The organism is Lysinibacillus sp. UBA5990 (genome assembly GCF_002429815.1).
GTDB classification, from domain to species: Bacteria; Bacillota; Bacilli; order Bacillales_A; family Planococcaceae; genus Lysinibacillus; species Lysinibacillus fusiformis.
Map to the genome: position 1 here is coordinate 461374 of NZ_DJAY01000015.1, position 57671 is coordinate 519044.

General features: G+C 38.5%; 64 protein-coding genes (2 of these 64 only partly in view). 56 read left to right on the top strand and 8 right to left on the bottom strand.

The window, feature by feature from the left end; all coding sequences use genetic code 11:
• The 5 genes from B3D94_RS14740 to B3D94_RS14760 all read left to right on the top strand — a co-directional run.
• Positions 1–584: the 3' portion of a PhnD/SsuA/transferrin family substrate-binding protein gene (locus B3D94_RS14740; RefSeq protein ID WP_291757987.1), read on the top strand. The gene continues 490 nt to the left of window position 1, outside the view; only the last 584 of its 1074 coding nucleotides appear in the window; its start codon lies beyond the left edge, outside the window; its stop codon occupies positions 582–584.
• Positions 585–667: 83 nt separating this feature from the next.
• A complete protein-coding gene (phnC, locus tag B3D94_RS14745; RefSeq protein ID WP_291757989.1) occupies positions 668–1471 on the top strand; it encodes a phosphonate ABC transporter ATP-binding protein in 804 nt (267 codons plus the stop codon).
• A complete protein-coding gene (gene phnE / locus B3D94_RS14750; protein ID WP_069480643.1) occupies positions 1428–2243 on the top strand; it encodes a phosphonate ABC transporter, permease protein PhnE in 816 nt (271 codons plus the stop codon). Before phnC ends, phnE (B3D94_RS14750) begins: the two co-directional genes overlap by 44 nt.
• A 10-nt stretch (positions 2244–2253) precedes the next feature.
• Positions 2254–3060 carry a phosphonate ABC transporter, permease protein PhnE gene (phnE, locus tag B3D94_RS14755; protein ID WP_069480644.1) on the top strand — a complete coding sequence of 269 codons (807 nt, stop codon included), beginning with the start codon at positions 2254–2256 and terminating at the stop codon, positions 3058–3060.
• A gap of 173 nt (positions 3061–3233) precedes the next feature.
• Entirely contained in the window at positions 3234–3968 is a 735-nt protein-coding gene (locus tag B3D94_RS14760) for a hypothetical protein (protein ID WP_036124482.1), read from the top strand.
• 86 nt (positions 3969–4054) lie between these two features.
• Here the strand turns inward: B3D94_RS14760 and B3D94_RS14765 are convergent, their stop codons facing one another.
• Positions 4055–4426 (bottom strand): hypothetical protein, encoded by a 372-nt coding sequence (locus B3D94_RS14765; RefSeq protein ID WP_008174304.1) that lies wholly within the window; start codon positions 4424–4426, stop codon positions 4055–4057.
• A 364-nt stretch (positions 4427–4790) separates the two neighbouring features.
• On the opposite strand from B3D94_RS14765, the gene B3D94_RS14770 reads away from it, so the two are divergent.
• Both B3D94_RS14770 and B3D94_RS14775 read left to right on the top strand, forming a co-directional pair.
• Positions 4791–5321 carry a hypothetical protein gene (locus B3D94_RS14770; RefSeq protein ID WP_069480646.1) on the top strand — a complete coding sequence of 177 codons (531 nt, stop codon included), beginning with the start codon at positions 4791–4793 and terminating at the stop codon, positions 5319–5321.
• A gap of 15 nt (positions 5322–5336) precedes the next feature.
• Positions 5337–6890: a flotillin family protein gene (locus B3D94_RS14775; protein WP_025117434.1), complete on the top strand. Its 1554-nt coding sequence runs from the start codon at positions 5337–5339 to the stop codon at positions 6888–6890.
• 39 nt (positions 6891–6929) lie between these two features.
• On the opposite strand, the gene B3D94_RS14780 is transcribed toward B3D94_RS14775, so the two are convergent.
• Both B3D94_RS14780 and B3D94_RS14785 read right to left on the bottom strand, forming a co-directional pair.
• Positions 6930–7475 (bottom strand): GNAT family N-acetyltransferase, encoded by a 546-nt coding sequence (locus tag B3D94_RS14780; RefSeq protein WP_036124542.1) that lies wholly within the window; start codon positions 7473–7475, stop codon positions 6930–6932.
• A 15-nt stretch (positions 7476–7490) separates the two neighbouring features.
• A complete protein-coding gene (locus B3D94_RS14785) occupies positions 7491–8315 on the bottom strand; it encodes a methyl-accepting chemotaxis protein (protein ID WP_025117432.1) in 825 nt (274 codons plus the stop codon).
• Between the two features lie 292 nt (positions 8316–8607).
• Between B3D94_RS14785 and B3D94_RS14790 the strand changes: the two genes are divergently transcribed.
• Together B3D94_RS14790 and B3D94_RS14795 are read left to right on the top strand one after the other, a co-directional pair.
• Positions 8608–9810 (top strand): MFS transporter, encoded by a 1203-nt coding sequence (locus B3D94_RS14790; protein ID WP_291758003.1) that lies wholly within the window; start codon positions 8608–8610, stop codon positions 9808–9810.
• Between the two features lie 20 nt (positions 9811–9830).
• The gene (locus tag B3D94_RS14795; RefSeq protein WP_291760588.1) at positions 9831–10556 is read left to right on the top strand and encodes a sulfite exporter TauE/SafE family protein; all 726 of its coding nucleotides are present in this window, start codon (positions 9831–9833) and stop codon (positions 10554–10556) included.
• 255 nt (positions 10557–10811) lie between these two features.
• Here the strand turns inward: B3D94_RS14795 and B3D94_RS14800 are convergent, their stop codons facing one another.
• The 3 genes from B3D94_RS14800 to B3D94_RS14810 form a co-directional block, all read right to left on the bottom strand.
• Complete coding sequence (locus B3D94_RS14800; RefSeq protein ID WP_083244627.1) at positions 10812–11594, bottom strand: enoyl-ACP reductase FabI; 783 nt, start codon at positions 11592–11594, stop codon at positions 10812–10814.
• Between the two features lie 148 nt (positions 11595–11742).
• Positions 11743–12342, bottom strand: coding sequence for a hypothetical protein (locus B3D94_RS14805; protein WP_291758006.1), 600 nt, complete (start codon positions 12340–12342; stop codon positions 11743–11745).
• A gap of 135 nt (positions 12343–12477) precedes the next feature.
• Positions 12478–12726 (bottom strand): ferredoxin, encoded by a 249-nt coding sequence (locus B3D94_RS14810; protein WP_004232564.1) that lies wholly within the window; start codon positions 12724–12726, stop codon positions 12478–12480.
• 106 nt (positions 12727–12832) lie between these two features.
• On the opposite strand from B3D94_RS14810, the gene B3D94_RS14815 reads away from it, so the two are divergent.
• The 7 genes from B3D94_RS14815 (at position 12833) to B3D94_RS14845 (ending at position 20258) form a co-directional block, all read left to right on the top strand.
• Positions 12833–13861 (top strand): helix-turn-helix domain-containing protein, encoded by a 1029-nt coding sequence (locus tag B3D94_RS14815; protein ID WP_069480650.1) that lies wholly within the window; start codon positions 12833–12835, stop codon positions 13859–13861.
• Positions 13862–15304 (top strand): RecQ family ATP-dependent DNA helicase, encoded by a 1443-nt coding sequence (locus B3D94_RS14820; RefSeq protein ID WP_291758022.1) that lies wholly within the window; start codon positions 13862–13864, stop codon positions 15302–15304.
• Positions 15305–15390: 86 nt separating this feature from the next.
• Positions 15391–16113: a LysM peptidoglycan-binding domain-containing protein gene (locus B3D94_RS14825; RefSeq protein WP_291758024.1), complete on the top strand. Its 723-nt coding sequence runs from the start codon at positions 15391–15393 to the stop codon at positions 16111–16113.
• Positions 16114–16259: 146 nt separating this feature from the next.
• Positions 16260–17015 (top strand): metallophosphoesterase, encoded by a 756-nt coding sequence (locus tag B3D94_RS14830; RefSeq protein ID WP_193831360.1) that lies wholly within the window; start codon positions 16260–16262, stop codon positions 17013–17015.
• Between the two features lie 113 nt (positions 17016–17128).
• The gene (locus tag B3D94_RS14835) at positions 17129–18094 is read left to right on the top strand and encodes a YpdA family putative bacillithiol disulfide reductase (protein ID WP_291758028.1); all 966 of its coding nucleotides are present in this window, start codon (positions 17129–17131) and stop codon (positions 18092–18094) included.
• Positions 18095–18151: 57 nt separating this feature from the next.
• The gene (locus B3D94_RS14840) at positions 18152–18712 is read left to right on the top strand and encodes a glycerol-3-phosphate acyltransferase (RefSeq protein ID WP_083244628.1); all 561 of its coding nucleotides are present in this window, start codon (positions 18152–18154) and stop codon (positions 18710–18712) included.
• Positions 18713–18716: 4 nt separating this feature from the next.
• Positions 18717–20258 (top strand): aminotransferase class V-fold PLP-dependent enzyme, encoded by a 1542-nt coding sequence (locus B3D94_RS14845; RefSeq protein ID WP_291758031.1) that lies wholly within the window; start codon positions 18717–18719, stop codon positions 20256–20258.
• A gap of 28 nt (positions 20259–20286) precedes the next feature.
• On the opposite strand, the gene B3D94_RS14850 is transcribed toward B3D94_RS14845, so the two are convergent.
• Positions 20287–21255 carry an asparaginase gene (locus B3D94_RS14850; protein WP_069480656.1) on the bottom strand — a complete coding sequence of 323 codons (969 nt, stop codon included), beginning with the start codon at positions 21253–21255 and terminating at the stop codon, positions 20287–20289.
• 84 nt (positions 21256–21339) lie between these two features.
• On the opposite strand from B3D94_RS14850, the gene prsW reads away from it, so the two are divergent.
• From prsW to B3D94_RS15035, 37 genes are all read left to right on the top strand, one after another.
• Positions 21340–22020, top strand: a complete 681-nt coding sequence (prsW, locus tag B3D94_RS14855; protein ID WP_069480657.1) for a glutamic-type intramembrane protease PrsW — start codon at positions 21340–21342, stop codon at positions 22018–22020.
• Positions 22021–22109: 89 nt separating this feature from the next.
• Positions 22110–22946, top strand: coding sequence for a spore cortex-lytic enzyme (gene sleB, locus B3D94_RS14860; protein WP_069480658.1), 837 nt, complete (start codon positions 22110–22112; stop codon positions 22944–22946).
• A 15-nt stretch (positions 22947–22961) separates the two neighbouring features.
• Positions 22962–24245 carry a PepSY1/2 domain-containing protein gene (locus B3D94_RS14865; protein WP_291758036.1) on the top strand — a complete coding sequence of 428 codons (1284 nt, stop codon included), beginning with the start codon at positions 22962–22964 and terminating at the stop codon, positions 24243–24245.
• Between the two features lie 86 nt (positions 24246–24331).
• Positions 24332–24991, top strand: a complete 660-nt coding sequence (locus B3D94_RS14870; protein WP_069480660.1) for a flagellar brake protein — start codon at positions 24332–24334, stop codon at positions 24989–24991.
• A 96-nt stretch (positions 24992–25087) separates the two neighbouring features.
• Positions 25088–25762 (top strand): (d)CMP kinase, encoded by a 675-nt coding sequence (cmk, locus tag B3D94_RS14875; RefSeq protein ID WP_291758038.1) that lies wholly within the window; start codon positions 25088–25090, stop codon positions 25760–25762.
• 102 nt (positions 25763–25864) lie between these two features.
• Complete coding sequence (gene rpsA, locus B3D94_RS14880; protein ID WP_069480662.1) at positions 25865–27001, top strand: 30S ribosomal protein S1; 1137 nt, start codon at positions 25865–25867, stop codon at positions 26999–27001.
• Between the two features lie 372 nt (positions 27002–27373).
• Positions 27374–28684: a ribosome biogenesis GTPase Der gene (gene der, locus B3D94_RS14885; RefSeq protein ID WP_025114723.1), complete on the top strand. Its 1311-nt coding sequence runs from the start codon at positions 27374–27376 to the stop codon at positions 28682–28684.
• A gap of 110 nt (positions 28685–28794) precedes the next feature.
• Positions 28795–29811, top strand: a complete 1017-nt coding sequence (locus B3D94_RS14890) for an NAD(P)H-dependent glycerol-3-phosphate dehydrogenase (RefSeq protein WP_036124568.1) — start codon at positions 28795–28797, stop codon at positions 29809–29811.
• 223 nt (positions 29812–30034) lie between these two features.
• Positions 30035–30247, top strand: a complete 213-nt coding sequence (locus B3D94_RS14895) for a DUF2768 domain-containing protein (RefSeq protein WP_008180416.1) — start codon at positions 30035–30037, stop codon at positions 30245–30247.
• Between the two features lie 22 nt (positions 30248–30269).
• The gene (locus B3D94_RS14900) at positions 30270–31052 is read left to right on the top strand and encodes a hypothetical protein (RefSeq protein ID WP_069480663.1); all 783 of its coding nucleotides are present in this window, start codon (positions 30270–30272) and stop codon (positions 31050–31052) included.
• A 92-nt stretch (positions 31053–31144) separates the two neighbouring features.
• Positions 31145–32623, top strand: coding sequence for a stage IV sporulation protein A (gene spoIVA / locus B3D94_RS14905; protein WP_069480664.1), 1479 nt, complete (start codon positions 31145–31147; stop codon positions 32621–32623).
• Between the two features lie 198 nt (positions 32624–32821).
• The gene (locus tag B3D94_RS14910; RefSeq protein ID WP_004232618.1) at positions 32822–33094 is read left to right on the top strand and encodes an HU family DNA-binding protein; all 273 of its coding nucleotides are present in this window, start codon (positions 32822–32824) and stop codon (positions 33092–33094) included.
• 220 nt (positions 33095–33314) lie between these two features.
• The gene (gene folE, locus B3D94_RS14915; RefSeq protein WP_069480665.1) at positions 33315–33884 is read left to right on the top strand and encodes a GTP cyclohydrolase I FolE; all 570 of its coding nucleotides are present in this window, start codon (positions 33315–33317) and stop codon (positions 33882–33884) included.
• A gap of 62 nt (positions 33885–33946) precedes the next feature.
• Positions 33947–34165, top strand: coding sequence for a trp RNA-binding attenuation protein MtrB (gene mtrB / locus B3D94_RS14920; protein WP_008180408.1), 219 nt, complete (start codon positions 33947–33949; stop codon positions 34163–34165).
• 250 nt (positions 34166–34415) lie between these two features.
• The gene (locus B3D94_RS14925) at positions 34416–35183 is read left to right on the top strand and encodes a heptaprenyl diphosphate synthase component 1 (RefSeq protein WP_069480666.1); all 768 of its coding nucleotides are present in this window, start codon (positions 34416–34418) and stop codon (positions 35181–35183) included.
• Positions 35184–35198: 15 nt separating this feature from the next.
• Positions 35199–35903, top strand: a complete 705-nt coding sequence (locus tag B3D94_RS14930; protein ID WP_069480667.1) for a demethylmenaquinone methyltransferase — start codon at positions 35199–35201, stop codon at positions 35901–35903.
• A gap of 19 nt (positions 35904–35922) precedes the next feature.
• Positions 35923–36897, top strand: coding sequence for a heptaprenyl diphosphate synthase component II (gene hepT / locus B3D94_RS14935; RefSeq protein ID WP_069480668.1), 975 nt, complete (start codon positions 35923–35925; stop codon positions 36895–36897).
• 86 nt (positions 36898–36983) lie between these two features.
• The gene (ndk, locus tag B3D94_RS14940; RefSeq protein ID WP_008180402.1) at positions 36984–37400 is read left to right on the top strand and encodes a nucleoside-diphosphate kinase; all 417 of its coding nucleotides are present in this window, start codon (positions 36984–36986) and stop codon (positions 37398–37400) included.
• Positions 37401–37660: 260 nt separating this feature from the next.
• The gene (locus B3D94_RS14945; protein ID WP_291758067.1) at positions 37661–38809 is read left to right on the top strand and encodes a thiolase family protein; all 1149 of its coding nucleotides are present in this window, start codon (positions 37661–37663) and stop codon (positions 38807–38809) included.
• A 15-nt stretch (positions 38810–38824) separates the two neighbouring features.
• Complete coding sequence (locus B3D94_RS14950) at positions 38825–39592, top strand: 3-hydroxyacyl-CoA dehydrogenase (RefSeq protein WP_291758069.1); 768 nt, start codon at positions 38825–38827, stop codon at positions 39590–39592.
• Positions 39593–39660: 68 nt separating this feature from the next.
• Entirely contained in the window at positions 39661–41286 is a 1626-nt protein-coding gene (locus tag B3D94_RS14955) for a long-chain fatty acid--CoA ligase (protein ID WP_069480671.1), read from the top strand.
• 125 nt (positions 41287–41411) lie between these two features.
• Positions 41412–41642: a hypothetical protein gene (locus B3D94_RS14960; RefSeq protein ID WP_008180398.1), complete on the top strand. Its 231-nt coding sequence runs from the start codon at positions 41412–41414 to the stop codon at positions 41640–41642.
• Positions 41643–41726: 84 nt separating this feature from the next.
• Entirely contained in the window at positions 41727–42500 is a 774-nt protein-coding gene (locus B3D94_RS14965) for a CheR family methyltransferase (RefSeq protein ID WP_193831370.1), read from the top strand.
• A 302-nt stretch (positions 42501–42802) separates the two neighbouring features.
• Complete coding sequence (gene aroC, locus B3D94_RS14970) at positions 42803–43984, top strand: chorismate synthase (RefSeq protein WP_069480673.1); 1182 nt, start codon at positions 42803–42805, stop codon at positions 43982–43984.
• A gap of 3 nt (positions 43985–43987) precedes the next feature.
• The gene (aroB, locus tag B3D94_RS14975; RefSeq protein WP_291758084.1) at positions 43988–45079 is read left to right on the top strand and encodes a 3-dehydroquinate synthase; all 1092 of its coding nucleotides are present in this window, start codon (positions 43988–43990) and stop codon (positions 45077–45079) included.
• The gene (gene aroH, locus B3D94_RS14980; RefSeq protein ID WP_069480675.1) at positions 45076–45444 is read left to right on the top strand and encodes a chorismate mutase; all 369 of its coding nucleotides are present in this window, start codon (positions 45076–45078) and stop codon (positions 45442–45444) included. The genes aroB and aroH overlap by 4 nt, the downstream gene beginning before the upstream one ends.
• Before the next feature lie 18 nt (positions 45445–45462).
• A complete protein-coding gene (gene hisC, locus B3D94_RS14985; RefSeq protein WP_069480676.1) occupies positions 45463–46563 on the top strand; it encodes a histidinol-phosphate transaminase in 1101 nt (366 codons plus the stop codon).
• The gene (locus B3D94_RS14990) at positions 46560–47657 is read left to right on the top strand and encodes a prephenate dehydrogenase (protein WP_069480677.1); all 1098 of its coding nucleotides are present in this window, start codon (positions 46560–46562) and stop codon (positions 47655–47657) included. Before hisC ends, B3D94_RS14990 begins: the two co-directional genes overlap by 4 nt.
• Positions 47658–47715: 58 nt before the next feature.
• A complete protein-coding gene (gene aroA, locus B3D94_RS14995; protein WP_291758087.1) occupies positions 47716–49002 on the top strand; it encodes a 3-phosphoshikimate 1-carboxyvinyltransferase in 1287 nt (428 codons plus the stop codon).
• 96 nt (positions 49003–49098) lie between these two features.
• A complete protein-coding gene (locus B3D94_RS15000; RefSeq protein WP_083244629.1) occupies positions 49099–50367 on the top strand; it encodes a tetratricopeptide repeat protein in 1269 nt (422 codons plus the stop codon).
• 14 nt (positions 50368–50381) lie between these two features.
• Positions 50382–50939 (top strand): ReoY family proteolytic degradation factor, encoded by a 558-nt coding sequence (locus tag B3D94_RS15005; RefSeq protein WP_008181956.1) that lies wholly within the window; start codon positions 50382–50384, stop codon positions 50937–50939.
• Positions 50940–51081: 142 nt separating this feature from the next.
• Entirely contained in the window at positions 51082–51531 is a 450-nt protein-coding gene (locus tag B3D94_RS15010; protein WP_069480679.1) for a DUF2487 family protein, read from the top strand.
• A gap of 154 nt (positions 51532–51685) precedes the next feature.
• Positions 51686–52192: a ubiquinol-cytochrome c reductase iron-sulfur subunit gene (locus B3D94_RS15015; protein WP_069480680.1), complete on the top strand. Its 507-nt coding sequence runs from the start codon at positions 51686–51688 to the stop codon at positions 52190–52192.
• A 19-nt stretch (positions 52193–52211) separates the two neighbouring features.
• The gene (gene qcrB, locus B3D94_RS15020) at positions 52212–52886 is read left to right on the top strand and encodes a menaquinol-cytochrome c reductase cytochrome b subunit (protein WP_054609847.1); all 675 of its coding nucleotides are present in this window, start codon (positions 52212–52214) and stop codon (positions 52884–52886) included.
• A 41-nt stretch (positions 52887–52927) separates the two neighbouring features.
• Entirely contained in the window at positions 52928–53695 is a 768-nt protein-coding gene (locus tag B3D94_RS15025; protein ID WP_004232669.1) for a menaquinol-cytochrome c reductase cytochrome b/c subunit, read from the top strand.
• Positions 53696–53938: 243 nt separating this feature from the next.
• On the top strand, positions 53939–54535 hold the full coding sequence (locus B3D94_RS15030; RefSeq protein WP_069480681.1) for a DUF1405 domain-containing protein: 597 nt from the start codon (positions 53939–53941) through the stop codon (positions 54533–54535).
• 60 nt (positions 54536–54595) lie between these two features.
• The gene (locus B3D94_RS15035) at positions 54596–55270 is read left to right on the top strand and encodes a zinc metallopeptidase (RefSeq protein WP_008181566.1); all 675 of its coding nucleotides are present in this window, start codon (positions 54596–54598) and stop codon (positions 55268–55270) included.
• Between the two features lie 56 nt (positions 55271–55326).
• On the opposite strand, the gene B3D94_RS15040 is transcribed toward B3D94_RS15035, so the two are convergent.
• Positions 55327–56196 (bottom strand): YitT family protein, encoded by an 870-nt coding sequence (locus B3D94_RS15040; RefSeq protein ID WP_008181565.1) that lies wholly within the window; start codon positions 56194–56196, stop codon positions 55327–55329.
• Positions 56197–56311: 115 nt separating this feature from the next.
• Here B3D94_RS15040 and B3D94_RS15045 point away from each other — a divergent pair, with 115 nt between their 5' ends.
• The 3 genes in view from B3D94_RS15045 to mgsA are tightly spaced (at most 19 nt apart) and all read left to right on the top strand, a layout consistent with a single transcriptional unit that may run on beyond the window.
• On the top strand, positions 56312–56647 hold the full coding sequence (locus B3D94_RS15045; protein ID WP_008181563.1) for a nucleotide pyrophosphohydrolase: 336 nt from the start codon (positions 56312–56314) through the stop codon (positions 56645–56647).
• On the top strand, positions 56647–57444 hold the full coding sequence (gene dapB, locus B3D94_RS15050) for a 4-hydroxy-tetrahydrodipicolinate reductase (RefSeq protein ID WP_069480682.1): 798 nt from the start codon (positions 56647–56649) through the stop codon (positions 57442–57444). Before B3D94_RS15045 ends, dapB begins: the two co-directional genes overlap by 1 nt.
• 19 nt (positions 57445–57463) lie before the next feature.
• A protein-coding gene (gene mgsA / locus B3D94_RS15055) for a methylglyoxal synthase (protein WP_008181558.1) crosses the window boundary here: on the top strand, positions 57464–57671 show its 5' portion. The gene runs 197 nt beyond the window's last position; only the first 208 of its 405 coding nucleotides appear in the window; it begins with the start codon at positions 57464–57466; its stop codon lies beyond the right edge, outside the window.

The following is a 57671-nucleotide window of genomic DNA, read 5'->3' on the forward strand; positions in this document are numbered from 1 at the left end:
TTTTAGTGGCAGGTCCATCTGAAAAAGGCAAAGCATTAGCAGCGAAAGTGAATAATGGTGAAAAATTAACGTTTGAAGATTTAAATAATGTAACTTGGAATGTTATGTCTTCTTCTTCACCAGCAGGCTATATTTACCCTACATTATGGTTACATGAGAATTTCGATAAAACTATTCCTGATTTAGCGAAAGTTGTTCAAGCTGATTCTTATGGTAATGCTTTTGGACGTTTAGCTGCTGGACAAACAGATGTCTTGGTCACTTATGCAGATGCACGTCGTGATTATGAGGAAAGCTGGCAAGGGGATTTCGGACGCACTGCTTCCATTTGGGATGAGACGGACTTAATCGGGGTAATGCCTGCCATTTATAACGACACAATTAGTGTAAGTAAAAATTCCAAGGTCATGACTGACGACTTGAAGAAGGCAGTTCAGCAAGCCTTCATTAATATTGGTAACACAGATAAAGGTAAGGAAGTAATTGCTATCTATAGTCATGAAGGCTATCAGGAGGCAAAAGACAGTGACTATGACAACGAGCGTAAGGCACAGGAATTAGTGCAAAACCTCGGTTCGAAATAAGGGAATGAAGAATCTGCGTGGCCTGCGGTTTACTCGCAGAAAGCAGATTCTTCTTTTATCTTTTCTAGATAGGGAGCGGTTCAATGATTGAGTTTAAAGAGGTAGAAAAACGTTATCCGAATGGCTATCTTGCCTTAAATCACATTAATCTACAAATTGAGCAGGGCGAATTCGTGGCCATCATCGGTTTGTCGGGTGCTGGAAAATCAACATTATTACGCTGTATTAATAAAATGCACGACATTACTGAAGGTACATTGCGTGTCAATGAAGTCAATGTGCAGCAATTGAAAGGTAAGGGCATACGTCATTTACGCAGAAAAATTGGCATGATTTTTCAATCTTTTAATCTTGTGACACGTGTGTCGGTCTTGAAAAACGTGCTCGTATCCTTTGTACCGAATATGCCAGCTTGGCGAAAAATTTTTGGCATATTTACGCAAGAAGAAAAGAGACAAGCATTAATGGCACTCGATCAAGTCGGTATTTTGGATAAGGCTTATGTGCGTGTCGATCAATTATCTGGGGGGCAACAACAGCGTGTGGCATTAGCTCGAACACTTGCACAAAATCCACAAATTATTTTGGCGGACGAGCCAGTAGCATCACTTGACCCTGTAACAGCTAAACAAGTTATGGACGATTTTAAACGAATTAATCAAGAGTTAAACATGACTATTATTATTAATATTCACCATGTTGACTTGGCATTAGCCTATGCAACACGCGTTATTGGTGTGCGGAGCGGTGAAATTGTATTTGATGGACAGGCAAGTGAAATAACGGAGGAAACGCTTGCCTTCATTTATAACACTACGAACAAAAGGAGAGGCGAAACGGAACATGCCATGGAAGATGCTATCACCGAAAAAAATAGTTTTGCCTAACGGAAAAGAAGTGTTAGAGAAACGCTCCTTCCTGCCTGTTTTGTGGCTATTAATACTTGTACTACTTTTTCTTTCAATTCGTATTACTGGCTTTAGCATAGAGGTGCTTGTCAATCGAATTCAAGAGTTTTTTGTCATCCTACAGCAGATGATTCCACCTAATTGGGACTACTTATCAAAGCTATGGCAACCGCTATTTGATACGATTAAAATGTCCTTATTTGGCTCTGTAGCTGGTGCTGTAGTTGCGTTACCTGTTGCCATGTTTGCTGCAACTAATATTACGAATAATAAAGGAATCGCCATGGTAGCTAAATTTATGTTAAGTCTACTACGGACGTTGCCGACTTTGATTGTTGCCTTAATAGCGACGTTTATTTTTGGCCTCGGAACGATGGCTGGTACAGTGGCGATTTTTTTATTTACTATAGCGTATGTAGGGAAACTATTATACGAACAAATAGAAAATGCCGATATGGGGGCATATGAGGCAATGCATTCAATGGGCCTTACAACAATTCAAGCATTTCGTTATGCGATTATGCCGCAAATTTTACCCAATTATCTCTCCACCTCGTTATTTTGCTTTGAGGGAAATGTTCGTTATGCGTCGATTTTAGGGTATGTAGGTGCAGGAGGAATTGGGTTACTTCTGAATGAAAGTTTGGGGTGGCGAAGCTATGAGAATGTGGGGATGATCCTCCTCATGCTGGTTTGTACGGTTTTTCTAATTGAAACAACTAGCGAGTATTTCCGCAAAAAATTAATGTAGAGGTGATGTAATGAATGCTATCGACAAGCAATTACAACTACAACCAAATCGACGCATGTCATACATCATGACAATGATCATACTTAGTTTATTATTTATTTGGTCTGTAACAGCCATTCATTTCGAGAATGTTTCGGCAAGTGGTACGAAAATTGCTAAAAATATCTTCGTAGGCTTGTTGAATCCTGATTGGTCATTAATAATGAATGTGACAACTGAGGGTATACCCTATTTATTAATCGAAACAATGGCCATAGCGTTTCTAGGTACAATTGTAGGGGCATTGCTAGCGATCCCTTTAGCCTTTTTATCCGCTTCAACTATTGTGCCTAAGCCTATTGCATTTATTGTTCGCTTTCTATTAATTATTATTAGAACCATACCGGCCATCGTCTATGGACTAATGTTCATTCGCGTAACAGGTCCTGGACCATTTGCAGGTGTATTGACTATGTCATTAACGTCTATCGGAATGCTGTCAAAGTTATATGTGGATGTTATTGAGGATCTAGATAAAAACATACTTGAGTCGATGGAGGCAATTGGTTGTACGTTAATGGAAAAAATTCGTTTTGGAATATGGCCACAGCTGACAGCGTTATTTACATCTATTGTCATTTATCGCTTTGATATGAATTTGCGAGATGCAACCATACTCGGTTTAGTTGGAGCAGGAGGCATCGGTGCACCACTTATTTTCGCTATGAATTCGTACAAATGGTCAGAAGTAGGCGCCATCTTATTAGGACTTGTTGTCCTTATTTTACTAGTGGAGTATATTTCAAATCGTGCACGTACTAAACTGGTCAAAGGATAAAATTTTTAGAAGATATAGCTAGTAAAATCCTGAATAGTATCGACTATTCAGGATTTTTGATTTATTCTTATAAAAGAGGAATTTTCATTGATTATAAGTTTTTTACTTGAAAAAATACCGTATTCGATTTATTGTCTTTAGAGATACTTGTTTATGGACTTGGAGGATATGGAATGCACGGAATTTATATACGCTATAATGTCTCAAAAGAAACTTCAGCAGCAAAATGGCCCAAAAAAATGGATGCATTTGCTTATGTTCAACGAGAAAAACCACAACAAGATAATGACAACTTGCTGTCACCAGAAGAGCTAAAAAACCATGCAATTCGTTATATTAAAAGCTTAAAAGACAATGCAAGTGAACATTTAGTAGAGCAACGCAACGGCGAAATTGAGCATTTTGATCGCCGCTATATGGAATCCTTAAAATTAAAGGAAAGCATCGATTCACAGCTGATTAATCTAGAAGAAATCCGTTTATTGCTGCAACTAATGAATGTTTTAAATTTATCGCATGCCTTCGGAGAAAATGCTGGAAAGCTTCTACGTCAAATTACACCATATGCAAAAGAGGTAGAGCATCCAACATTCCAAACTACCCGTGTTGAGCGCCATTTTTATTCAGAATTAATCGAACAAATAGAAGTTATTTACACACGCATTATGCGTCAGCACAACCCATCAACAACGGAAATGCAACATTCAGAAAAGCTCTGGACAACAGTCTGTGAGCAAGCAATAGAAAAGGTAGAAACCCGAATTGAACGCTTATCTTCTATCAAATTAAAACATGAAAACAATTTATTAGAGTTTAATCATTTAAAACAACAAAATATCGAGGCAAAGGAACGCCTAGATTTAGCCGTTCATGAATTGGATGAGATTTTAAATGTACTAGAATCTTAAAAAAGCATGTCTACCGATTGGAATTTCAGTCGGTAACATGCTTTTTATGTTATAGATAATAATGAGCAAGCTAATAAGCGCACTCTTTATTTTTTCTCAGGCTGATCGCGTTTAGATTGGCGCGAAATACGTAATAAATCCAGCCCAAGTAATACAATAATGATATAAAACAGTGGGCTAGTAAACGATAAACCAATTTGTGACTGACCACCAAGTAATGTTAATACAATCCATAATCCAACTGTATATAGAGTCAAACCAACATAGGCCTTCTTAGACATCTTTTTATATTGACCTTTATCTAAGGCTAGCTGTATGATCACTAGCACGACCAATATGAGAAGAATTATCTTTTTAGTCAAGATAGATGCAATCGTTGTGTCAGGGAAGAAATCATTTACAAATAATAATGTGAAAAATACTAGAATAAAGAAATTTAAGATCGTCGAGAGCTTCATGCTATATCTCCTTAGTTGCCATAATCCTTTCTATTGTAACATGGTTCTATTAGATGGGAATGAATTTATGTTATATTAGCGGGAAAATTATAAATTGAGTAAAAATATGAAAAGATAAGCCTCAATAATTTTTTGAGTCTGCGGTGCAAGGGCAAAATAATGCTATAAGCTAAATGGACCTTACACCTCTTTATCGTGAATAGAAGCTCCCTTGGTACACTCCTCAATCTAAACTTTTATGATTACGGCACTCATTCACTATAAACATGTAAAAATAGGAAAGTATTAAAAGTTTGAAAATTTTTGAAACTTTCCCTAGGTGACAACCGTATAGTAGGTAATATGATGAAAAGGGGTGAGCAACTTGACGCTATTTGGCTATTCACTCGAGCAAATCTTTTTAGTGGTTTTGATTTTCGCTGGTCTTGCCACAATACTAGTTATGTTTTTTGGTGATGCAGTCGAAGGTATTGGGGAAGGACTGCCCATTTTTAATCCGAGTGTCATTCTTTCTTTCATTACGTTGATGTCTGCAGCAGGATTTATTTTAGAAAAATTAGCCTGGTTCTCTAGCGTTTGGAACATTATTGCTGCATGTATCATCGGCGCTATTTTAAGTACATTATTTTATTTATTTATTCTCGTTCCACTACGGTCAGCGGATGTTTCATTAGCTTATACGGAAGAATCACTAGGGGGGCAATTGGGCAAAGTCATTGTACCAATTCCTGTAGATGGGTTTGGAGAAGTTATTATCGAAACAACAAGTGGTATGATTTCGAAACGGGCAACAGGTTACGATAATGAAGCCATTGACTATGATGAAACTGTCCTTATCGTGGACGTGAAGGAAGGTACACTTTTTGTTAGAGCATATGAGAAAAAATTTGTCTAAAGGGGAGATATGTCTATGTCAATCGATATTCTAATTGTTTTAGGAATTGTAGCATTTGTATTAATTGCACTAGTAGGTTTATATGTAACAAAATATAAAACAGCAGGTCCGGATGAAGCACTGATTGTGACGGGTAGCTATCTCGGCTCTAAAAATGTACATAAAGATGAGTCGGGCAATCGCATAAAAATTATTCGCGGTGGTGGTACATTCGTATTCCCTATTTTCCAGCAAGCAAAGCCATTAAGTTTACTATCTAGCAAACTAGAAGTAACAACGCCTGAAGTGTATACGGAACAAGGTGTTCCTGTCATGGCTGATGGTACAGCCATTATTAAAATTGGTGGTTCTATTTCAGAAGTTGCGACTGCAGCAGAGCAGTTTTTAGGAAAGCAAAAGGCAGAGCGTGAAGGGGAAGCACGTGAAGTGTTAGAAGGTCATTTACGTTCAATTTTAGGCTCCATGACGGTTGAGGAAATTTATAAAAACCGTGATAAATTCTCACAGGAGGTTCAACGTGTAGCTTCTCAGGATTTAGCTAAAATGGGTCTTATCATTGTTTCCTTTACGATTAAGGATGTACGTGATAAAAATGGCTATTTAGATTCACTTGGTAAACCGAGAATTGCACAGGTAAAACGAGATGCTGATATTGCGACAGCGGATGCGGAAAAAGAAACACGTATAAAACGTGCAGAAGCATCGAAGGAAGCGCAAAAGGCAGAGCTAGAGCGTGCGACAGAAATTGCGGAAGCGGAAAAAGAAAATCAATTAAAGGTTGCTGAATTCCGCCGTGAGCAAGATATTGCCAAAGCACGTGCTGACCAAGCCTATGAGCTCGAAACAGCTCGTGCTAAACAGGAAGTGACAGAGCAAGAAATGCAAATTCGCATTATTGAGCGTCAAAAGCAAATTGAATTAGAGGAAAAAGAGATTTTACGTCGTGAGAAGCAATATGATTCTGAGGTGAAGAAAAAGGCTGACGCTGATCGTTATGCGGTGGAACAAAATGCCGCTGCCGAAAAAATGCGAGAGCTTGCACAAGCAGATGCAGAAAAATACCGTATTGAATCTTTAGCAAAAGCGGAAGCGGAAAAAATCAGATTAGATGGTCTTGCCAAAGCTGATGCAGAACGAGCACAAGGGGAGACAGAGGCAGATATTATTCGCCTTCGTGGTCTTGCGGAAGCTGAAGCTAAACGTAAAATTGCTGAAGCCTTTGAATATTATGGTCAAGCAGCTGTACTGGATATGGTTGTGCGCATGATGCCAGAATATGCAAAAGAGCTAGCGAGCCCGCTTGGTAATATCGATAAGATTACAGTCGTTGATACTGGTGGTGGAGAAGGTAGTGGCGCGAATAAAGTAACGTCTTATGCTACTAATTTAATGTCTACGCTACAAGAAACGTTAAAAGAAACTTCTGGTATTGATGTGAAGGAACTGATTGAAAGCTATGCTGGTAAGCATACATTGCGTCCGGAATTAGAGCAAATTGCTCTAGGGCTTGAAAAAAAACAAACTGCGGTTGAAGCTGAGGAAACAAAAGAAACAGTAGAACAACCATAAGTAAAAGCGACCTGATGATTCATACATCAGGTCGCTTTGTTATTTTTGTTGCTGCCACTCAGTTAAAAGCATGCCATATACAACATGATCTACATAATGATCATACAGCCATTCTGCTGCTCGCAGGGTGCCCTCTTTTATGAAGCCGAGGCGTTCTGGGATAGCGCTGCTTTTTTCATTGCCAACAGCCACTCGAATTTCTACTTTGTGAAGGTGTAATGTTTCAAAGGCATATTGTAATAGAGCTTTTACAGTTTTGGTCATAATGCCATGCCCCTGTGCACCTTCACTAAGCCAGTAGCCAATCGTGCCGATTTTATTAGTTGGATGAATAGTATTAAAGCCAGCGATGCCGACAATTTCATTTTTAAAGAGAATGACAAGAGAAAGGCTATTATTAGCTTCATGCCCCTTGATGCAGCCTTCAATATAGGCGATTGTATCTGCTACTTCCTTTGTATAATCCAACCATGGTAGCCATTCCTTTAAATGCTTTCTTGAAGCATCTGTACATGCAAAAACTGCCTCTGCATCCTCTAGGGTAATTGTACGTAAAGATAAATCATCGTTAATGTAAATATCCATCTCATCACCTCATTATTATTTTAGGGCATCGTGCATGAAGCCTTTCATCTCTCGGCTTAGCACTGTCAGCTCTTCGATAATTTCGCTAAAATCTTGTACGAGCTGTGCTTGCTCATTCGTTGCATCATTGATTTGACCCATATTTTGTTTTAAATTCTCAAGATTTCTATTAATATTTCGTAAGGAAGCTTCGATATTTTCGGTTGCGCTAGACGTCTCAAAGGACAATTTTCGAACCTCCTGCGCCACGATATTAAAGCCAGCACCATGTTGCCCAGCTCGAGCCGCCTCAATGGAGGCATTTAATCCAAGTAAATTGGTTTGGCGAGAAATACTTTTAATGAGATCAGTTACGTCATTTGTTTTTTCCGAATCCTCTAATGCATGTTGTGCCTGCTTATTAATTTCCTCACTAGTAGCCGCTAATTCCTCTGAATGGGAAGCGATTGTATGTACTTTATCCTGAAGATTGTTAACGATATTGTCCATTGTACTCATATAATCTTCGAGTTTTAGTTCATTATCAATAGGTAGTCCGAAAGCCAATGCTCCTACGACTTGACCGTTTTCACGAATGGGGAAGGAAAAAGCATTGATGGCTACGCCGTATACATCCTTAGGAATGACCACATCTGCATTTTGTCCAGTAAAGGCAATGTAAACATTTTGATCATTAGCATTTACTTTTTGTCCATCCTGGTAGCCTGAATCCACACGTTTACCTGCTAAATATTTGATGACTGTTTCACTTTCCTTTTCAATGACAGCAACAATCGCTTCTTGTTTTAATGCTAGATGAATATAAGGTGCTGAAAGGGCTAAAGCTTCAATAATTTTCATAAAATTTCCTCCAAGTCTAGTCAATGAAAAATGGTTGGCTCATCTGTTTTCAATATGACAATGGTGCTAGATGATTACTTTTAATGTAGCACAATATTTGCCAAGTCAAAATAGCAAATTCTATTTTTATTTTTGGTGAAACTAGAAAATGTCTCTTTTTTATTGTCAATGAAAATTAGTCATTTAGTGCCGAAAGGTAGGGAAAGTTTGTCCATTTTTTGACGAAGGGGTGTGTTTTTTATGGAATATTGTATTAGACTAATAGATGTGTAGTAATGAAGGAGAGATTTTCATGGAATATATACAAAAGGGGACGAAGTCGTTTCATAAAGCTAATTGGGCTTTGTTTTTAGCAGGCTTTATTACGTTTGCAAATTTATATAGTACGCAACCATTATTGCCAACCTTCGCGGAAGTGTTTAAAGTATCACCAGCCGTTGCTAGTTTATCTCTTTCAGTAACGACCTTTGCTTTAGCGGTGAGTTTAGTCATTGTTGGTTCATTATCAGAGGCATGGGGAAGGAAATCGTTAATGACCATTTCGATTTTTGCTGCCTCTATCTTTACACTTACGCTAGCATTTTCTCCTAATTTTGAAACAATAATTGTGCTACGAGTATTGCAGGGTATTGTTTTTGCAGGATTACCTGCCATCGCTATGGCCTATTTGGGAGAGGAAATGGAGCCAGCAAGTTTAGGGGTTGCCATGGGCTTATATATTAGTGGAAATTCAGTAGGCGGTCTTAGTGGCCGAATAATTATCGGCACATTAACGGACCACTATAATTGGCATATCGGGATGTTTATACTAGGGTGTATTAGTTTACTTGTGAGTGTGTTGTTCGTCTGGATATTACCAGGCTCCAAACACTTCAGCCCCCGTCCCTTACAAATAAGGGCATTATCAAAGACTCTTTTTCAGCATTTGAAGGACCCTTCGATGCTTTGTCTATATGGAATTAGCTTTGTTTTAATGGGGAGCTTTGTCACTCTTTATAACTATATAGGCTTTAAATTAATGGCACCCCCCTATAATCTAAGCGCCACAATTGTTGGCTGGATATTTGTTATATACTTAGTTGGCACATTCAGCTCAGCGTGGTTTGGCGGTTTAGCTGACCGTTATGGGCGACAACGCATGCTATTACTAGCGATTGCCATCATGTTAGCAGGTGCCATCATAACGCTTCATAGTTTTCTATCTTTAAAAATAATCGGGATCACCGTTTTTACCTTTGGCTTTTTTGCAGCTCATTCAATTGCGAGTGGCTGGGTAAGTAAACGGGCATCTCATGATAAAGCACAAGCGTCCTCCCTCTATTTATTTTTTTATTACTTTGGCTCTAGTGTTGGAGGAACTGTAGGTGGGCTATTTTGGATGAAATACGGTTGGGTAGGTGTCATAGCAATGATTGCGGTATTTTTAATGATTGCTTGTGGCCTATTATTTTTATTAAAAACTATTATTACTAGACAAAGAATTACAACCACTTAATGATGTGAGGTGTTGTTTTGCTGGAATTAACGTTTTATTTTTTTATTATTTTAACCGCAGCCATTCTACAGACAAGCACGGGATTCGGCTTCTCTATTATGGCTACACCATTTTTACTGTTGCTTTTCTCACCACCACAGGCGATGCAATTGAATATTATTTTATCCCTTGTTATTTCATTTTCGTTGCTATGGAAGGTTAAAAAAGATATTGAGTTCGCGTTGCTAAAAAAAATTATGATTGGGAGTATTGTAGGCGCACCTGTTGGTAGTCTTTTATTTGCCATCGTGGATGTCACTACATTTAAGCTGCTCATAGCAATTCTTTTAATTGGGTTAACAATTATGCTTATAAAGAACCTTTCCATCCAACAAACAAATGGAAGAGATTATGGTGTTGGCTTTATATCAGGGATGTTTACAACAAGTATTGGGATGGCTGGACCGCCACTGCTCCTCTATTTTGCAAGCACACATAAAAAGAAAGAAACGATTAGGGCAACGTCACTAGCTTATTATATTTTTATTTATTTGATTAGCTTACTATCACAATTAACAATCGAAGGTACAAGTAAAACCGTTTGGCTCTATAGTTTATATGCCTTGCCGTTTGTTTTGATTGGCCTGATAGTAGGACAACTATTATTTCGTAAGCTCAATCAGAAGCTATTTTTAGTATTTATTTATGTATTATTAGTTGCCTCTGGTATTATGCTATTTATACAATCCATTTGGGCGATGCTATAAACAATAGAAAGGATGGAAGATTTAGTCTTCCATCCTTTCTCACTGTAGACAAACTCTCACTGAATTTGGAGATTGCCTACAGTCTTTTTTCTTTTACAATGAAACGAAGTAAAGCCATTGATTTCCACTACGGGCGGAGTTGAGCTTTAAGAAAGTAACTCCGTTCGAAGAGTGTTTTACAAAAGGTTTCAAACATGAAAGTAGGAAGATAAATGACAAAAGGATGGAAGAGACCTAGTCTTCCATCCTTTTTTATTAACCCATAATATTGTAGCCAGCGTCGATGTAAATTGTTTCTCCAGTGACACCACGTGATAGGTGAGAGAGCATAACAATTGTCATATCGGCTACTTCATCTTGTTGAACATTTCGTTTTAAAGGAGCTGTTTCCTCGATTTTGTGTAAAATTGTATTAAAGGAAGGGACACCTTTTGCAGCAAGTGTACGAATAGCACCAGCTGAAATAGCATTTACGCGAATATTGTCTTGACCAATATCAGCAGCAAGATAGCGCATAGAAGCTTCTAATGCAGCCTTTGCTACCCCCATCACATTATAGCCGTCAAGCACTCGTTCCGCACCTAAATAACTCATTGTAACGATAGAGCCACCCTCTGTCATATACGGATGAGCTGCTTTTGCTGTTGAAATTAGAGAGTAGGCACTTGTATCTTGTGCAAATGCATAGCCTTCACGTGTTGTTTCTAAGAAGCGGTTGTGTAAATCTTCAGCATGAGCAAAAGCTACTGAGTGGACAATACCATGAATAACGCCAACCTTTGCGCCAATTTCATCAAATGCAGCTTTTGTACTTTCATCACTATTAACGTCACATTGAACAACAAGGGAATCAGTTTGACCAATATTGTCTAATTGCTTTTGTAATTTTTTCAATGAGCGTTCTTGACGATAAGTGAAAATAACATTTGCACCCACATCAAATAAACGTTTTGCAATGCCCCATGCGATACTACGATCATTCGCTACACCCATGACAACAATATTTTTATCTTTTAATTGTAATAAATTATCCATCATTATAAAGAACTCCTTTGTGAGATAATATCTGTTATTAGTACCAACTACTAAAATCTTATCATACATAAAAAACTGTTGCAATAGAGTAGCCGATTATCGGGCAAAAAAAATTCATCTCTTCTTTGTGAGAGACGAATTAAAAGGCATTCTAATGAGCTATATAATCTTCATACATATCTACTGCTTGATAAACAGCACTATTGATAGTGATTCTAAAGCAATTTTGGTTACGAATGGTTTGGGCAAGAATTTTGATGGCTCTTGTTTGGTCTCGATGGAAAGGCGTGTTGTCCATTTGAAACCCATCATCTAAATATGCCAGAAAATAAGGTTTGTCTTCCTGCGAATTTAATAAATCTGCCTCAGTACTTTTACCAACGGTCTTATAAACCCATAAATCAATAGCATTTCCTAATTGGAACGCAGCAAAATATTGTAAATCATCATTATTACACTGAGTTATTTTTTGAATTACTTGAATTTTATTGAGCTCTTCCAGCAAAAATGTATTGATAGAATAGTAGATGGCTTTAGAGGGATTGAGTATCAGTTCATCGGTATGTTGAGATTTTAAAAAAACCCAATTATTTAATACAATGGCCCATGAATCGAGTGTATTCAAACATTTCGCATAAACCTGTGGAAAAATCATTTGCCATTTTGCCGCAAGATTTTTAAATTGATCAATATGATCTTGATCGATATGAAATAAACTATGCTCTACTTGTAACTGCTCAAACATCATCATTCCTCCAATAGATTGGTCCGTATAGAAAAGAGCTATATGATGGATTATCATGTTGCAAAGGTTAGCAAAATATTTCATCCAAAAGAAAAGGCACCCATTGAAGGATGCCTTTTGGGTATACATACAAATTAAAGACTATTCGAATTTTAATGAGTCACCATCAAAAGTTTCATCTGCTACTTTGATAGAGTCAGTTGGACAACCTTCAAAAGCGTCTTGCATATCTTCTAATAGATCCTCTGGCACTTCAGCAGTTCCCATGTTATCATCTAAAATAACGAAGGCAATACCTTCATCATCATAATCATAAATGTCTGGCGCTGCGGCTCCACATGCGCCACAAGCGATGCATGTATCTTTATCAACTATTGTGTATTTAGCCATTTTATTCTCTCCTTTAACGATGTTCCTACAAAGCTTCATACTCATTTTAAAGATGTTTATCTTACATTTCAACTTAAATACTATTAAATTGGAGGAATTTGCGTCAATGTTTCATCAAATTCTATTGCAAATCTTTCAAAAACTCAATACGGAACGGACGATTTCGGCTGCCTATCATGTCCTGAGAGGAAAGCGTTCAGGTCAGACCATTCAAGACATTGGTCTTTTTCAATTGCATCAATATTTTGGCTTATTACCTAAATTACCACGGACTACCTTTGATGAGGCTGTAACGTTATTTATGCAAAATAGTTGGTTAAAAGTGCAGGATTCTGGTCATTTTTACATGGAAAAGCTAGGTATACAGCGAGCACAACAAACCCCAACATTTTTCTTTGATGGATGGCATTATCGAGGAAATGAACATGTGTTTTTTGCACGTCTTTCATTAATTGTGCAAAGTTTGTCACATCAAACTTCAGCTGTTCGTTCTTTTTCGCCCATCAGTAGAGATCCTGCGATTCAAACTTGGGTGAGATCCTTTTTGCAGGATCATCATTACCTACAAGGTCATTTACAACAACAATTATTAAATGAATGTACCAGTGTGTTAAAGAATCTTCCAGTTTCAGATGGTAGCAAACAGCTTGTCCTTTACCGCTTAAGTGGATATCGCTTACCTGGATGGACATGGCAACAACTTGCCGATAAACGGAAGGAAACTGTGCTTGATAGTCAATTAGCTTTTATTGAAACACTACATAAATTATTAAACGAAGTGCAACAAAACAATGATTATCCAATGCTTAAACAAGTGTCACAAGGACTAAGAGTGAAAATATTGCTAACCGATTCTGCACAGCAAACAGCACAATTATATGAACAAGGTTATTCAGTTGAACAAATAGTGAAAATAAGAAAACTGAAGCAAAGTACTATTGAGGACCATTTTGTGGAATTAGCGATGTATGAACCGAACTTTTCTATTGGTCCATTCGTCTCATATGAGGAAGCTGAAAAAGTTTGGCAGGCATCGAAGCATTTTCAAACGAAAAAATTGAAAATCTTACATGAGGCTTTAAAGGAATTGAGTTATTTTCAATTAAGGCTTGTCCTTGCGAAGGGAGAAGTATAAATGGAACTGGAAGAACTATTGCATAAACATTTTGGTTACTTATCATTTAGACCAGGGCAAAGGGAAGTCATTGAAGCAATACTTCAAGAGAAAGATGTAATGGCCTTATTGCCAACAGGAATGGGAAAATCACTGTGCTATCAGCTCCCGGCCTACATTTTAGAAAAGCCTGTGCTAATCGTTTCTCCATTGCTTTCTTTAATGCAAGATCAGGTAGAGGAGTTAAAACGTTTTGGGGAAAAGAGGGTTGTCGCCTTAAATTCCTTTTTATCCCTCACTGAAAAACGGCATGTATTACATTATTTAGAACAATATCGTTTTATTTTTACCTCACCAGAGATGCTACTTCAACAGCAGGTGCAAGAGAAATTAGCGCAAGTGAAATTAGGTTTAATCGTAGTGGACGAGGCTCATTGTATATCGCAATGGGGCTATGATTTTCGACCAGATTATTTACGGATAGGTGAGTGGCTATCGAGGCACAATCGTCCTCCACTGCTAGCACTATCCGCGACTGCAACAAGTAAGGTCATGCAAGATATTCGAGAAACATTATCGTTAAAGGAACCATTTGAATTTATGTATAATGTTGATCGACCAAATATTCATTTAGGACGCATTGTTCTAGAGGATAAGGCAGATAAATCGAGCTGGCTTATGCGGCATATCAAAGAAACTGCTGGCCCAGGTATACTATATGTTTCCTCACGCAAACGAGCACAACAGTATAGTGAGGCATTTTTACAAGCGGGTATTCGTACTGCAGCCTATCATGCAGGTTATGGGGCTGAGGATCGCCAATTTATTCAGCAGCAGTTTATTGATGGCGAATTGGACTGGATAGTGGCAACAAATGCTTTTGGTATGGGGATTAATAAACAAGATATTCGTCAGGTCATTCATGAATCGATGCCTGCTAATATTGCAAATTATATGCAGGAAATTGGTCGAGCAGGTCGAGATGGTGAGTCTGCTCTTGCCATTTTACTCTATAGTGATGGTGATGAAGAGCTAGCGAAGTTCGTTGTTACAGGCGATCTTCCGAGTCCACAGCATGTTGATCGCTATGAGGAACTTCTTTCCCAGCAGGTACTGCCAGCACAGATGTTAAAAAATGGGGACCTAGGTGAGACCGCATTTCGTGTGTTAGACTATTGGATGCAACAAGAAACGAAGGTGCAAGTAAAGGCTCGACTAAATCATTTAGCCCTAGAAAAATACCATGCAGTCGATAAAATGTTGAAGATTATACAGACAAAAGACTGTATTCGTGAACATCTTGTCGGGTATTTCGGGCAAAAATTGCAAAAAAAACCGGAAAACTGTTGTGAAAATTGTGGAATCCATTATGATGAAATCAAGAAAGAACGCATAACAACCGAGAAAAAAATAGAAATGATTTCGTGGGAACGTCGATTGCAGCAACTTTTACTGGGTAATTAGACTAAAACTGACGGTCATTTACTTTTTTCGTAAAATTCGTCATAATAGAATGACAGAAAGCGTAGTAAGGTTTGGGGGAAAGACAAATGAGTAAAGAAGATTATCGCGATAAAATAGAAGAACATCGTCAATCATTTGAAGATGAGCAAAATGAACAGCAAACTTTGTCGAGAGTTTCAAGAATGAATAAAAATGGAGATAAAAACAAAAAGCCTAATAATCCGAAACGGAAAACACCGTTAATGACTATACTTTTTGTTATATTTATCCTTATCCCATTAACTGTTCTTGGTTATTTTTGGAAATTCTATGAACCAGGGAAATCAATAGAGCAAGCTGAGAAGGATTCAGCTGAACAGGTCGTAGAAATGGATTCTTCAGAGGCATCAGCATCTGACAAAGAAAAAAATAAAGACAAAGGCGATCAAGCTGATCAAAAATCAAATGAGCCATCTAAAGAAGATGCTGATAAAGTAGCAGTAGATCAAAAAGCTGCTGAAGAAGCGAAAAAAGCACAAGAGGCAAAAAATGCTGAAGAAGCAAAAAAAGCGGAAGAAGGACGTAAAGCTGAGGAAGCAAGAATAGCTCAGCAACAGGCAGCAAAAAAGGCTGAAGAGGCTAGAAAAGCAGAAGAAGCGAAACAAAATGCTAAAGCAAGTACACACACTGTCAAAGCAAATGAGAACTTATTCCGTATTGCATTAAATCATTATGGTGATGGTAGTGAGGCGACGTTAGCTAAAATTCGTGCTGCTAATGGTATGTCTTCAAATACCGTTATGGTTGGGCAAGTAATTAAACTTCCTTAAATAAAAACCATATAATGGTCATATAGTTTAGCAAGTATAAAATAAAGGACAAACGTTCACACCAAAACGTACGTCTGATTTAGCAAAAAGACGATTCTTCATAAGAAACGAATCGTCTTTTTGCTGTCGTAAGGAGAAGTGAGAAAATGCTTTATATAGGGCTATTGCTTATCATAGTGGTCATCTTTTTGCTTTATATGTGGAAGATGGCGCATGAGAACAATGTTTTACATCACCAGCTACTATTAAAGGGAGAGCCGGAAAAGGTACGTTTATTTTTTATTTCTGATGTTCATTTGCGTAAAATTAATAAAAGAATGATTGCACAGCTAACAGAACACTTTGATGCGGTCATTATTGGTGGAGATTTAGCAGATAATCGCACACCCATTTCACGTATTCATGAAAATTTACAATTATTATCTTCCATTGGACCTACTTATTTTGTATGGGGAAATAATGATAGAGAAGTGGGTGAAGATCGGCTGAAGAGTATTTTGCAGCAGTATCATATTCAAATTATTGTCAATGATGCGGTGCTGTTACCTACAAAAAACCGCTTCTGGCTTAGTGCAATTGAGGATACAACAGTGAAAGAATATAGCTTTGAAAAGGCCTTTAAAAAAGTTGGAGAGCATGATCTAGTTGTTTTTATTGCGCATAATCCAGAGGTTTTTGCGAAAGTCCGCGCCAAGTATCGTGCTAATTTAATGATGGGTGGACATTTACATGGAGGGCAGATTCGATTTGGTCCATATGGTGTCCATCCCCATGGTTCTTATCGAGAGCGAGATGGTGTCATGACTTTAGTAAGCAATGGCTATGGTACTACATTATTGCCAATGAGACTTGGTGCCAAACCACAATGTCATATAATCGACATCGATATTTCAAGTAAATAAACAAACAAAACTTGCTAGAAGGCGTATAATATAAAGGAATCGTCTATTTTCATAATGGATGTAAGCAAGGAACAGCAACTAAAGCTGTCCAAAGTCGATTGGAGTGTCAAGAAATGCAGCAAGCAGATGCCATTATTGTTGGAGGAGGCCCATGTGGTTTAGCAGCAGCAATAGCTTTGCAAAATATTGGATTAAACCCCATTGTTATTGAAAAGGGTAATATCGTAAATGCGATTTATCATTATCCTACACATCAAACTTTTTTTAGTACAAGTGAACGATTAGGAATTGGCTATGTGCCATTTATTATTGAAGGACGAAAGCCCAAGCGGAATCAAGCGCTTGTTTATTATCGAGAAGTTGTTCGATTAAAAAATATTCAAGTTAACCGCTTTGAAAAAGTACAAAGTGTCGTGAAAAAAAATGGTATGTTTACTGTTACTTCAGACAAGGATCATTATGAAACACCTAATGTCATTATTGCGACAGGCTATTATGATCATCCTAATTTTCTAAATATCACTGGTGAACAATTACCTAAAGTTTTCCATTATTTTAAAGAGGGACATGAATTTTTTGATACGGATGTTCTTGTTATAGGAGGCAAAAATTCAGCTGTAGATGCAGCGTTGGAATTAAATAAAGCAGGTGCTCGCGTAACGGTTGCCTATCGAGGAAGTGAATACTCTCCAAGTATTAAGCCATGGGTATTACCTGAATTTGAAGGGGTAGTCAAAACGGGAGAAGTTGACATGCATTTTAATACGAATGTATTAGAAATTCGTGAGCATGAAGTAGTCTTAGAAATAGATGGCCAAGAAAAGGTGTTGAAAAATGATTTTGTCTTTGCCATGACTGGCTATCATCCTGATCACTCCTTTATTAAAGCTATGGGTGTAGATATTGACGATGAAACGGGCCGCCCTTATTTTACACCAGAAACGATGGAAACGAATGTGGAAGGCTTGTTTATCGCAGGCGTAATTGCCGCAGGAAATAATGCCAACGAAATTTTTATTGAAAACGGGCGTTTCCATGGGGATTGTATCGCTCAAACTATTGCTCAAAGAAAAGGATAATGGTGAGGCTGTATAGGCATGTAGCTTATACAGCCTTTTTAGCGAGGAGGAACATGATTGATTGGTTTGTATTGGCTCTTCAGTTATTTAATTGGAAACTTCATGACAGCATTTTTCGTTGGAAAGATATATGGTGTCAATTTGCAGGAAGAACGCAGTAAAAATTTGGGTGCGCGCAATGCGGGGAGCGTCCTTGGCAAGAGGGCCTTTCTTCTGACATTTCTAGGCGATGCCTTGAAGGGTGTGCTCGTGGTAGGCTTAGGGCGTTTATGGTATTTAGAAGAATGGGTCATTGTTAGTGGTGCAGCCTGTGTCATTGTAGGTCATTTATATCCTTTCTGGCTAAAATGTAAGGGAGGAAAAGGAGTCGCAACTTTTATTGGAGTTGGTCTCGCTCTATCACCCGGCTTGTTTTTATGGATGATTGCAGGTACTGCGGCCGTACTGATATTGACGAGGAGCTTAACATTAGGCATGGTTGGTGGTTTTATCTTTTATATTGGTGCCATCATACAAACAGGCCAATTAAAGCCCTATGCACTTTTGATGATTGCAATCGTGTGTATGCTCATAAGACATATGTCTAATATTAAGGAGTCATGGAAAAGAGGGAAGTAAAGAGATGTATTGGTGTAAAATAGCTCAAACAAATGAAGAGTATGAGGCGATTGCGCGATTAAATTATGAGACATTTGTGGAAGAAATCCCACAGCATGAGCCAAATACGCAAAGACTAAAAATTGATCGATTCCATCAGGAAAATACATATATAGTGGTGTATAAAAAAACAGAATTAATAGGAATGGTCGCATTTAGAGATCAAAGACCCTTTTCAATTGATGAAAAAATTGGTAAGGTAGAGCGATTTTTACCGAAAGAGGTTTGTGACAAGGTATGTGAAATCCGTTTGCTTGCTGTGAAAAAAGATTATCGAACTGGCCGAGTCCTATTGAAGCTTACACAAGCTTTAAACACATTTGCCTATGAAAAGGGCTACACGGCAGCTGTAATTTCAGGAACAACCCGTGAAGAAAAGCTCTATAAGCAAATGGGTTTTCAACAATTTGCTCCAGCTGTTGGAACAAAGAATGCCCAGTTTTTACCTATGGTGCTTACTAGAAATGTATTTGAACATGACCTACAACGTAGGCTTGCAAAAGATGATTATACTTTTTATCCTGGACCAGTTAAGCAAGTAAAGACAATTGGTTATACCAATTTATCGCATCGTTCGCTAAGTTTTAAGGCAATCTATGAACGAGTACAGCAAAAATTACTACATTTAGCGAATACCAAGCATGTTGGAATAATCGTTGGAACTGGAACAGTGGCCAATGAAGTGATGCTTGCTCAATTACAGGCACAGCAATTAGGAAAAGGTCTTATTCTAACAAATGGAGAATTTGGTGAACGGTTGAGAAAACAGGCAGTCCGTTGGTCATTAGATTTTGATGTCGTTGAACAAGAATGGGGAACAATATTTGATTGCGAGAAAATAGCGTTATTACTAAAAACTGGAGCATATCAGTGGATGTTGGTAGTGCATGGGGAAACCTCGACGGGGACTTGTAATGATTTAGATGGTCTTAGTCAATTGGCAAAGTGTTATAAAGTGAAGCTATGTGTAGATAGCATCAGTACGTTCGGTGCTATGCCATTTTCGCTACAGGACTGTTATTTGGCTACTGCAGTGAGTGGGAAAGCAATTGGGGCAGTAAGTGGGCTAGCATTTGTATTTTCACAATACTTAGCGCAATCCGCTCCTACATTGCCTGCATACTTGGACTTAGCAAATTACCAGCAAGGTGCTATACCTTTTACGCTTCCAGCCGTGTTGCTCGGTAATTTAGATGAGTCTTTACAAGCCTATCCTGTCCGCTATGAGCAGCTACAGCAACGTTTTGAGGCACTACTGCAGCTACCATATATGCACCTTCAATTACCAACAACTCGATACCCAATGCTTATAACCATTCAACTGCCAAACACACTTTCAAATCTACACATCGATTTAGCCTTAAATGGACTGTTGGTTCATGGTGATAGCCCATATTTGCGACAAAGAGGATTTCTTCAATTCGCTGTCATACAGCCCGATTTCGAAGAAGCTCTTGTACGTCTTAATGAAATGCTGCACTATTATGAACAAATAATCGAGGCATAAGCAAGTGCTCAATATGAATACATTGACTTTACAGGAAAAAATCCTTTAAATTTAAAGGCTTTCCAGTTGTGTTAAGTCCAATTAATAATTTTAATCGTGCCTTTTGTCCATTTATTCCAGTGGCAAATATCGCACCTAAGTCTTCCAGCATTTTACCGCCACCAATATATCCATAGACACCTTCTGCAATTCCATTAAAGCAGCGGGAAACGAGGATTACAGGTATATTTCGTTGGATCAGACTCTCAATGCCTTTAACAACAGAAGGAGGGACATTACCTTGACCTAATCCTTCAAGTACAACACCTTCATATTTACATGCGAGCACAACATCTAGTAAATCTTCTTCCATACCAGCATAAACTTTTAACATGGCTACGCGTTTAGATAAATTATTAATTTCTACATATTGACGACGAATTGGTGCATGATGGAACAAAATACGTGATTTTGTAATAAGCCCAATTGGCCCATATTGTGGAGATTGGAAGGTATTGACTGAACTTGTGCTCGTTTTCGTTGTATTGACGGCAAGATGTACCTCATCGTTCATGACAACGAGAACGCCTTTGTCGCGTGCTTCATCATCGACTGCTACTCGGATTGCCTCCATTAAATTATAAATACCATCTGCTCCAAGCTCATTGGATGAGCGCATCGCACCTGTCAATACAATGGGGATAGCTAAATTTGTTGTCAGTTCTAAGAAATAGGCAGTTTCTTCTAATGTATCTGTACCATGTGTAATGACAACGCCATCGATTTGCTTTGCTGTGGTATGCTCCATAATCAAGTTGCGTAATTGAAGCATCTCTTTTGGCGTGATATGCGGAGAAGGTAGATTAAAAGCTTCTATTTCAATAATGGTCGCTAATGAATTAAGTTTATTACTTTCTTTCATGAGTGGATTTTCTTTATTGGGCATAACCGCTCCTTCAGCACTCATCGCCATGGAGATTGTGCCGCCAGTATGAATTAATAAAATTGTTTTTTTCATAAAAAATAAAATCTCCTTTTAAAAAGTTTTTTTGTCATTACATGGTATAATAATAGCAGTCTATTGTTGAAAGGAGCCGGCATCATGATCATTTTATTATCTGCTGCCATTGCTCCCGGTCTAGCGCTTTTTAGTTATTTCTATTTGCGCAATCAAATGGCTACGGAGCCAAGAAGAACTTTATTACAAACATTTTTATACGGTGCATTTTTAACGTTCCCGATTCTGTTTTTACAGTATGTACTAACAGAGGAAGGGGTTTTTCGATATTTTTATCTTCAAGACGTTCTTTTTTCTAGTATTGTTGAAGAATTTTTTAAATGGTTTGTGCTATTAATTGCCATCTACAATCATGTTGAATTTGATGATCCATATGACGGTATATTGTATGGGGCAAGTATATCACTTGGTTTTGCCACAATAGAGAACGTACTTTATTTATTATCCTTTGGCTTGGATACGGCATTTATGCGCGCCTTATTGCCTGTATCGAGTCATGCATTATTCGGCGTAGTAATGGGCTATTATTATGGACGTGCTAAGTTTTCAAAGCTTGCCAAGACGAAAGAAATGATTGCTATGGCGCTTTGTGCACCAGTGGTACTTCACATTCTATACAATACAATATTATCATTTAAAGGTCACTGGATTTATTTAATGATTCCTTTTATGCTGTTTTTATGGTGGTTTGGCTTACGAAAAGTGAAACTAGCGCATTTTCATCTGGTACAACATTTGCATATGCATAAAAAATTTAAAGCGTAGAAATCGTCAAGATTTCTACGCTTTATTCTTTTTTATCATGTATAAATTGCCTCTTTTGTTTCAAGCTATAAAAAAAAGGAGTGATAAAAGTGCGTTTAGTAAGCATACTTTTTGCTTTGATATTAGGAATTAGTATAATTGCGATTCCTCAAAATGAAGTGATTGCCTTTAGTGACCAGCAAATTACTCGTGGTGCCTATGGAGATGATGTCATTGAATTGCAAGCAAGGCTACAATACTTAGGTTTTTATAAGAGTAAAATTGATGGGAAATTTGGCTATAACACATACTGGGCATTACGTAATTTCCAAGAGAAATATGGTTTACCAGTAGATGGTATCGCTGGAGCGAAGACCAAAAAAACTATAGCTGGCTATTCTGATTACGATGAAAAATGGGTGAAAGCGCAATTAAATGCAGGTAATCAATTTACCTATTATGGTGGCGTTCCTCTTGATCAGCAAGTGAATAAAGGTACTGGTACAGCTAGTGGTGCCGGTAGTAGTGGTGGAGGAAATAGTAGTGGCACTACTAATAACAATGGAACACAAACTCAAGTTCCTCCTAAATATACAGAGCGTGATTTACAGTTAATGGCAAATGCTGTGTATGGAGAAGCAAGGGGAGAGCCATATGAGGGACAAGTCGCAGTAGCAGCAGTTATTTTAAACCGTTTAGAAAGTCCCGATTTCCCAAACACTATTTCTGGTATTATATTTCAACCTTTAGCGTTTACAGCTGTAGCAGATGGGCAAATTTGGTTAGAGCCTAATGATAGAGCAAAAGAAGCTGTTATTGATGCAATGAACGGCTGGGATCCATCTGAAAATGCTTTGTATTATTTCAATCCGAAAACAGCAACAAGTAAATGGATTTGGTCACGTCCACAAATAAAACAAATTGGAGAGCATATTTTCTGTTCATAGAAAGGAGGAACATAGATGAAAACTTGGCTCGTGGTCTTAACGATAGCTGTTATCGGGTTAGGGGCATATAGTATAGATTTACATGGTGATAAAGAAGATTTACAACGTACTGTTCTAGCGCAGTATACAGATAAGTTAACAGATGCATCTGAAAAACTATCTCATCTACAGCGATCAGTATCACAATCCCTACTGTTTCAAGATGAGCAAGCCATTCACAGTGAATTAGATTCAGTTTGGCGTTTAAGCTCAGAAGTTCGTTCTTCCATTGCGAATATTCCGATAGGGCAAGAACTATCCAATGAATGGATGAATTATTTAGGGCGACTTGGCGATGAAGCGAAAAGAACTGCAAAAACAGGCGATTATGAAGCTTGGCGCGAAAAAATGCCACAGGTCTCTACGAATTTACAAGCTCTTTCTGATGATTGGTCAGCTGCAACCGTTGATTTTTATAAACATAATGGAAAAATGGATGTTTGGCTACAGCAAGTGGATAATAAAAATCCAAACACGAACTTTGATAAAGTGAAAGACACGTTAAAAGGATATGGAGAAAAAGATTTCCCGCTGACATTATCTGAGTCAGACTGGCAGAAAAAAATTGAGCTAAAAGCATTACAGGATGCTGAAATTACAGAAAAAGAAGCGTTGGAAAAAGTGAAATATTTATTCCCAGTTATTAAAGACGCAACATTTACTGTCACAAAAAGTAGTGACACCGCACCGTATCCTTTCTATCACATACAATTCCATCAAGGGATTCGTTTAGGGTATGTGGATTTAACGGTAAAGGGAGGGCATTTACTGTCCTATTTAGTGGAACGTCCTGTCGATGAAGCGAAGCAGTCGCAAGAGGAAATCCTCAAAAAAGCCGAAGAATACGTCAAGAAACTAGGCATGAAAGATGTGGCCTATGTGGAATCACGTGAAAATCACCAGGCATGGCATGTAACGTTTGCCCGTGTACATCCCGGAGATAAAGCATTAATTTATGCGGATGGTGTTCAACTTAAATTAGCTAAAGATACGGGTGAGTTATTAGGTGCAAACGCGATGGAATACATTCAAGAAGAAAATATTAAAAAGCAAACAGCAAAACCGATTGATTGGAAAACTTTCTTCCAGGATGATATTCAAGTGCAAGAAGTAAAAAATATTTATACAGATAATGGTGAATTTGAACAACGTCTATGTTATGAGGTCATTGCATTGCGTGATGGTAAAACACAAGAAACATTTAGAATCGTCATTGATGCAGAAAATCATAATGTTTTAAAAGTGGAATATTTAACTTAATAATAAGAAAATACTACCAATTTTTATAGCCAAAATTTATATCTCATGAGATAATTAAACCATATTTTTTGTACGGGGAGATGCTCATGGAGATTAAAATTGGTACACAATTACAACTTGAACCGACTTATACAGAACTTGTGGAGAAATTTCGCTGTAAGGTTGTAGAGCAACAAGATCATATTCTTTATATTGATTATCCAATTAATATGGCGACAAAGAAAACAGCATTTTTGATAGATGGCTCTGAATTTAGAGCAACCTTTCGTACTGAGGACAAACAATCATTTGCCTTTAATACGGAGGTAATAGGTCGTAAAGCGGGCCATATACCAATGATTATGTTGCATTGCCCAAAGCCTGAGGAATTTATTAAAATTCAACGACGAGAATATGTACGAGTTGAAACACCAGTAGATGTGGCAGTTCAGTTCAAGGATCACAAATATCAGTTAGTTGCTTCGGATATTAGTGCAGGAGGCTTGGCCCTCATCTTGAAAGGAGAAGTAGCTTTTAACGATGGGGATGAGGTGAAATTAACGGTTGCCTTGCCGTTTGCCAATGGGGATGTGAAATACGTGATAACAGAGGCAACTGTCGTGCGTATTTTTGAAAAAGATTCTAAACGAATTGCAACAATCCAGCTCACGGATTCAGATGATGTAGACCAACAACATATCGTTCGCTTTTGCTTTGAGCGTCAATTAGGCAATCGACGTAAAGAATTGAATCCCTTTAATGCTTAATATTTTGCATAGCAATTTTTTAAAAGCCCTCTCCTTGCAGAGGGCTTTTTATAGGTTATATGATACAATATGAGGTGACAGAAAGTAGGGAAGAAAATGAAGAAAAACATTCAAATTGCGATAGACGGGCCTGCTGGTGCCGGTAAAAGTACTATTGCAAAAATTGTTGCTGAGGCATTGGATTTTACTTACATCGATACAGGTGCAATGTATCGAGCAGTTACGTATAAAGCGATGCAACAAAACATACATTTAGATGATGAAGCAAAATTAGCTGAGATGTTAGCAGCAAGTACCATTGATTTAAAGCCATCTCCACAGGGGCAGCTTGTCTTTTTAGATGGTCACAATGTATCAGCTGATATTCGATCAAATGAAGTCACATCATCGGTTTCTCAAGTAGCTGCCCATGCAAAGGTTCGTGAGTTATTAGTAGCTCAACAACAAAAACTGGCAGCAAATGGTGGCGTCGTTATGGATGGCCGCGATATTGCTACACATGTATTGAAAGATGCAGAGCTAAAGATTTTTATGTCTGCAACGGTAGAGGAACGCGCAAGAAGACGATTTATAGATAATCAAAAAAGAGGAATCGACTCTTCACTTGAAAAACTTCAGGAAGAAATTGCACTACGTGATAAAAAAGATAGTGAGCGTGAAGCATCACCACTTATCCAAGCAGAAGATGCCGTATTTTTAGATACGACAGCATTGTCTATCGAAGATGCAGTACAAGCTATTTTAAAATTAGCAGAAGAAAAAATGCTATAAATCCAAAAATTTCAGACATTTTTCGAATTTAAAGGATTTATTTTTGTCTTTGTCTTCAATATCGAATAAAATAGTAAGGGAAGATGCGAAGGAGGGTTACATATGTCTGAAGAAATGAACTATGCAGAACAAACGTTTAACGAGGGTGATATCGTCAAAGGTATTGCAGAACAAGTTGATGAAAAAGCAGTATCTGTATCAATTCCAGGTGCACCATTTGATGGTATTGTCCCAATCAGTGAATTATCAAGCTTGCACATTGAGAAAGCTTCTGATGTCATCTCTGTTGGGGATGAGTTAGATTTGATGATTACAAAGGTTGAGGAAGAAAATTTTGTCCTATCAAAACGTAAAGTGGATGCTTTAAAAGCATGGGATACACTTGAGCAACAATTTGCCGCAGGAGAAATTTTCGAAGCGGAAGTGAAGGATATTGTTAAAGGTGGTCTTGTCGTAGATTTAGGTGTACGTGGCTTTGTACCAGCATCACTTGTAGAAGACTACTTTGTCGATGATTTTGAGGGTTATAAAGGCAAAACATTAAGCTTTAAAATTGTTGAGCTTGATAAAGAAAAGAATCGCCTAATCTTATCTCATCGCGCAGTAGTTGAATCAGAAAAAGCTTCACAAAAGCAAAACGTTATTAATCAAATCAAGGCTGGCGATGTTTTAGATGGTAAAGTACAGCGTTTGGCATCATTTGGAGCATTTATTGACCTTGGTGGTATCGATGGTCTTGTCCACATTTCACAAGTGTCTCATGAGCATGTGAGCGATGTGAGTGAGGTTTTATCAGAAGGACAAGGTGTAACTGTAAAAGTTCTATCTGTTGATCCAGAAAATGAACGCATTTCATTATCTATCAAAGAAACGATCCCTGGACCTTGGTCGAATATCGAAGAACGTGCAGCTAAAGGTGCTATTCTAGACGGTAAAGTGAAGCGTCTTACATCTTTCGGCGCATTTGTGGAAGTTTTCCCAGGTGTTGAAGGATTAGTGCACATTTCGCAAATCGCTCACAAACATATCAATACACCACATGAAGCATTAAAAGAAGGACAAGAAGTACAAGTAAAAGTCCTTGATGTCAATGCTGAAGACGGCCGATTAGCACTAAGCATTAAAGAATTGCTCGAAAATCCAGAAGCAGAAGAAGTGATCGACTACGAATTACCTGAAGAAAACACAGGCTTCTCATTCGGAGACGTAATTGGCGATCAATTAAAAAACTTTAAATAAGAAGAACGCGAGGATACAAGATTGTATCCTTGCTTTTTTTTGTTGGAGTGATGAGATAGGATTTGCAAAGAGATGGATAAAAGCATTGAAGTGGGAGGAAACCTACAAAGTGACGGATACAACTCTAGTAATAGCAGTTAAACCCTCAAAGTAACGAAAAGAACCTTCCAATTAATTGAATTCAAAAAGCAACCGATTTACCCTCAAAAAATCCTCGCCTCACGCTTTCAAAATACAGCATAAAACCGCGAAAATAAATCGTTTGGTTTGGTAAAGCCATACATAGCGTTCTACTTTATGGATATGATATGATATAATGGCATTTTTCGTGTATAATAGCGAAAGACAAGAAGTTGGAAGGATGAAGTACAGATGACGAAACCAGTAGTAGCCATCGTAGGTCGTCCGAACGTAGGTAAGTCGACGATTTTTAACCGTATCGTTGGAGAGCGTGTGTCTATTGTGGAAGATATCCCAGGCGTAACACGTGATCGTATTTATAGTTCGGCAGAGTGGTTAACACACGATTTTAATATTATTGATACAGGTGGGATTGAAATTGGGGACGAGCCGTTTTTAGAGCAAATTCGTCAACAAGCTGAAATCGCCATTGATGAAGCAGACGTTATTATTTTTATGACAAATGGTCGTGAAGGGGTAACGGCAGCCGATGAGCAAGTAGCTAAAATTTTATACAAAACTAAGAAACCTGTTGTACTAGCAGTCAATAAAATCGATAATCCTGATATGCGTGAAATGATTTATGATTTTTATGCATTGGGCTTCGGTGAGCCTTGGCCAATTTCTGGCTCTCACGGCTTAGGTTTAGGGGATTTATTAGACGAATGTGCGAAACATTTCCCGAAAGAAGATGAAGAGCAGTACGGAGATGATGTAATTAAATTCTCATTAATCGGTCGTCCGAATGTGGGGAAATCATCTTTAGTGAATGCTTTCTTAGGTCAAGATCGAGTAATTGTTAGTGATATTGCGGGTACGACACGCGATGCAATTGACACACCGTATGCATATGAAGATCAGGAATATGTCATTATTGATACTGCCGGTATGCGTAAAAAAGGGAAAATTTATGAAACAACCGAAAAATATTCTGTTTTGCGTGCGTTACGTGCGATTGAACGTTCAGACGTTGTGTTAGTGGTACTGAATGCGGAAGAAGGTATTCAGGAGCAAGATAAGAAAATTGCTGGGTATGCGCATGAAGCGGGAAAAGCTGTTGTGATTGTTGTCAATAAATGGGATGCTATCGAGAAAGACGAAAAAACTATGAATGTTTTTACGCAGCAAATTCGTGAGCATTTCCTATTTTTAGACTATGCACCGATTATTTTCGTTTCGGCTAATACGAAACAGCGTGTTCATCAGATTTTACCGATTATCCAACGTGTTAGTGAGAATCATGCGATGCGTATTCAATCTTCTATTTTAAATGAAGTCATAGAAGATTCAGTAGCACGTAATCCTGCGCCAACCGATAAAGGTCGCCGTTTACGTATTTACTACGCTACGCAGGTTGCGATTAAGCCACCAACGTTTGTGGTATTTGTCAATGAACCAGAGCTTATGCACTTCTCTTATGAACGTTTCTTAGAAAATCGTATTCGTGAAACATTCGACTTTGAAGGAACGCCGATTCGTTTAATTACACGTGCTCGTGCTTAAAGTTAAAGTTATACACATACAATACGCCAACCCGACACAATTGTTGGGTGGCGTCTTTTTACAAGAAAAGAAAGTAGTGTAGACAACCCACATAAAGGGAGGATTTTTTTATGGAAAAAGTTTGTGTGTTAGGGGCAGGCTCTTGGGGGTCTGCGCTGGCAATGGTACTGGCGGAAAATGGTCATGATACGCTTGTATGGACACATCGAGCTGAACAGGCAGAAGAAATCAACCGTATGCATACCAATAAAAAATATTTACCTGAAACGGTATTGCCAACAAATTTACATGCTACGAGTGATATTGCAAAGGCAGCAACACATGCTGAAACAATCGTTGTGGCTGTGCCGACAAAAGCAATTCGTGAAGTTTGCGAAAAATTGACGGCTGAATTAACTAAAAAAGTTTTATTTGTACATGTTTCAAAAGGAATTGAGCCTGATTCTCTAAAGCGAATTTCTGAAATATTAGCAGAGAGCTTACCTGCTGAAAAAGTGGATGAAATTGTAGTGCTTTCAGGGCCAAGTCATGCTGAGGAAGTAGTTCTTCATCATCCTACAACGGTTACAGCTGCATGTGCGGACATAGATGCTGCTGAAAAAGTACAGGATTTATTTATGAACCAATTTTTCCGTGTTTATACAAATGACGATGTGATCGGTGTAGAAATTGGTGGGGCACTGAAAAATGTTATCGCTTTAGCTGCAGGCATTACAGATGGCTTGAATTATGGGGATAATGCGAAAGCCGCATTAATTACGCGAGGACTTGCGGAGATTACTCGTTTAGGTGTAAAAATGGGTGGTAATCCATTTACGTTCTCGGGTCTTACAGGCATGGGTGATTTGATTGTAACGTGTACAAGCGTGCACTCAAGAAACTGGCGAGCTGGTAATATGCTAGGACAGGGTATGAAGTTACAAGAGGTTCTTGATCAGATGGGGATGGTTGTAGAGGGTGTGCGTACTACAAAGGCTGCCTATCAATTAGCAGAAAAGTATGGTGTGGCAATGCCTATTTCCACAGAGCTCTATAGTGTACTCTTTAACGAAGTAGAGCCGAAAGTGGCAGTTGATGCACTTATGATGCGCATGAAAAAACGTGAAATTGACGAGATGAAGCATTAATATTATTTTTATGATTAAATTTGTCATGAAACGGACATAAATAGGGTGTCTCGGTGAATCTACTGAGACACCTTATTATGTGCTATCAGTTGAATAGTTAAAGCATTTTAAAAGGTTGTCCATTTCTTGATAGTTATGGGACAACTATTTCTTTTTAACAAAGGCACATAGTATAATATACTTTGATTGTGTCTTGACATAGAAAGAAAGGTGGTTATTGGAAATGGGCCCGTTAGCTCATATGCCTGCTTTAGATGTAATGTGGGTATCGTTTTATTGTATAGGCTTTATGATAATATCAGTCGGCTTAATTTATTTAGCTCGTAACAAGATTTCAAATGTATTTTTACGAACAATCGTAAATTTATGTGCATACATACTGTTTGGACTTGGCACATTTTTAATGGTACTTATAGTTGCCACATGGCCAGCATAATAAATAACGAGGTGTTAGTAACATGAAAAAACTAAGTACTTTTCTGGTGGTAATTGCAACCGCCATATTGTTAGTCGGGTGTGCGTACCCAGAAGACGAGAAAAGGGCGAAGGTTACGCCTGATGTAGACCAACTAGCAGCTGTTCAGCGTGCTGTTAATGAATACCGTGAAGCAACTGGTGGGCTAGTGCCCATTAAAAATAGCGAATTAGATACAGATTTATATATCAAGTATTTAATTGATTTTGAAAAGCTTATGCCGAAGTATTTGTCGACGATCCCTGGAAACGCCTATGAAAAAGGCGGTATATATCAGTATATTATTTGGGATCCTGAGCATGAAGCGACCGTTAAACTAGTAGATTTAAATGCTGCAGAGCGTATTCGCGAAATAGGAATTCGGAAACTATCTACACAATATTTACCAATAACAGGCTCAACATCAGATAATGTGTACCAAATTAATTATAAGGATTTAGGCTATAAAACAGAGGTTACTGTGAAAAGTCCCTATTCAGGCGTCGAATTACCGCTCTTTATGACTGGTGACGGTGAATTACATGTAGATTATTCCATTGATTTAGGACAACTTCTAAAAGAAGACAAGCCGGATGTCAAACCGGGCGATGATATTCGCCAATTACTTGTCGATAAATTTCCTGTAGTACCTGCTTACTCTGTTCCGTATACAGTGGACGAGAAGGGTGAGCCGGTTTATGATATGGACACTTATAAGGCAGATGCCAAGAAGGCTCAAGAACGACAAAAACAAGAGGCAGAAGCCGCCAAGAAAAAAGAAGAATAATCAACAAGCTCCTTACATTTGTGAGGGGCTTTTTCATATTTGTCTACAAGCTCGCATATAGTGAAAAAGCGTAGATAAAGGAGGCAGAAACCTTGAGTGAAGCAGTATTTAGAGAAATTGCAGAGCGAACAAATGGCGATGTTTATATTGGTGTTGTCGGTCCAGTACGTGTAGGTAAATCAACATTTGTAAAAAAGGTAATGGAATCCGTCGTGTTACCAAACATTGTGGATGAAACAGAAAGAATGCGAGCACAGGATGAGTTGCCACAAAGTTCTCCGGGGCCAGTCATTATGACTGCTGAGCCGAAGTTTGTGCCTGCTCAAGCAACCCGTATTGTGGTCGGTGACGATGAAATGCCATTTCAAATTCGATTGGCAGATTGTGTGGGTTACATTATCGAAGGAACAAAAGGCTATGAAGATGAAAATGGACCAAAATTTGTTCATACTCCTTGGCATACAGAGCCTATTCCGTTTCAGGAAGCAGCGAAAATAGGTACGGATAAAGTAATTCGTGATCATGCGAATATTGGAATTGTAGTGACAACTGATGGAACGGTTAATGGTATTAGTCGTCGAGCTGCAGAGAGGGCAGAAGAAGAGATTGTTGAGCAATTAAAGGATATTGGCAAGCCTTTTGTCATTTTACTTAATTGCCAAATGCCAGCTAGAGAAGAAACTGTTCAACTGCGCAATGAGTTGTTTGAACGTTATAATGTTCCTGTTATCGCCATTTCAATTGATCAAATGAGAGAAACTGATATTCAGTATATATTACAAGAGGCGTTATTTGAATTCCCAATCCGTACGATAGAGGTGGAGAAGCCAGATTGGTTAGACGTACTAGATGCCTCACATCCATTAAATGTTGCATTGATTGATTCCATGGAAGAAGTGCTTTCTTCTGTTATGAAAATTAGGGATGTGCAACAAGCATCTGATGCTTTTAAAGCTATTGATTTTATAGATCAAAGTGAAGTAGTCCATGTAGATGCCGGTATTGGCACAGCTGTAATTCGTGTGTCCTTACAGGGTGAACTATATAAATCGGTTTGTAATGAGTGGTTAGAAGAACCGATTGAAACAAAAAAGGATTGGCTACTGTTTATTAAAGAAGCAGCGGAGGCAAAAGAAGCTCAAAAACGCTTTAAAAGTGCCATTCATGATGCGGATACGACAGGCTATGGTGTTACATTACCAATGATGCAGGAATTTGAGCCAACAGCCCCAGAATTAATTAAGCAAAATAATTTCTTTGGTGTGCGAATGAAAGCGAAGGCGCCATCTTATCACATTATTCGTGTCGATATGGATTCAGAATTTGCCCCGTTAATCGGCTCTGAGTTCCATAGTCAGCAACTTTTAAAAGATTTGAACCATGCTTATTTACATGACCGTGATGCTCTATGGAATACACAACTTTTTGGAACACCATTACATGAAGTATTAAAAGAAGGCATTAGATATAAAATGGATGCAGTTCCAAATACAGCCAAAAAACGGATGCGTCAAACGATCGAACGTATGGTAAACGAAGGTGATCGAGGGTTAGTAACATTTATTTTATAGTGATAAAAAATAAAAAGAAGTGTAAAAAATAGGAAAAGGACTTTTCGTTTTTATGCGAAAAGTCCTTTTTTTTGATTTTTTGGGTGAAAAACTGATTTTTTGGTTATAATCATGAATGAATACAGTTGCGTAGCGGTTTTCTATGTGTTACTCTTTTTACAGAATTGGTTCATGACCCTTTGAGAGGAGGTGAATGGTGTGAATAAAACAGAATTAGTAAACTCTGTTGCTGAAGCTGCAGGTCTTTCTAAAAAAGACGCTTCTAAAGCAGTTGAAGCTGTATTTGATACAATTCAAGATGCTCTTGCAAAGGGTGACAAAGTACAATTAATTGGTTTTGGTAACTTCGAAGTACGTGAACGTGCGGCTCGTAAAGGTCGTAACCCACAAACTGGTAAAGAAATCGAAATCGCTGCTAGCAAGGTGCCTGCTTTCAAACCAGGTAAAGCACTTAAAGACGCTGTAAAATAATACACGTCTAGTAGTTACATAGAGCAGTCTTCATGTTAACGAACATGGAGACTGCTCTTTTTAACTTCAAGTTGACTATACATAATTATAATAAAAGCTAGATTTGCTAACTTGCAGCAAATTTTTTGTGAAACAAGTAAGTCATTTTGCGCTTACCTTTTGGATGTGCTACGATGCATAGGGAAATGTGTAATGTTTTGATACGCAGGAGGTTTATTGAATGTCGAATATAGATTTATTAAAAATAGAAGAAGCAGTAAAAATGATTTTAGAGGCGGTAGGTGAAGACGTAAATCGAGAAGGTTTATTAGATACACCAAAGCGTGTTGCAAAAATGTATGCTGAGATGTTTAGTGGCTTACATGAAGATGCCAAAGACTATTTTAGAACAGTGTTCCACGAGGATCATGAAGAATTGGTTCTTGTCAAAGATATTCCTTTTTATTCGATGTGTGAGCATCATCTAGTTCCGTTCTATGGAAAAGCACATGTCGCTTACATACCGAATGACGGCATTGTTGCAGGACTAAGCAAATTAGGTCGTGCAGTAGAAACAATTGCTCGCCGACCACAGTTGCAAGAACGTATCACATCTTCAGTCGCTGATACCATTATGGAAATGCTAGCACCAAAAGGAGTTTATGTGGTGATTGAGGCTGAGCACATGTGTATGACTATGCGAGGACTGAAAAAACCAGGCTCTAAGACAGTAACATCTGTAGCACGTGGTGTTTATGAGCATGATGAAGTAAAGCGTAGAGAAGTTCTATCATTTATTCAAATGTCTTAAATTGCTTGTCTAATTATGTTATGATGAACTAAGAATTTGTCGGATTTAAGGAGTGTACAAGAATGTCACAAGATTATATTGTTATTCAAGCTGAAGAAGATGGTGTACATGTTATTGGTTTAACGCGTGGAACAGATACAAAGTTCCATCATTCTGAAAAATTAGATGCCGGCGAAGTTATGATTGCTCAATTTACAGAACACACTTCTGCGATGAAGATTCGAGGGAAAGCACAGATTCATACAGCACATGGTGTGATCCATAGCGAAGCAAAAAAATAAGATATAGACAAGATATGGTTTCATAATAGTTTTTATCCCGTGCCATTTAGGCACATATAAAAGAGTGAGATGTGAAAACTAATTATATGGGCAGTAGCATTCCCTTTTCATGGGAAAGCTCTACTGCCTATCCTCTTGAAAAAAGCAAAATTTTTTTATTCCGCATCGTTGCGTATGCTATAATGACTCAGTAAGCAAACGTTAAGCCTTATAGGATTAACGTATTTGAAAGTGAAATGGAGTAAGGTCTATGAATGCAACATACATTCAAAATTCAATTGCCCAGTTAAAAACAGAGATTTTCATGGATGTTCGTCATAGAACTTTGCAAAAATACACAGGAAAGCCTGTGCTAGATGAAAATCAATTGTTTTATTTGTTAGTCCCGTTTTTGAATGGTGAAGAGTGGCAACAAGAGCAACAAGAGGCTGCCATTACTGTTGGCATTGTGTATGCGGCATTGGCGGCACACGATCACATAAAAGAATTAGATGCTACTTCTAAAGAACAGCAGCTTACAGTATTAGCTGGGGATTTTTATAGTGGTCGTTATTACGAAATATTAGCGATGTCTGGAAATGTCGCATTGATACGAAATTTGTCACAGGGAATTGTGACACGATGTGAAAACCAGATAAAGGTGTATGAGACCGAACAAAGAACAATCGAGCAATGGTATGCTTCGATGTGTAATATTGAATCAGGATTAATTGCTCAATTTTTCGAGCTTTATTCCTTTAGTGAATATATACCGTTGATGGAAAAAAGTTTATTGATCTTACGTTTAGAAAAAGAAATGGCAGCTTATCAACGTGGACAAACGTCCTTAATAGGTAAGGCACTTGAAGAAAGTGTTCAACGTCAGGGTACTACTTTTAATAGCGTCATCAAAGAAAAAATAGTGCATTTAAAAATAGAGCTGTCGAAGATGGTGGAGAGTGCATCATTTTTACAAAGTGATGTGAAACGAGCTTTACATGCACATGTAGAGGCTTCTATTGCTTCTACTAACGGATAAGAGAGGTTTTTCAAAATGGCTAAAACGAAAGCAGAGCACGTTCATGAAGTATTTGAGAGTATCTCGGATAATTATGACAAAATGAACGGTGTTATTAGTTTCCAAATGCATATTGGTTGGCGTAACGATACGATGAAACACATGGCTGTCAAACCTGGATCAAAGGCATTGGATGTTTGCTGTGGTACGGCAGATTGGACGATCGCATTGGCTGAGGCAGTTGGAGAAAGTGGAGAAGTAAAAGGACTGGACTTTAGTCAAAACATGCTTAAAGTTGGCGAAAAAAAAGTACAATCATATCCGCAAATTGAACTGATTCATGGAAATGCTATGGAATTACCTTTTCCAGATGATACGTTTGATTATGTGACAATTGGCTTTGGTCTACGCAATGTACCAGATTATTTGCAAGTCTTAAAGGAAATGCACCGTGTCGTAAAACCAGGTGGAATGGTTGTTTGTTTAGAAACATCTCAATCTGAAATTCCTGGTTACCGTCAATTATTCCGTTTTTATTTTAAATATATAATGCCGATATTTGGTAAAATATTTGCGAAAAGTTACAAGGAGTATTCTTGGCTTCAAGAATCTGCGAATGATTTCCCAGGTATGAAAAAGTTAGCGGCATTGTTTGAGAAGGCAGGATTAGAAAAAGTAACGTACAAAGCATACAGTGGCGGTGCTGCGGCAATGCATATAGGCTTTAAAAAGATACGTTAATGGGGGAAGGTTTTCACACGTGGAAAAGATGAAGTTAAAACTACTCTATTCCGATTTGAAATCAGATATCGATATCATTGAACGAGAGTTAGAAAATGCGGTGGACTCATCTTCATATTTGATCAACGATGCTTCTCTCCATTTATTACAAGCTGGTGGCAAACGTATACGACCAATTTTTGTATTACTAGGTGCAAAATTTGGTGAATATGACATTGAGAAGATGAAGGATGTTGCAGTACCTTTAGAGCTCATTCATATGGCATCACTTGTCCATGATGATGTTATTGATGATTCCAATATGCGAAGAGGACGCCCAACTGTCAAAGCGCAATGGAATAACCGAGTAGCAATGTACACGGGCGATTTTATTTTTGCACGTGCTCTCGAATATATTACAAAATTAGAAGACCCACTAGTTCATCAAATTTTAGCACGTACCATGGTTGAGATTTGTAACGGTGAAGTTATTCAAATTGAAGATAAATTTAGACTTGATCAAGGTTTAAAGGATTATTTTAGAAGAATTAAACGCAAAACAGCTTTACTTATTTCTTCTAGTTGTGAGTTAGGGGCTGTTGCAGCAGGCGTGGATGCTAAAACTGTACGTCATTTAAAACGCTTCGGCTACTTTGTAGGCATGAGCTTCCAAATTATCGACGATGTGTTAGATATTATGGCAACAGATAAGGAGCTAGGAAAGCCAGCAGGTAGTGATTTATTACAAGGAAATATTACCTTACCGATTCTCTTGTTAAAGGATGATCCGGAGATGCAACCATACTTGGTAAAAGTATTTGCTGGTACGTTAACAGAAGCCGAACGTCAAAATATGTTGCAGTATGTGCGTAAATCTCATGCAATTGAGCAAGCTAATCGTATGAGTGATAAATATTTAAAAAAGGCTTTACAAGAAATAGATGCTTTGCCAAAACATCCCGTAAAGAAAAAGCTACGTGATGTCGCATTGTTTATGGGTAAGCGCAAATTCTAGCTTTTTGTTGTACAAAGCCTCTTTTTTTGTTAATATTTATCGGTAGGTGTAAAACCTGTTAGAAGAATTTAAGGAGTGTTTTAAACATGGCAATTGAACAAACTTTTTTAATGGTTAAGCCAGATGGCGTTGAACGACAAGTAGTTGGAGATATCGTTGATCGTTTCGAGCGTCGCGGTTTTGTAATGAAAGGTGCTAAATTAATGGTAATTTCAAAAGATTTAGCAGAAAAGCACTATGCTGAACATGCTGAGCGTCCATTCTTTGGTGAACTAGTTGATTTCATCACTTCTGGTCCTGTATTCGCTATGGTATGGGAAGGCGAAAATGTAATTAAACTTGCTCGTACAATGATGGGTGCAACAAAACCTGAGGAATCTAACCCAGGTACAATCCGTGGTGACTACGCAACAACTGTTTCTCACAACATCATCCACGGTTCTGACTCTCTTGCTTCTGCAGAGCGCGAAATCGCTTTATTCTTCGGTGAAGATTTAGTTTAATTTGCGAATAGATTAGGCAATCTCAATATAATTGAGGTTGCTTTTTTTTGCTTAAAAAATGGAGATGGTTAGTAGGATTGTGGTTATTTAGATGGGCCAGTCAACTTAGTGAATCATCTATTTTTAGAACCATATAGAATTGTTAAAAACTTCTTATTCATGTACAATAAATGCTATAATATTCTGATAATTAAGTTAGGAATATATTAATAGTCTTGTCAATAAACTGTGAAGGATGACGACGAAAAGGGGCAATGGAGATGAGAGAAGTGGTGATTGTTGCGGCTGTGCGAACGGCTGTGGGGCGAAGTAAGGGTGTATTAAGTCATGTTCGAGCAGATGATATGGCTGCTGATGTGTTGCAGGAGGCTGTAAAACGGGCAGGCATAAATAAGGAACAAGTGGATGATGTCATTTTAGGCTGTGTGACGCAGACTGCAGAGCAGGGGGGGAATATTGCGAGGACAGCCCTGTTAATGGCTGGATTTCCCGATTGTGTGCCAGGTGTGACCATTGATCGTCAATGTGGTTCTAGCCAGCAAGCGGTGCATTTCGCTGCACAAGCTATATTAGCCGGTGATATGGATATAGTAATTGCTGGCGGTGTGGAAAGTATGTCTAGGGTGTCTATGGGGACTAACATGAAAAATGCTCATTTAGGTAATCGCTTACAGGAAAATTTTAATATTATTCATCAAGGACTATCAGCAGAGAAAATAGCCGAAAAATGGTCCTTATCAAAAGAGCAGCTCAATAGTTATGCCTATGAGAGTCATCTACGAGCACTAGCAGCCCTTGAAGCAGGGTCTTTCAAAGATGAAATTCTACCTATTGAAGTCATTCAAGAAGATGGCACTGTAGCAACAGTTGTTAAGGATGAGGGACCTCGTGCTGGAACTACCGTTGACATTTTAAATGGTTTAAAAACTGTTTTTCAAGAGGATGGCGTCATTACGGCTGGTAATGCTAGTCAGATGAGTGATGGGGCATCAGCAGTAGTAGTTATGGCATTGGATAAAGCGCAGGAACTTGGTATTCAGCCACTCGCTAAAATTTTGACAAGAGTTGTTGTAGGTTCTGACCCGACATTAATGTTAACGGGACCAATCGAAGCAACTCGAAAGGCGTTAGAACGATCTGGCTTGAACATAGAGGATATTGACACCTATGAGGTCAATGAAGCCTTTGCACCTGTGCCACTTGTATGGTTGCAGGAAATTGGTGGGGACCCAAAGAAGCTCAATCCAGATGGCGGAGCAATTGCACTAGGACATCCATTAGGTGCTACCGGAACAAAATTGTTAACGACTTTGCTCTATCGAATGCAACGAGAAAATTACCGGTACGGCTTACTAGCTATTTGTGAAGGTATGGGGATGGCTAATGCTACGATTATTGAAAAAATGTAAAGGGGGGTATGTGCAATGAGGAAGCATGAAGTAGTTGCAGTAGTAACAGGTGGGGCATCTGGTTTAGGAGAGGCGACTGTTCGTCACATCGTCGAACAAGGTGGCAAATCCATCATCTTTGATGTGAATGATGAACGTGGACAAGCTCTAGTAGAGGAATTAGGGGAAAAGGCAATCTATGTGCGAGTAGATGTTACGAAAGAGGAAGATGTAGCAACAGGTCTTGAGCAAGCCATAGCAGCATTTGACCATATTAATGTAGCGGTGAACTGTGCAGGAATTGCAGATGCGAGCAAAGTAATTTCCAAGCGTGGGATTCATGCACTTAGTTTATTTGAAAAAATAATATCGGTTAATTTAATCGGTACATTCAATGTCATCCGTCTAGTAGCTGAGAAAATGCAGCGTAATGAGCCAAACGAGGATGGACAGCGCGGCGTTATTATTAATACGGCGTCTGTAGCAGCATTTGACGGTCAAATTGGACAGGCTGCCTATAGTGCATCTAAAGGTGGCGTAGCAGCTATGACACTACCAATTGCACGCGAGCTTGCAGAGTTTGGTGTTCGTGTGATGACTATTGCACCTGGTTTAATTGAAACACCAATGTTTGCGTCTTTACCAGACCCTGCAAGGACAGCTCTTGCACAAATGACGCCATTCCCCAAACGACTTGGCAAGCCATCCGAATATGCACTTCTTGTTGAAAGCATTATCCAAAATGGTTTGTTAAATGGTGAGGTCATTCGTTTGGATGGAGCCATTCGTATGCAGCCTAAGTAAATCTTTTTATTGTAGCAGCAGTTAGCCTCGGTTGTTTCGGAAATTTGTCAGCGAAGGGGAGCGGTAAAATGCATATGATGGATACGCCTTTATTATTAACAAGTTTTTTGAATCGAGCAGAACGATTTTTTCAGTCAAAGAAAATATATTCGCGAACAAGCGCTACAACTATTCATGAATTTACGTATATAGAATATGTCAAACGAACTCGTCAATTAGCAGATGCCCTAACAAAATTAGGTATGCAGCAGGGCACAAAGGTTGGGACATTTGCTTGGAATCATCATCGTCATTTGGAAGCCTATTTTGCTGTACCATGTGCAGGAGCGGTTCTGCATATGATCAATATTCGATTAGCTCCTGAGCATATTGTCTATGTCATTAATCATGCGGAGGATGAAATATTATTAATTGACGACAATTTAGTCCCTCTTATCGCACCATTTGTTTCACAATTAAAAACGGTTAAACACATTATCATTATGGGAGATGCTGTGGCACTAGAATCTTTCCCCATTCCAAATGCTTTGTCCTATGAGGCACTAATTGCAGATGCCGATGAGCATTTCACTTTTCCAGAAGATTTAGATGAAAATACACCTGCTGGTATGTGCTATACGAGTGCAACGACTGGTATGCCAAAGGGAGTAGTTTATACACATCGCAGTATCGTCCTTCACAGTTTAACCGCTGGACTTGCAGATAGTATTGCTATTTGTGAGTCGGATGTTGTGCTACCTGTTGTACCAATGTTTCATGCCAATGCATGGGGCTTCCCTTTTGCTAGTGTAGCCTTTGGTGCCACTCAGGTATTACCAGGTCCTATGTTTACGCCTCAGCTTTTACTTGAGCTTTTTGACGTGTACAAAGTAACCTTGACGGCAGGTGTACCTACTATTTGGCTCGGTGTTTTACAGGAGCAACGTCTACACCCCCGTGACCTATCGTCAATGCGATTAATAGTTTGTGGCGGATCTGCCTCACCTATTGGTCTTGTAAAGGGCTTCGAGGAGGAGCTGAAGATTCCTTATATGACTGGGTATGGGATGACTGAGACCTCTCCGCTTGTAAGCTTATCCACGTATTTAACCCATATGCAGGACTACACGGCTGATGAAAAAATGCATGTTCGCATTACTCAAGGGATGACAATGCCCCTTCTTGAAACCCGTGTTGTTAATGAAAATGGCGAGGTGCCATGGGATGGTGAAACGATGGGTGAACTAACGATACGAGGTCCATGGATCGCAAATGAGTACTATCAAGATGAGCGTACAGAAGAAGCCTTTAAAGATGGTTGGCTTTATACAGGTGATATCGCGGTAATGACGCCGGATGGCTATATAAAAATTACCGATCGTACAAAAGATTTAATTAAGAGTGGTGGAGAATGGATTTCGTCAGTTGAGTTAGAAAATGCCTTGATGTCCCATCCAAAAGTCTTTGAAGCCGCTGTGATTGCCATCCCACATGAAAAATGGCTGGAACGTCCTCTGGCGTGTGTAGTGCCAAAGCCAGAATACAAGGATTCCATTTCTAAAGAGGAGCTCATCGAAAATTTACAAACGCAATTCCATAAAACATGGATACCAGATGATATAGTTTTCATTCAGGAGGTACCAAAAACATCTGTAGGTAAATTTTTGAAGGCGAAATTACGAGAAGATTTAAAAGATTACCGTGTACAAGTTTAGTTAATTTGCTAGGATGAGGGTAGTGAAAAACTACCTTCATTTTTTAATTGAAATAAATTCCTGAAAAGTGAAACTATTTTTTCCATTTTGCCGTATAATTTTAGTAACGAAAGGATGTGATCGTATTGTCAATTGCCATTGTAGCAATTATTGGTGGGGTTATTATTTCTTTAGCTGGGATTTTTACAGATTCCCGTACGAGACAGCAAAAAATTAAATTAAAGGCTATCGAAAAAGAAGTGGAATTAGAAAAACTTCGATTAGAAACTTATACGATTGAAACGGAAAAAATGCGCCTTGAATTAGAACAGTCAAAGGTGCTACTATTAGAGGAAAAACAAAACTCAAGCAAGTAGATGTGTATACATGAGAAAGACTATTTCAGGATTGTCTCTTTTCCGCTATAATGGAACTACGACGCTAGAGGGGAAGATGACCATATGTCTGATTATGAACAGTTTATAGAAGGTATCAAGCGCAAAACAGGAATAGATTTAGCGTTATATAAAGAAGCGCAAATGAAAAGACGATTAACCTCACTTTATGAAAAAAAAGGTTATCGAAATTTTGTTGACTTTCTAAAGGCACTTGAACAAGATCGTGATTTAATGAATGAGTTTTTAGATCGTATGACGATTAATGTTTCTGAATTTTATCGTAATGGAAAGCGTTGGGACGTATTGCAAAAGAAAATATTACCTAAGCTATTACAAACAAATAAGCGTTTAAAAATTTGGAGTGCTGCTTGTTCAACAGGAGAAGAGCCATATTCATTAGTAATGGTCTTATCTCAATTAGTGCCTTTATCTCAAATTCAAATTATTGCTACTGATTTAGATGAAAATGTCATTCAAAAAGCAAAATTAGGTGTCTATCCAGAACGTTCTTTAGCAGAAGTGCCAAATGACATTAAAGCTAAATGTTTTGAACAAGAGGGCTCCTTCTACCGCGTGAAGGATGAGATTAAGCGTTGTGTAACCTTTAAAAAACAAAATTTGCTTAATGATACCTATGATAGCAATTATGATTTAATAGTTTGCCGCAATGTAATGATCTATTTCACGGAAGAAGCCAAAGATCAAATTTATAACGATTTTAGTAAAGCCTTACGCAAGGATGGCATACTATTTGTAGGATCGACAGAGCAAATTTTTAATCCATCTCGTTACGAATTTGAAGTAGAGGACACATTCTTCTATCGAAAAAACAGTTAATAATATGAATGAAAAGCTTTGTACAAATGACTGGTTTCATCATGTACATATAGTAACTAAAGCATTAACATAGATAATTCGTACGCTTTTCGCTTATCCTAAGCAAAGGCGTATTTTTTATAAATTTTAGCACTTCACTTCAGTAGTGTAGTAAGGTTTTATGCAAGTCGTTCAGAATATTCGCATTTAGGTTATGTAAATAGGATGAACTTAAAAGACATTTGCAAAAGGACTGTTTTTTTAAAGAATATATGTTATAGTGAAAAATACATACTTTAGCGAGTTGAAGGGAGAAAGCGTTTATGCGTTACTTAACAGCGGGTGAGTCACACGGCCCCCAACTAACAACTATTATTGAAGGTTTACCGTCACTCTTACCCATTACAGCAGAAAAAATTAATCACGATTTAAAACGACGTCAAGGAGGTCATGGACGTGGACGACGCATGCAAATCGAAACAGATACAGTAGAGATTGTCGCAGGTGTTCGTCATGGACAAACACTTGGATCACCTGTCGCACTAGTTGTAACCAATGATGACTGGAAGCATTGGACGAAAATTATGGGTGCTGAGCCATTAGCAGAAGATGTGAATCCTGAGGACATCAAACGTCAAATTTCACGACCTCGTCCAGGCCATGCGGATTTAGTTGGAGGCATGAAATACGGACACCGTGATTTACGAAATGTATTAGAGCGTTCTTCAGCTCGTGAAACAACTGTACGTGTAGCGGTTGGCTCAGTGGCGAAGACTTTATTAAATGAATTAGGTATTTCCATTGTCGCACATGTTACGGAGATTGTTGGAATTAAGGCTGATACATCCTTAGTGGAAGGGAAAACAGTCGATGAAATTCGTGCCATTGTGGAAGCAGATCCTTGCTATTGTATAGATTCTGTAGCTTCTGCCAAGATGGTAGAAGCGATTGACGAAGCAAAAAAAGCTGGCGATTCTATCGGCGGTGTTGTGGAAGTCATTGTGGAAGGTATGCCAGCAGGTGTAGGGTCTTATGTACACTATGATCGTAAGCTCGATGCTAAGTTGGCTGCGGCAATGCTATCTATCAATGCATTTAAAGGTGTAGAGTTTGGGCTTGGTTTCGAGATGGCACGTCGTAAAGGCTCAGAAGTTCATGATGAAATTATTTGGACTGAAGAAGAAGGCTATACACGTGCAACTAATCGACTTGGTGGCTTAGAGGGTGGCATGTCTACTGGTATGCCAATTGTTGTACGCGGTGTAATGAAGCCAATTCCTACATTATATAAACCATTACAAAGTGTGGATATCGAAACAAAAGAGCCCTTTAAAGCGAGTGTTGAGCGTTCTGACAGCTGTGCGGTACCAGCAGCATCAGTAGTAGCTGAGCATGTTATTGCCTGGGAAATAGCGAATATTATTTTGGAGCAATTCCATAGTGATCAATTACCACAACTAAAAGCTCAAATTGATGAACATCGTCAATATACGAAGGGGTTCTGATTTATGCGTGTTCCAGTTGCGACAAAATCGCATCATTATGAGGTTGTACTTGGCTATAGATTTCTAACTGAAGCTATGCAAACATTTGCGGTTCAGCTAAAAAAAGCAGATAAACTGTTTGTCTTTACAGATGCTCATGTATGGGAGGCACAGGAAGCCTATTTCAAGGCAAATTTCCCATATGATTTTGAAGTGTTTATTTTGCCTGGTGGCGAAGCATGCAAAACCTTTGAGCAATATATTGCAGCTCAAACTTTTTTACTAGAGCAAAAATGCTCGCGGAAGTCATTTATTTTTGCTTTTGGTGGCGGGGCTGTTGGAGATTTAACGGGGTTTGTTGCAGCAACCTATATGCGTGGAGTTCCATTTATTCAAATTCCAACAACTATTTTGGCGCATGATTCAGCAGTAGGTGGGAAGACCGCTATTAACCATCCATTAGGAAAGAATATGATTGGCGCATTTTATCAGCCAGAAGGTGTTATTTACGATACAGTTTTCTCTGAAACCCTACCTGTACGCGAGATCCGCTCAGGAACAGCTGAGTTAATCAAACATGCGATGATTTCTGATCCAGCATGGTTAGAGGAATTAATGGCAGCAGATTCCGTTATACATTTTAATCAGCAGGAATTAGCGAGCCAGTTAAAAAAAGGGATTGAGGTTAAAGCAAAAATTGTAGCTGAGGATGAAGCAGAGCAATCTGTTCGAAAGTTTTTAAACTTGGGCCATACATATGGACATGCGATTGAAGCGGCTGCAGGCTACGGCAAAGTTGCTCATGGTGAGGCTGTCATGATTGGCCTTGTGTATTGTTTATTATTGAGTGAACGTTATGGGGAGCTAGATCGTGCATTTACCAAAGCGTTTTTACAATTTGCAGTTAAAAATGGATATCCTTTTGAGGCTGTTAATGACTATACATTCGAACAATTAACAAGCTATTTAATGAAAGATAAAAAAACGGAGTATGGCGTTTTACAATTTGTTTTGTTGGAAAAAATCGGTAAACCTTTTGTGCGGGCAATTGATTTAGAAAAATGCAAAGAAGTAGATGCCGAATATAGACAGTTATTAGCGGAGGTGCTTGTATGATTCGTGGACTAAGAGGGGCAATTACAATTGAATCTGACAAGCCAGAGCTTGTATGGGATGAGACAGCAAGATTAGTGCTTGAGGTTGTGTCAGCAAATAATGTAGAAATAGATGATATTGCTTCCATTTTGATTTCTACTACGCCGGATATTACTTCAGCATTTCCTGCTCGTGCAGTACGCTTGATGGATGGTTGGCAATATGTCCCAGTAATGTGTACACATGAAATGGATGTGCCGAATGCACTACCATTATGTATTCGAGTATTAATTCATGCGAATGTAGAGGTAGCACAAAAAGATGTGAAGCACTTGTATCTCAATGATGCAGTGAAATTAAGACCAGATTTAGCACAAGCTAAATAAGTAGAGGAGATGTTTTAGATGAAGTGGAAACAACAATTGGACGGTATGCAAGCGTATAAACCAGGAAAACCAATTGACGAAGTGCAACGTGAATATGGCTTAAAAGAAGTTATTAAATTGGCATCTAATGAAAATCCATTTGGATGTTCACCTAAGGTGACAGCATATTTACAAAATAATGCAGTGAATCATGCTCTTTATCCAGATGGCTATGCACAAAATTTACGTACAGCTGTTGCAAATCATCTAGGTGTTCAAGAGACACAGCTTCTGTTTGGTAATGGCTCTGACGATATCATTGCTATTATTACTCGTGCATTGTTGTATCCAGGGGTAAATACCGTTATGGCTGACCTATCATTCTCCCAATACTGGCATAATGCTGAAATTGAAGGTGCTGAAATACGTAAAATCCCATGTGTGGAGGGGGCACATGATCTAGATACAATGGCGGCTGCAATTGATGATCAAACAGCTGTCGTATGGGTATGTAGTCCGAATAATCCTACTGGCGTAGTAATTCCAGATACGGCTTTACGTGCCTTCCTTGCCAAAGTACCCAATGATGTACTTGTTGTACTAGATGAAGCGTACATTGAATACGTGACACATCCTGAACATAAGGATACTCTACCAATCATCGATCAGTATCCAAATGTGCTTTTATTACGTACATTCTCTAAAGCATATGGTTTGGCATCCTTCCGAGTTGGCTATGCAATTGGACAGCCAACTGTCATTGAAAAGCTTGATCCGGTCAGAGGTCCATTTAATAATACGAGTTTAAGCCAAGCTGTAGCTGCTATTGCACTAAGCGATCAGGAATATATAGAAGCATGTCGTGAAGCAAATGAAAATGGTAAAAAGCAATATGTTGAATTCTGTGAAAAACATAATCTAAAATACTTCCCATCTGATACGAACTTTATTTTCTTTGATACAAAGGCTGATAGTGATGTCATTTTCCAAGAGCTTATGAAAAAGGGCTTTATTGTGCGCAGTGGTAATGCTTTAGGATTACCAGGATTTATCCGTGTCACAATCGGTACCGAAGCCCAAAATACAGCATTGCTAGTTCAACTTGACAATGTATTAAAAGAGCAAGGGGTATTTGCATGACACGCAATGTGCTCGTTATCGGGCTAGGATTAATCGGTGGTTCCATCGCCCTTGCTTTACAAAAGGCACCAGATACAAAGATTATTGGCTATGACATGGATGCTCAAACACGTGAGCATGCGCAAGCATTAAATATTGTACATGACACTGTGACCGATCCACAGGCAATTGCAGCTGATGTCGATATCATTATTTTCGGTACACCAGTTAATGCAACGCTTGAATGGATGGAGCAATTAAAATCATGGCCATTAAAAAATAAAGTCATTGTAACAGATACAGGAAGTACAAAAAAATTAATTATGCAAAAAGCTGGTGAATTACGTGAACTTGGCATTACGTTTATTGGTGGACATCCAATGGCAGGTTCACACAAAAGTGGCGTATTAGCTGCAAAGGCGCATCTTTTTGAAAATGCATACTATATGCTTACACCTCTTGCTGGTGAAGAAATTGTTCATATGGCACAGCTGGAAAGTCTCTTAAAATTCACGCATGCAAAAGTGGTGAGTGTTTCTGCAAGTGAGCATGACCATATGACAGCTGTGGTGAGTCATTTCCCGCATGTCATTGCAGCTTCTCTTGTGCATCAATTAGGAGGAGAGAATGGGGAATATCCAATGACTCGCTCCCTTGCCGCTGGTGGTTTCCGTGATGTCACGCGTATAGCTTCTTCCAACCCGGTTTTATGGCGAGATATCACTTTGCAAAATCGTGATGAGCTACTGACTCAGCTAGAAGGCTGGGAAAAAGAAATGGGCCGCATTAAGGAATTGCTGACGAATGGTACTTCTCGGGATATAGAAGACTATTTTTCTATTGCCAAAGAACTGAGAGATGAATTACCAATTAGCGCAGGAGCTATGTATACAGCGTTTGATTTATACGTAGATGTTCCAGACTATCCAGGTGTCATTTCCGAGGTAACAGGTTTGCTGGCTGATGAGGCAATAAGTATTACGAATTTAAGAATTGTCGAGTCAAGGGAGGATGTTTTCGGTATTTTGGTCATTAGTTTCCAAAGCGAAAATGACCGTGAACGTGCCGCAGCATGTATTCAAAAACGTGCCAATTTTGAAACGTATATTTCATAGAAAAAGAAAGCGTCGGCTTTACGGCGCTTTCTGTCTTCATATTGGAGGGGAAAAATTAATGAGTGAAAAAGTTTTACAATACAATAAGCCAACTTTACATGGATCACTAACTGTTCCAGGCGATAAATCGGTCTCTCATCGTTCTGTGATGTTTGGTTCCATTGCTACTGGGACAACAACAGTAGAAGGTTTTTTACTTGGAGAAGATTGTTTAAGTACCATTGATTGCTTCCAGAAGCTTGGTGTGAATATTGAGGTGGAAGGAACGAATGTAACGATAGAAAGTCCAGGGATGAGTAGCTGGCAGGAGCCTACAGAGGTGTTGTATACAGGTAACTCTGGTACAACTACACGTTTAATGCTCGGAATTTTAGCAGGCTCTACAGTTCATTCAGTCATGACGGGGGATGCATCAATTGGCAAGCGACCAATGCGACGTGTCATTGATCCACTGCGTCAAATGGGAGCCTATATTACGGGACGTGCAGACGGTCAATATACACCATTAGCCATTCAAGGTACAAAACTACAGGCCATTGATTACAAAATGCCAGTAGCAAGTGCTCAAGTTAAATCTGCTATATTACTGGCAGGCTTGCGTGCTGAGGGAACAACGATTGTTAGAGAAACAGAAGTGTCAAGAGATCATACTGAACGAATGCTGCGTCAATTTGGTGCTGATGTCGAAGTGAAGGATGGAGTAGTTTCATTAGAGGGTGGACAAACATTAAGTGGGACCCATGTTTCTGTACCAGGGGACATCTCGTCAGCAGCCTTTTTCTTAGTGGCAGGGGCAATTTGTAATACTAGTCAATTAACACTTGAAAATGTAGGTGTTAATCCAACGCGTGATGGAATTATAGAGGTTCTTTCAAAAATGGGCGCATCGATGACAGTGATCCCAAATGATGACCGTCAAGCTGAACCAACAGCGACCATTCAAATTCAAACATCTACTTTATCTGGTACAACAATCGAGGGAGAGTTGATTCCTCGTTTAATAGATGAAATACCAATCCTTGCTTTACTTGCTACACAGGCACATGGACAAACCATTATTAAAGATGCCGAAGAGTTAAAAGTGAAGGAAACAGATCGGATTACAGCGGTTGTAGCTGAATTAAAAAAGCTGGGTGCTAACATTGAAGCAACAAATGACGGTATGATTATTGAAGGCCCAACACCACTAAAGGGTGCAAGTCTCAAAACATATGGCGATCATCGAATTGGAATGATGGGTGCTGTAGCTGCTTTAATTACGGAAGGATCAGTCACTTTGGATGATGCACAGTGTATTGCTGTATCGTATCCAACATTCTTTGAACATATTGAGGCAGTAAGGTAACAATTAAAGATTGACTCTCCAAGTTTTTGGGGAGTTTTTTCTTGTTTCGGTGGTAAATGTTTTGTAGCATAAAGGTATCAAAGAAAGAATAGGTGAATGACTGTGAACAATGCGATGACTGAAATGATGCAAGCACTTGAACAGGGAGACTTAGCATTAATAGATCAGCTACTTGAAACATTTTTAGTGAAGGAGCTACCCGAGGAAATTTACGCACTTGCAGAAATTTTTATGCAATATGGGTACATGAAAGAAGCTGACCGTGTGCTGGAGCATTTACAATTTTTATTCCCAGAAGAGGCACAGTTAAAAATAGATCGTGCAAATGTTTTAATGGAGCTTGGTGATGAAGATGAAGCATTAAATTTATTGCTTGAAATCGAAGAAGCATCACCAGAATATCCTCAAGCATTATTAGTTTTAGCTGATTATTATCAAATGCAGGGGTTATTTGAAGTAGCTGAAATACGTATAAATGAAGCACTAGCAATTTTACCAGACGAGCCATTACTGCATTTTGCCAAAGCTGAGCTGTTATTTGAAACAGGTCGTTTTTTAGAAGCTGCAAGATTGTATGAAGAATTATATGAACAACAAGGTGAATTTGCTGGTGTTCAACTTGTGGAGCGATTGGCGGAGGTTTATCGTGCCGGGGCTGCCTACGAAACGGCATTGGATTACTATTTAAAGGCGCTTGACGATGAGGTGAAACCAGATATTTTATTTGGTGCTGCGTATTCAGCCTTCCAATCCCAAAAATACGAGTTGGCTATTAAACAATTAGAGGAATTGAAAGAGTTAGATCCAGATTACTTCTCAGCTTACTTATTGCTAGCAGAAAGCTATGCGATGACAGAGGAAAATCAACAAGCTTATGCGGCGATCCAAGAGGGATTAAAACGCGATGAATATGATAAAACGCTTTATTTATTTGCTGGGAAAATGGCATTGAAAAATAGTTTGCCAATAGAAGCTGAGCAGTATTTACGAGAAGCAATAGCGTTAGATCCTGAGTATATGGAAGCCGTATTAGCACTTATTTCTGTGTTAGGACAACAGGAACGGAATGAAGATGTTATCGAATTATTTGAGACTCTTCAGCAAAATGATTTTGAATGGAGCACATTATATCCATTTGCAGCGGAGGCATATGAAAATTTAGAATTGTACGACCGTGCATACGAATTTTACCGTTTGGCATATAATGATTTTAAGGAAGACGCAACATTTTTAGAAAAATATGTGTACTTTTTATTAGAGGAAGGAAAACGTTCAGAGGCGAAAGTGATTCTTGAACAATTAATTAACATTCAACCAGGTGAACCAGAGTGGCAAGAGAAGTTAGAAGCCTTAGAATTTGAGTAAAGGAGGGAGTGGGTATGACTGCTTCTGTATCAGTTGTTGATAAAAAAGCATTTGTTCGATGGTTTTTAAAAAATTATCAATTGAAACGTCGTGAGTGTGTTTGGATTTTAAATTACTTACTTAGCAATGATGACTTATTAAAACGAATCCGATTTGTGGAAGAAGCTCACTATTGTCCGAGAGCAATGGTGATGTCAACAGTTGATTCAACAGGTGTTCCTTTTCGTTTCTATAAAGGCAATGTAATGACGGCAGACGCCGAAAAGTCTTTCCATGATTTACGCTTACACGAGCAAGAAGATATGTATATACAATTGAATTTTCCAAATATACCACCAAGTGCACAATACTTAGCAGTTCTAGAAGAAAACCCTTATATGCCAGAGACACTGTTAGTTAGTGAAAAAGATCGTTTACTGGCAGAAGAACTGCTTTCCAATAGCTTACTCGTATTCCAAGAAGAAAAATTACTTGCACAAATTGATGAAGCCCTCGATCAGGGAGATGAAGAACGTTTTTATGAATTGTCTAATTTGTTACAAGCATTAAAGGAAACGGCTAATTTACCTTAGTTATAGGTAAAAATTGAATGTCCTTTACCCACTTCAGTATGGTAACATTACTAGTGAATGATTGTTTTCACTTTTAATTGGGTATCCTATTTGAAGAGTGGAAAAGGGCATTTTTTATTATGTGACAAAGGAGGTTTGTTGAATGTACTTTAATGCAAACGATGTGACATCGTTTTTGGGACAGAAGGATTTCATCGATACTGCGATAGTTCCGCTCATATCCATCGATTTAGCTTCTGAGAAAATGAAACAAAGTGGTGCTGAGGTAGATTTTCTAATGTCTTTAACTTCTTTCATAGAACAACAGTTTAAAGGCCGTTTACTAGTCATGCCACCTTTTTCTTATATGGCTTCTTTAAAAAACGAAGAATTACCGAAGCAATTCGAAACACAATTACATAATGCTGGCTTTAAGCATGTGTTCTTCATTACTTGTGACCACTCTTGGACAAATATTGGAGATATAGTAAATATTATTTGGTTACCAGCAATTCCGTTAGAAAGCATGGATGTAGGTGTCAAAAAATCCATTCTCGAAGATCAATTACGACAAGTGGTTCCGATGCTTTCGACCAAATGGGCACAGATTTAACAATTAGTTTCAATAAATGTTCACATTCTCCAGCTTTCCACAGAATGCTATATTGACCAAGCTATGGACTTGATATATCATATATATGTCCTAGTATTACTATTTGTAAAAGTATGTCCGTTGGACTGACCTTTAAGTTAGAGGGGGGAAAATAATGAGTAATAATCGAGTTTCACGTCGTCAATTTCTAAGTTATACTCTTACTGGTGTAGGTGGATTTATGGCGGCAGGTATGCTAATGCCAATGCTTCGCTTTGCAATTGATCCGGTGCTACAAAAGCATGAGGGTGGAGATTTTGTAGAAACAGAGCATAAAATCGCTGACTTGACTGAAGAGCCAGTAAAAGTTGACTTTTCATATGAACAAGTGGATGCATGGTACAAATCACAGGTTACAGATGTAGCTTGGGTTTATAAAAGTGGCGATCAAATCATTGCCCTTTCACCTGTTTGTAAGCATTTAGGATGTATGGTTGACTGGAATGGAGATTCTGCACACCCAGGTCAATTCTTCTGTCCATGTCACGCAGGACGTTATGAGAAAAACGGGAAAAACGTTGCAGGTACACCGCCTCTAGGTCCGTTGGATGAATTTGAAGTACAAGAAAAAGATGGCTATTTAATGATTGGTCCAGCAAAAGCAAATTCTCTAGTTAAATAAGTAAGGGGGTACGACAACAGTGCTAAATAAAATTTATGATTGGGTCGATGAACGCCTAGATATTACACCCATTTGGCGTGATATTGCCGACCACGAAGTGCCAGAGCACGTTAACCCTGCACATCATTTTTCAGCATTCGTTTACTGCTTTGGTGGATTAACATTCTTCATCACAGTAATTCAAATTCTATCTGGTATGTTCCTAACAATGTATTATGTACCAGACGTTGTGAATGCCTGGAAATCAGTTTATTATTTACAAAACGAAGTAGCGTTTGGTGAGATCGTTCGCGGTATGCACCACTGGGGGGCTTCATTAGTTATCGTAATGATGTTCTTACATACACTTCGTGTATTCTTCACAGGTTCTTATAAGAAACCTCGTGAGTTAAACTGGATGGTTGGTGTAGGTATTTTTGGTGTAATGATGGGTCTTGGCTTTACAGGATACCTATTACCATGGGATATGAAAGCATTATTCGCTACTAAAGTAGGTATCGAAATTGCAGCATCTGTACCGTTTATCGGTTCAATAATTAAAGTATTATTAGCGGGTGACACTACAATTCTTGGTGCTCAAACGTTAACTCGATTCTTTGCGATTCATGTATTCTTCTTGCCTGCAGTATTGTTTGGGTTACTTGCAGCACACTTTATCATGATTCGTCGTCAAGGAATTTCAGGGCCGTTGTAATTGTCTTGACGGTTCGATGATCTTTAAAAGGAGGGGACACTATGCATCGCGGAAAAGGAATGAAATTTGTCGGCGATTCTCGTATTAAAGCGAATCACAGAATGCCGAACGTTCCAAAGGATTATTCCGAATATCCAGGTAAGACGGAAGCTTTCTGGCCGAACTTCTTACTGAAGGAATGGATGGTAGGTGCTGTATTTTTAATTGGATACTTATTATTAACTGTCGCTCACCCGTCACCACTTGAAGGGCCGGCAGATCCAACTAGAGCATATACACCGCTACCGGACTGGTACTTCTTATTCATGTATCAACTTTTAAAATACTCATTTGCTTCTGGTCCATACAATGTAATCGGAGCAATTGTAATTCCAGGTCTTGCATTTGGAGCGCTATTATTAATGCCATTTTTAGACAAGGGTCCAGAACGTCGTCCATCTAAACGTCCATTACCGACAGCGTTTATGTTATTAACTCTAGCTGCTATGTTCTACCTAACTTGGGAGTCAGTTGTTAACCACGACTGGGAAGCTCAAAAAGCTATGGGTGCAATCGTAGAAACAGTTGAATTTGATAAAGAATCAGAAGGTTATAAACTATACGCTGGTTCAGCATGTATTACATGTCACGGTGAAGGCTTAGAAGGTGGAGCTGGTGCACCATCTCTAATGAACACTGGATTAACAGCTGATGAAATTAAGGACATTGCCCATAATGGTCGTGGTAACATGCCACCAGGATTATGGACAGGTTCAGATGAAGATCTTCAGAAACTTGCTGAATTTATCGAAAGTTTAAAAGCTGAGTAATAGTAAAAGAGTCAGGAAACTGGCTCTTTTTTTTCGACCTTGTTATAATATTGGGACTGAAAGCTAGGCGAAAAGGTTCCCTTTTCCTAAGTAATTTAGCGAAAAATGTCGAAATAAGGATAAAAGCGAATGAATTCAATCCATTAGCTCATATTGAAGTTGTGGAAATAATTTCACCTAGAAATAAGAAATCTTCACTGTACATAACAAATATTTTTTAGCAAAGCGCAAGGAGTTGAATTTATGCAAATAACACGTGCAAATCTTTGGTATCTTCTTAACCATAAGTCATTTTTAATAGCGCTGCTTATTATTAATCTATTAGGCACAATTTATGGCTATTATTGGTATGGATGGCAGCTTGCAATGACTAAGCCTATTTTTTATATTTTTGTTCCTGATAGTCCGACAGCTAGCTTATTCTTTTGCTTTGTGTTAATTGCTTGGATTATGGGGAAAAGATGGCCGCTAATGGAAGTATTAGCGCTTGTAACATTAGTGAAATACGGTCTGTGGGCTGATGTCATGAATATTTGGACATTAGTTGAAACAGGATCGATCGGTTGGCAAGGCTGGATGCTAGTTGCCTCACATTTTGCAATGGCCGTTCAAGCTATATTATATTTGAAGAAATATGTATTCACTTACTGGCATGTAGTTATAGCAGCTATCTGGACGCTCCATAATGATGTCATTGACTATGTGTTTGGACAAATGCCTATGTATGGGGATTTAGTCAAGTACACAAGCTATATTGGCTACTTTACATTTTGGTTATCAATTGCATGTATTCTCCTTGCGATTTTCTCAATTAGGTGGCGCAAATATTTGCCGAATTAGGGTATAAATTATAGAATTATAGTATCGAGGTAGAAAGGGGTTAGAATATTGTCAACAAGCATGTATATTGTTTATTTTATTATTATTATGCTACTGCCACTTTATGCACAAATGAAAGTAAAAGGCACGTATAATAAATTTGCGAAACAACGTACAATGAAAGGCCAAACAGGTGCAGAGGTAGCGCGTGCGATTTTAGATGCGAACGGCTTATATGATGTACGAGTTGTGCCAACACAAGGTGTGTTGTCTGACCATTACAATCCGGCAACCAAAACAGTTGCTTTATCAGAAAGTAACTTTTATGAAGCGAGTGTTGCAGGGGCTGCGGTAGCTGCCCATGAGGTAGGTCACGCCATCCAACATAAAGAAGCTTATTCTATGCTTACATTACGTAGTAAGCTAGTCCCAGTGGCAAATATTTCTTCTAATGCGTCGTGGATTTTCGTAATGATTGGTATTTTTGCAAGTAGTACGAATTTCTTGCTTTTAGGTATCATATTATTAGCAGCAGGTGTTGTTTTCCAATTAGTGACACTTCCAGTGGAGTTTGATGCTTCAAAGCGAGCATTAGTTCAAATGAATTCGCTTGGCATTATTACAAATGAAGAAGAACGACCAGCACGAAAAGTATTGAGTGCTGCAGCATTAACATATGTAGCAGCAGCAGCGGTAGCTGTACTAGAGCTATTACGTTTAATTTTAATTTTTACGAATATGCGTAGCGATGACTAAGAAAAAAACTTGTTATGGTGGAACACCACCATAACAAGTTTTTTATCTTCAAACACTTAATGAAGTGGTTGTTTTTGATCATCAAGAGTGAAGCCTTCTCCTGCTACATCGCGAACTTCTATAATAGAAACGAAAGCGTGTGGATCCACTTCATGAACAATGGATTTTAGGCGTACAACTTCGTTGCGACCGATCACACAATAAATAACTTCCTTAGGCTGTTTAGTAAAGTGGCCATGTCCTTCTAAAATAGTGATCCCGCGCTCCATTCGTAGGGCGATTGTTTCCGCAATAACACCAGACTTCTCAGATATAATGAGAGCACCACGCGCTGCATAGGCACCTTCCTGTACAAAGTCAATAACACGAGCGCCAACAAATACAGCGACTAATGTGTACATCATGGAACGAGCATCTAAGAATGTAAGCCATGAAAGGATAATGACAATAGCGTCGAAGACAAACATCGTTTTACCCATACTCCAGCCAAAATATTTATGCCCAAGTCGCGCCAAAATATCGACGCCGCCGGTAGTGCCACCAAAGCGGAAGACAATACCCAGGCCAAGTCCGACGAATATACCCGCGAAAAGAGCAACGAGTAACATGTCATCTTCTAAATGAATGGTAAACTGATATTTCTGGAAAATCTTTAGAAAAAGAGAAACAGATAAAGTGCCAACAAGCGTATAAACAAAAGATTTCTTTCCAAGTAATCGATAACCAATTATAAACATGGGAATATTTAATAATAGGTTCATTAAGGCGGGGTCCCATCCTAATGTAAAATATAGTATGAGTGTAATTCCACTTAGTCCACCTTCACCTAGCTGATTTTGAATGTTGAAGTGAACAAAGCCGAAGCTAAAAATGGCTGCTCCGAGCATTATTGCGATAATATTACGTATTTTAATCTGTTTTAACATTTGACCTCCTGTAGTTCCAAACAAATGAAGTAGTGATATCTATTATCTGACATTTTATTGGTTTTGACAACAACGGTGTAAATTATATAGGATGGTAAATAGGAGTGTGATTTAAATGACAGATCAACTAACGATGCAAGCATTACAACAGCGTGTTGATAATTATATAGGACAATTTAAAGAAGGATATTTCCCACCATTCGAACTGCTAGCTCGTTTAACAGAGGAATTAGGAGAGCTATCTCGTGAGGTTCAGGATGTATATGGTCAAAAAAAGAAAAAGAATACAGAGGAAATAAACAGTATTGAAGAAGAGCTTGGTGACTTTTTCTTTGTTTTAGTATGCTTTGCCAATGCTCAGGGTATTAAATTAGATGAAGCTTTATTAAGAGTCATACATAAATTTGAAACAAGGGATAAGGATCGTTGGACGAGAAAGGATGAAGAATGATGTCGATTCGTGTAGCTATTGCAGGAGCGAGAGGAAAAATGGGGGCTGAGGCTGTACATACGGTCATGAAACATGACAAAATGGAATTAGTAGCTGTACTAGATTATAAGGAAGTAGGAAAAACATTAGCTGATTTAGACATGTTCCCAGCGAACTATACAGTACCTGTATTTACGGAAATGCATGATCTTGTAGAAGCAACTTCTCCAGACGTATTAGTGGATTTAACGAACCCACATGCTGTATATAATCATACTAAAGAAGCATTGAATTTAAATGTACGACCTGTAATTGGTACAACAGGATTTACTGATGCACAACTAGAAGAATTATCAACTATTGCTAAAGAAAAAGAGTTAGGCTGCATTATTGCACCAAACTTTGCGATTGGCGCTATCCTAATGATGAAATTTGCGAAAGAAGCGGCCAAATACTTACCAGATGTAGAAATTATTGAAATGCATCATGATCAAAAACTTGATGCACCATCTGGAACAGCAGTGAAAACGGCTCAATTAATTCAAGAGGTACGTACGCAAAAGACTCAGGGGCATCCAGAAGAAAAAGAAACCATTGAAGGTGCAAGAGGTGGAGATTTTGATGGCATGCGCATTCACTCTGTTCGCTTACCTGGTTTAGTGGCACACCAGCAAGTATTATTTGGTGGAGATGGGCAGCTTTTAACGATTCGCCATGATTCATTAAATCGAAATTCTTTTATGTCAGGCATTGCCTTTTGTGTAGAAGAGGTTATGAAAATGGATCAACTTGTTTATGGTTTAGAAAACATCATCTAAAGATTGGGATGGAAGCTATATGAAAATCGCATTGATTGCACATGATCGTAAAAAAGATAATTTAGTACAGTTTGCTATTGCTTACAAAGAAATTTTACTTGAACATTCACTTTATGCTACTGGTACAACAGGACAGCGTGTCATTGAAGCCACTGGTTTAGAGGTAACACGTTTTCGTTCAGGCCCACTTGGTGGCGACCAACAAATTGGCGCAATGATTGCCAACA

Excerpts from the sequence above, each read along its gene's own strand:
- B3D94_RS14775 (WP_025117434.1), top strand. The coding sequence starts at position 5,337 with ATGTCAATCGATATTCTAATTGTTTTAGGAATTGTAGCATTTGTATTA.
- B3D94_RS14945 (WP_291758067.1), top strand. The coding sequence starts at position 37,661 with ATGAGAGAAGTGGTGATTGTTGCGGCTGTGCGAACGGCTGTGGGGCGA.
- B3D94_RS14780 (WP_036124542.1), bottom strand. The coding sequence starts at position 7,475 with ATGGATATTTACATTAACGATGATTTATCTTTACGTACAATTACCCTA.
- B3D94_RS15010 (WP_069480679.1), top strand. The coding sequence starts at position 51,082 with ATGTACTTTAATGCAAACGATGTGACATCGTTTTTGGGACAGAAGGAT.
- B3D94_RS14850 (WP_069480656.1), bottom strand. The coding sequence starts at position 21,255 with ATGAAAAAAACAATTTTATTAATTCATACTGGCGGCACAATCTCCATG.
- B3D94_RS14965 (WP_193831370.1), top strand. The coding sequence starts at position 41,727 with ATGTCTGATTATGAACAGTTTATAGAAGGTATCAAGCGCAAAACAGGA.
- B3D94_RS15035 (WP_008181566.1), top strand. The coding sequence starts at position 54,596 with ATGTATATTGTTTATTTTATTATTATTATGCTACTGCCACTTTATGCA.
- B3D94_RS15040 (WP_008181565.1), bottom strand. The coding sequence starts at position 56,196 with ATGTTAAAACAGATTAAAATACGTAATATTATCGCAATAATGCTCGGA.
- phnC (WP_291757989.1), top strand. The coding sequence starts at position 668 with ATGATTGAGTTTAAAGAGGTAGAAAAACGTTATCCGAATGGCTATCTT.
- aroB (WP_291758084.1), top strand. The coding sequence starts at position 43,988 with ATGCGTGTTCCAGTTGCGACAAAATCGCATCATTATGAGGTTGTACTT.
- B3D94_RS14950 (WP_291758069.1), top strand. The coding sequence starts at position 38,825 with ATGAGGAAGCATGAAGTAGTTGCAGTAGTAACAGGTGGGGCATCTGGT.
- B3D94_RS15015 (WP_069480680.1), top strand. The coding sequence starts at position 51,686 with ATGAGTAATAATCGAGTTTCACGTCGTCAATTTCTAAGTTATACTCTT.
- B3D94_RS14800 (WP_083244627.1), bottom strand. The coding sequence starts at position 11,594 with ATGATGGATAATTTATTACAATTAAAAGATAAAAATATTGTTGTCATG.
- B3D94_RS14955 (WP_069480671.1), top strand. The coding sequence starts at position 39,661 with ATGCATATGATGGATACGCCTTTATTATTAACAAGTTTTTTGAATCGA.
- B3D94_RS14930 (WP_069480667.1), top strand. The coding sequence starts at position 35,199 with ATGGCTAAAACGAAAGCAGAGCACGTTCATGAAGTATTTGAGAGTATC.
- aroC (WP_069480673.1), top strand. The coding sequence starts at position 42,803 with ATGCGTTACTTAACAGCGGGTGAGTCACACGGCCCCCAACTAACAACT.
- B3D94_RS14865 (WP_291758036.1), top strand. The coding sequence starts at position 22,962 with ATGAAAACTTGGCTCGTGGTCTTAACGATAGCTGTTATCGGGTTAGGG.
- B3D94_RS14835 (WP_291758028.1), top strand. The coding sequence starts at position 17,129 with ATGCAGCAAGCAGATGCCATTATTGTTGGAGGAGGCCCATGTGGTTTA.
- B3D94_RS14760 (WP_036124482.1), top strand. The coding sequence starts at position 3,234 with ATGCACGGAATTTATATACGCTATAATGTCTCAAAAGAAACTTCAGCA.
- B3D94_RS15045 (WP_008181563.1), top strand. The coding sequence starts at position 56,312 with ATGACAGATCAACTAACGATGCAAGCATTACAACAGCGTGTTGATAAT.
- prsW (WP_069480657.1), top strand. The coding sequence starts at position 21,340 with ATGATCATTTTATTATCTGCTGCCATTGCTCCCGGTCTAGCGCTTTTT.
- B3D94_RS14925 (WP_069480666.1), top strand. The coding sequence starts at position 34,416 with ATGAATGCAACATACATTCAAAATTCAATTGCCCAGTTAAAAACAGAG.
- B3D94_RS14790 (WP_291758003.1), top strand. The coding sequence starts at position 8,608 with ATGGAATATATACAAAAGGGGACGAAGTCGTTTCATAAAGCTAATTGG.
- B3D94_RS14890 (WP_036124568.1), top strand. The coding sequence starts at position 28,795 with ATGGAAAAAGTTTGTGTGTTAGGGGCAGGCTCTTGGGGGTCTGCGCTG.
- cmk (WP_291758038.1), top strand. The coding sequence starts at position 25,088 with ATGAAGAAAAACATTCAAATTGCGATAGACGGGCCTGCTGGTGCCGGT.
- B3D94_RS14895 (WP_008180416.1), top strand. The coding sequence starts at position 30,035 with ATGGGCCCGTTAGCTCATATGCCTGCTTTAGATGTAATGTGGGTATCG.
- B3D94_RS14815 (WP_069480650.1), top strand. The coding sequence starts at position 12,833 with ATGTTTCATCAAATTCTATTGCAAATCTTTCAAAAACTCAATACGGAA.
- B3D94_RS15005 (WP_008181956.1), top strand. The coding sequence starts at position 50,382 with ATGACTGCTTCTGTATCAGTTGTTGATAAAAAAGCATTTGTTCGATGG.
- B3D94_RS14900 (WP_069480663.1), top strand. The coding sequence starts at position 30,270 with ATGAAAAAACTAAGTACTTTTCTGGTGGTAATTGCAACCGCCATATTG.
- B3D94_RS15000 (WP_083244629.1), top strand. The coding sequence starts at position 49,099 with ATGACTGTGAACAATGCGATGACTGAAATGATGCAAGCACTTGAACAG.
- aroA (WP_291758087.1), top strand. The coding sequence starts at position 47,716 with ATGAGTGAAAAAGTTTTACAATACAATAAGCCAACTTTACATGGATCA.
- B3D94_RS14990 (WP_069480677.1), top strand. The coding sequence starts at position 46,560 with ATGACACGCAATGTGCTCGTTATCGGGCTAGGATTAATCGGTGGTTCC.
- B3D94_RS14820 (WP_291758022.1), top strand. The coding sequence starts at position 13,862 with ATGGAACTGGAAGAACTATTGCATAAACATTTTGGTTACTTATCATTT.
- B3D94_RS14830 (WP_193831360.1), top strand. The coding sequence starts at position 16,260 with ATGCTTTATATAGGGCTATTGCTTATCATAGTGGTCATCTTTTTGCTT.
- folE (WP_069480665.1), top strand. The coding sequence starts at position 33,315 with ATGTCGAATATAGATTTATTAAAAATAGAAGAAGCAGTAAAAATGATT.
- B3D94_RS14870 (WP_069480660.1), top strand. The coding sequence starts at position 24,332 with ATGGAGATTAAAATTGGTACACAATTACAACTTGAACCGACTTATACA.
- mtrB (WP_008180408.1), top strand. The coding sequence starts at position 33,947 with ATGTCACAAGATTATATTGTTATTCAAGCTGAAGAAGATGGTGTACAT.
- B3D94_RS15025 (WP_004232669.1), top strand. The coding sequence starts at position 52,928 with ATGCATCGCGGAAAAGGAATGAAATTTGTCGGCGATTCTCGTATTAAA.
- B3D94_RS14765 (WP_008174304.1), bottom strand. The coding sequence starts at position 4,426 with ATGAAGCTCTCGACGATCTTAAATTTCTTTATTCTAGTATTTTTCACA.
- B3D94_RS14805 (WP_291758006.1), bottom strand. The coding sequence starts at position 12,342 with ATGATGATGTTTGAGCAGTTACAAGTAGAGCATAGTTTATTTCATATC.
- rpsA (WP_069480662.1), top strand. The coding sequence starts at position 25,865 with ATGTCTGAAGAAATGAACTATGCAGAACAAACGTTTAACGAGGGTGAT.
- phnE (WP_069480644.1), top strand. The coding sequence starts at position 2,254 with ATGAATGCTATCGACAAGCAATTACAACTACAACCAAATCGACGCATG.
- B3D94_RS14810 (WP_004232564.1), bottom strand. The coding sequence starts at position 12,726 with ATGGCTAAATACACAATAGTTGATAAAGATACATGCATCGCTTGTGGC.
- der (WP_025114723.1), top strand. The coding sequence starts at position 27,374 with ATGACGAAACCAGTAGTAGCCATCGTAGGTCGTCCGAACGTAGGTAAG.
- aroH (WP_069480675.1), top strand. The coding sequence starts at position 45,076 with ATGATTCGTGGACTAAGAGGGGCAATTACAATTGAATCTGACAAGCCA.
- phnE (WP_069480643.1), top strand. The coding sequence starts at position 1,428 with ATGCCATGGAAGATGCTATCACCGAAAAAAATAGTTTTGCCTAACGGA.
- B3D94_RS14785 (WP_025117432.1), bottom strand. The coding sequence starts at position 8,315 with ATGAAAATTATTGAAGCTTTAGCCCTTTCAGCACCTTATATTCATCTA.
- dapB (WP_069480682.1), top strand. The coding sequence starts at position 56,647 with ATGTCGATTCGTGTAGCTATTGCAGGAGCGAGAGGAAAAATGGGGGCT.
- hisC (WP_069480676.1), top strand. The coding sequence starts at position 45,463 with ATGAAGTGGAAACAACAATTGGACGGTATGCAAGCGTATAAACCAGGA.
- B3D94_RS15030 (WP_069480681.1), top strand. The coding sequence starts at position 53,939 with ATGCAAATAACACGTGCAAATCTTTGGTATCTTCTTAACCATAAGTCA.
- ndk (WP_008180402.1), top strand. The coding sequence starts at position 36,984 with ATGGCAATTGAACAAACTTTTTTAATGGTTAAGCCAGATGGCGTTGAA.
- B3D94_RS14825 (WP_291758024.1), top strand. The coding sequence starts at position 15,391 with ATGAGTAAAGAAGATTATCGCGATAAAATAGAAGAACATCGTCAATCA.
- B3D94_RS14845 (WP_291758031.1), top strand. The coding sequence starts at position 18,717 with ATGTATTGGTGTAAAATAGCTCAAACAAATGAAGAGTATGAGGCGATT.